We start from the raw sequence: 57,671 nt of genomic DNA on the forward strand, positions 1-57,671 counted from the left end.
CATAAAAAATACATCAAGCAACAAAAACGAGTTGCTTGATGTATCGAAATATATTTATTTTTTATAGACCAACCGTTATTGACAAAGAGCCATGATTTTAATATCGGTAGTGATTTATGCCGACTCCTTCGGGAATAGCACTAGCCGAAGACTACAGGCTAAGGCAGTGCCCGCGGAAAGCGTGCATAAAAAAACTGCCACCAAAGTCGGAGACTTTGTCGACAGTCTGGAAGAAGGAGTAATCTCCTTCTTATTGAAACCATTTATTAATCTGCTTTTGATTAGTAGATATAGTTGTATTTTGCAGCAGCTGATTTGCTTAATACTCTTGTTCCGAATGCTAAAGGACGATTATAATTGTATTCTGCAACTTTGATACTTCCGTTTTTATAAACTGTGCTAACATAAGCGACATGACCATAAGTTCCTGCAGTTGACTGCATGACTGCGCGTTTTGCTGGTTTTCTCCCAACGCGATAACCACTTTTCTTAGCATTACTATACCAAGTTTTAGCGTTGCCCCAGCCATTTGGTACAGGTTTGCCCACGCTTGCTCTCTTTTTAAATACATACCAAGTGCATTGATTTTTCGTATAATAATTTATCGCAGCTTCTGTCGTATGACTTTGTTGCATTGTCTCAAATGATAAAGTGCCTGTCATTAGAATCGTAGTGGCAAGAAGTATCGTGGTCAATCTTTTTTTAATATTCATACATATCCCCAAACATTTTTTATTGATGTGTTTATCATAAAATGTAAATGATAAAAGTACAATAAAGTATACAATTAATACAACTAACTTTAATAAGTATGAAATATATGCCATACAATTGTAATTTGACATGTAAAATAATGATTTACTAACAAGTGAAATAATATAGTATTGGCTAATTATATAATTACAATATAAAAATAAAATTAAAAATCAAAGCAACTATTGAAAGCGCTATCATTTTTCAGTATGATTTTATTAACAGAGGAGGTGGCTATTATTTTTAAACACAAATTTAAAAACAATAGTAGTGAAAGCAAAGTAAAAAGAAAATTGGGATTTAGCTCAGCATTCTTTACATTGGCTACAATGATTATAGCGATGCTTTTTACAGTAGCTGTGTTAGAAAAAGAACCACATATTCCATTGCTTATCGGCACGGCTGTCGCAATACTTGTGACTATGTTACACGGTTATAAGTTTAGTGAAGTTGAAGAAATGATGTATAAGGGGATACGACATGCTTTACCAGCAATCGTAATCATCATTTTGGTGGGATTAGTTATTGGATCGTGGATAGGAAGTGGCGTTGTTGCGACGATGATTTATTATGGTCTGCAATTAATTGATCCACGTTATTTCTTAGCTGTTGTAATTATTTTATGTGGCATTGTAGCCTTAGCAATCGGAAGTAGTTGGTCTACAATGGCTACAGTTGGTGTAGCATCAATGGGTATTGGTATTAGTATGGGCATATCTCCTGGCATGGTTGCAGGTGCTGTAATTTGTGGGTCTTATTTTGGAGATAAGATGAGTCCATTATCTGATACGACGAATCTTGCTGCAGGATTAACAGGCGTAAATTTGTTTGAACATATCAAGCATATGTTTTATACAACTATTCCAGCGCTCATCATTTCGCTTATCGCTTTTTTCATTATCGGTCAACGTTATGGCGCTCAGCATTTTGATGCAAAAAATATCAACGCTATTCTTAATACGATGCAAGATAACTTTCTCATTACACCATGGCTATTGCTAATTCCACTCATTGTTATTGTGCTTGTTGTCGTAAAAGTTCCAGCTATACCAGCCATTTGTGTGGGGATTGTATTAGGTTTTTTTGCGCAAATCTTCATACAAGGTGGAAGCCTTACCGAAGCATTAACAGCCTTACAAACAGGTTATACAATCGATTCAGGTAATAAACTTGTTGATGAATTATTTAATCGTGGTGGTTTAGAATCAATGTTCTACACGATTTCTCTGACATTAGTAGCAATGACGTTTGGAGGCGTTTTAGAATATTCTGGAATGTTGAATGCGTTAATTTCTATCGTCTTAAAAGTGGCCAAGTCAACTGGTTCATTAATCGCATCTGTTATTGTGTCCTGCATTGGGACAAATTTCACTTGTTCAGAACAATACATATCCATCATTGTACCATCACGCATGTATATCAATACATTTAAAGAGAAACAACTTCATCCTAAGAATTTGTCTAGAGCTTTAGAAGATGGAGGTACTTTAACTTCGGTCTTTGTACCATGGAATACATGTGGGGTATTTATTGCATCAACGTTAGGCGTTTCTGTTATCGAATATGCGCCGTTCGCTATATTAAATTATACTGTACCAATTATTTCTATTATATTTGGATATATTGGATTCAAAATTATAAAATTAAGTGAACAGCATACTGAAGTGAATGGCGAAACAAATAATCAATCGCAATCTAAAGATACAAATCTAGCCTGAAATCTACTATTTCCAAACTAGATTATAATATATATTAATTTGATAATATCCGTTCTCTCATTTCACATATTAGATGGATTTTGAGAACGGATATTGTAGTTTAACGAGATGAAAACAAAATTTATTAGCATATAAGAAGGCGTAAATTTAATATTTGCAGTATTATTTGTCTATATTTTAACACCTTATCTGCATTGCATTTGAAGCATGATTAGGTTGATATAATTATAGCGTCGCCTATCTCTCAGGCGTCAAATTGACTGAGAGAGGAGGTGTATTATGATGCTTATGTGTTTTGTGCACATATTAATGACAGTCATAAGTGGCTGTATTATCACGTATTTTTCTTATTGGCTTAATAAACGTGATAAATAATGCATAGGTGACAAAAGCCACACCTTAAAAACCCCCTTACTATAGCCGTAGTAAGGGGGTTGGTGTATTATTGCTTATGTGTTTTGTTACAAGTATTATATCATCAGCTTAAAGCAAAATGCAAATATATATTTGTATGGGCACTATCAATGATACTGAATAGATTTTCACTTAATAGCCTGTGAATTTGCAGGGGATATCAGTTGCTTAGCACTTATATTGAAATATTGAAATTTCTACGTATACTAAATGTTAAAAAGAAGCAGTTTATTAAGGAGTAGATACATGGACATTAAACATATGAAGTACTTTGTAGCTGTTGTAGACCAAAACGGTATGACAAATGCTTCGAAACATTTATATATTGCCCAACCAACGATAAGTAAAGCAATCAAAGACTTAGAAGATACTTTAAATATGCCCTTATTTGATCGGAGTAAGCGACAACTTGTATTAACAGACGCTGGATCAGTTTTTTATAGAAAATGCAAAGAGATTTTAACGCTTTACAATGATTTGCCTAAAGAAATAAACAGTCTGTTAGGACTAGAAACAGGACATATAAGTATTGGCTTATCTGCGGTTATGAACATGAATAAGTTTATTCAGATATTAGGTGAGTTTCATCAGAAATATCCGAATGTTACATACAACCTTGTTGAGAATGGCGGGAAAATGATTGAGACACAGTTAATCAATGATGAAATTGATATTGGCATCACAACTTTACCCGTGGACCAAACGATTTTCCATTCCATCACGCTCTATCAAGAGGATTTAAAATTAGTGTTAAATAAAGAGCATCATCTTGCGAACATAGAAAAAATTGATATGAGTATGTTAAAGGATGAAGATTTTATACTTTTTAATGAAGATTTTTATTTGAATGATAAAATTATTGAAGCGGCGAAGAATGCTGGTTATCTCCCAAATACGGTTTCTAAGATTTCACAGTGGAACTTTATTGAAAATTTATTGAATGCACATCTAGGAGTCAGTATATTGCCTGAGAATATCGTTAATTTATTGGATAGCCATTTTGTACATAAAAAACTAGAAGACCCTGGCATGCGATGGGAACTAGGTGTTGTGTGGAAACGTGACAAATATTTAAGTCATGCAACGAGGCAGTGGATAGATTTCATGAAACAACGATTATAACCTATACATAAACGCGTAAATCATTGATTAGATTAAAGTGTGATCGAAGAGTCTGAGACAAAAATAGATGTCTCGGGCTTTTTATATAGAAGAAATATTTTAGCCGGTTATTACTATAGAAAAAGGTAATGCCATAAATCGCTTTCATTCAAAAAAGTAATGAGTGCTATTGAAAATCAATATTTTTATTATAGGATATACCGTCTTATACTTAAGTATATAGTTAATCAAGCAATTAATAAGTAAATGCATATAAGGATGATGTATATTGCAAATGTCAAAGAAGTTGATACAAATATTATTTCAAATATTAATGATTATGGGGATTACGTATATAGGCAACGTGATTCAAACTTTCTTTCATATACCAATTGCGGGAAGTATTGTAGGCTTAATTGTATTCTTCCTGCTCTTACAATTTAAGGTTATTCCAGCTAAATGGGTCAGTGAGGGTTCAAATTTTTTCTTAGCAACGATGGTCTTCTTCTTTGTCCCATCTGTAGTAGGAATTATGGATGTCGTTCCTGAAATTAATTTAAACTTCATTCTCTTTTTTACAATGATCATATTAGGTACGTGTTGTGTGTCACTTATTTCTGGTTTTATAGCTGAAAAAATGGTTAAAACTGCACGATACGGGAATGGACAAGATTAGATGCTACTTTTAAAAACTATTTTTATGATTTTGTTAACGATACTGATGTTTATCGGTGCAAAGAAGCTTCAAGCAAGATTTAAGAGTCCTTTTTTAAATCCAGCACTGATTGCTTCGATTGGGATTGTATGTGTACTACTATTACTTAGGGTAGATTACCAATCATAGATGGTTGGAGGAAAATGGATTCATTATTTGTTAAATTGTACCGTTGTTTGTTTAGCATTTCCGCTTTATCAAAATCGACATAAAATATTGCAGAATGCACGCATCATTTTTAGCAGTGTGTTGACTGCAGTGATGTTAAATTTTATATTTGTCTACTGTATATTAAAACTATTTGGTTATTCAAAAGAAGTCATTGTAACAATGTTGCCAAGGTCCATGACAGCTGCTGTTGGTATTGAAGTATCAAAGCAACTTGGTGGTATAGATTCTATTACCGTCATGTTTATTATTACAACAGGTTTAATTGGTAGTATTTTAGGAACGTATTTACTAAGAATAGGTAGATTTAATACGTCGATAGCAAAAGGCATGGCATATGGCAATGCATCACATGCTTTTGGCACGGCCCAAGCCTTAGAAATAGATTTAGAATCCGGAGCATTTAGTTCAATTGGTATGATTTTAACAGCAGTGTTAAGCTCAATCATTTTACCGATACTCATCCTATTTTTATATTAAAAATGCATATATTTGATGTTATTAAGAATAGAAAGAGAATTAAATTTAAATGAAAAACTGAAGGGAGTATTTTCATAATGGCAAAAATTAAAGCAAACGAAGCATTAGTAAAAGCATTACAAGCGTGGGATATTGATCACTTATATGGTATTCCAGGTGACTCAATCGACGCAGTTGTTGATAGTTTAAGAACTGTAAGAGATGAGGTTGAATTTGTGCATGTACGCCATGAAGAAGTGGCTAGTTTAGCAGCAGCAAGCTATACTAAATTAACAGGTAAGATTGGAGTTGCATTAAGTATCGGAGGTCCTGGTGTTGTGCATTTACTTAATGGTATGTATGACGCTAAATTAGATAATGTACCCCAACTTATCTTGGCTGGACAAACAGATAGCACCGCATTAGGAACTAAAGCGTTCCAAGAAACAGATATTAGTAAAATGGTAGACGACGTTGCAGTATACAATCGTCAAATCACAGAAAATGATAAAGATGTATTTGGGATTGTAAATGAAGCTATTCGCACGGCTTACCAGAAAAAAGGTGTCGCAGTCTTAATTCTGCCAAATAATTTATTAACAAATAAAGTGAAAGACACAACAAATACGCCAGTTGATACAGCACCACCTGCACGAGTAGCACCAAAACCTCGTAGTATCAAAAAGGCAACGAAATTAATCAATAAAAGTAAACGTCCAGTTATGTTAATTGGTACAGGTGCGAAACATGCTAAAGATGAAGTACGTGAATTTATCGAAGCGGTTAAAATTCCGTCAATCATAACGTTACCTGCAAAAGGTATACTCGCTGATGCGCACCCGTACAATTTAGGGAATTTAGGTAAAATTGGTACCAAAGTGTCTTATCAAACAATGCAAGATGCAGATTTATTAATTATGGTTGGTACAAATTATCCATATGTTGATTATTTACCTAAGAAAAATATTAAAGCCATTCAAATAGATACAAACCCAGACAATATCGGACACCGTTTCAATGTAAATGTAGGTATTATTGGTGATAGTAAATATGCGTTACAACAATTAACAGATTCTGTAAAACATATTAAAAATCGCGATTTCTTAAATAAAACACTCGAAAGAAAAGCAACTTGGGATTCATGGATGGCAAAAGATATGGCCGATGAAAGTTCACCAATTCGTCCAGAACGTTTAATGGATGCAATCAACAAAGTGAGAACAGATGACGCAATCTTTTCTATCGACGTAGGTACATCAACGGTTTGGTCTACACGTTATTTAAATTTAACAGTGAACAATAAATTTATTGTGTCTAGTTGGTTAGGTACAATGGGTTGTGCCTTGCCTGGTGCAATTGCCGCGAAACGTGCTTATCCAAATCGTCAAGTTGTTGGTATTGCAGGTGACGGTGCATTCCAAATGGTTATGCAAGATTTTGCTACGGCGGTACAATATGACTTACCTATGACGATTTTTGTATTAAATAATGAACAATTGTCATTTATTAAATATGAACAACAAGCTGCTGGGGAATTAGAGTATGCTATCGACTTCACAGATATGGATTTAGCTAAATTTGCTGAAAGTTGTGGTGGCGTTGGTTACACATTAAAAGATCCAAGCAACATTGACGAAGTCGTTGCTGATGCGATGGCTCAAGACAGACCAACAATTGTTAATGTTTATGTAGATCCTAATGCAGCACCATTACCAGGTAAAATTGTTAAAGATGAAGCAATCAATTATGGTAAATGGGCATTTAGATCCATTACTGAAGATAAAAAATTAGACCTAGACGAACTGCCACCAATGTCAACAGCAGTTAAACGTTTCTTCTAATATATTGTCTAGTTCAAATAGATAAATACAGAACTAAAGTTTTTGCATAAGCGCAGCTAAACTTCATAAATGAAGTTTAGCTGCGCTTTATATTTATAGTTTTTTAATACAGTTTGTAATTTACTAATTGACAAAGAATCTGAAACACCTATTTATGTGCTAGACTTAATTCTTTACTTAATCTGTTTCTAGTATTAAAAACACAAAAATAAGTCGTGTTATCGTATGTGATCAATACATATAACTTTCATCACTCATGCATTGTAGATATTTTTATCTCTTGGGTATTGATTTAATATTTGGTTGTGGAATAATAGAAAGTATGAATTGTCAGATAATTGTGTTAAATATAACTAAATTGATATTTTTTGTATTTCACAAGTTAAAAAATAGGATGTCATTGGGAGAGGTTGTTTTAAGCATGGTCAAAAATTTTTTGAAGGATAAACGTTTAAAAACACCACATACGTATGCACTTTTGTTATGTATTATCATATTTGCGAGTATTCTCACTTATTTAATTCCAGCGGGAACATTTTCAAGAGAGAAAAAAGATGGGCAAACATTAGTTATACCTGGATCATATGAGCAGGTTCAACAACATGGCGTATCTTTCTTTGATATATTTCGCGCAATACCTGAAGGATTAATAAGTGGTGGGGAGATTGTTTTTTACATCTTTTTAGTAGGTGGCGCATTCGGTATTGTTCACAAGACCGGTGCTTTTGAGAATGGTGTAAATAAAGCAATGCAATCATTAGGTTCATATAAAGTACTGATGATTCCATTAACAATGACCATTTTTTCAATTTTAGGATTTTCTATTGGTTTAGCAGAAGAAACAATCATTTTTGTTCCTATTGGTATTATTATCGCACGTACATTGGGCTATGATGCGCTGACGGGTGCAGCAATGGTGATTCTTGGCGCAGCAAGTGGATTTATAGGTGGGATGTTGAATCCATTTACTGTAGGTGTTGCACAAACTGTAGCAGAATTGCCAATGTTTTCAGGATGGGGATTACGTTCAATTATATATATATTCATTTTAATAGCTGCCATTTCAACTGTTATGCTTTATGCACGCAAGGTTAAGCGTGATAAGTCGAAAAGTTATGTTTATGAATTGGAACAAAGCGAAGCTAAGTCTGAAACGCAATTAACACGTGCACGTTTTACAAAGCGACAAGCAATCGGATTAGGATTGATCGTCTTAGCGATTATACTCAACGTTTATGGTATATTCTCATTTGGTTGGTCATTTAATGAAATGAGTGCGAACTTTATATTTGCCGGACTACTTGCTGGTATGATTGGTGGTCTTGGTATTAACGGCACATTTGATGCCATGATTGATGGCATGAAAGATATCTTGTTTGGCGCAATGATTGTTGGATTTGCCAAAGGCATCATCGTTATTTTAGAAAATGGACAAGTGATCGATAGTATCGTTTATGGTATGACAACATTATTGGCAGGAGTGCCTTCATCATTAGTCATTATTGCGATGTTTATTCTGCAATTTATGTTGAATTTCTTTATTCCATCAGGGTCAGGTCAAGCATTAACAACAATGCCATTAATGGTACCTATTTCTGATTTATTAAATATTAATCGTCAAATTACAGTTCTCGCATTCCAATATGGTGATGCGATTAGTAACGTCTTATTCCCAACGTCTGCAATTTTAATGGGAGCATTAGCAGTAGGGAAAATCACTTATACACAGTGGTTGAAATTTGCATGGAAGATTATCTTACTTTGGGTCATAATTTGTTGCGTCGGTATGTCGATAGCTTTGATTGTAGGCTATTAGTTTAGAAAAATGTGACATGTTAAGATTTAAATTGTAAAAATAAAGACAAAAAAGTTATTGTGTATTCTATGAAAGCGTTATATAATATAAAAAAATAAATCGTCATTTTGCGTGTTACTGGTTAGGCAGGCATGAGCAAACGGAAGGCTATAGGGAATAGTCTGTTTGTTCATGCCTTTTTTGCGCACTTTTTGACGAAATTATTATTTATGAAGGGAAGAATTATATATGTTTAAAAAGCTTTTTGGACAGCTGCAACGTATTGGTAAAGCATTAATGCTTCCAGTAGCGATATTACCTGCAGCAGGTCTATTATTAGCAATTGGTACGGCCATACAAGGCGAAGCATTACAGCATTACTTACCATTTATACAAAATGGTGGTATTCAAAGCGTCGCACAAATGATGACAGGTGCAGGCGGGATTATCTTTGATAACTTGCCAATGATTTTTGCTTTGGGTGTTGCGATAGGCTTAGCGAGTGGTGATGGTGTTGCTGCGATAGCGGCATTTGTAGGTTACATCGTAATGAACAAAACGATGGGAGCAATCCTTCATGTGACACCAGACAATGTTAATGACGCAGCAAGTGGTTATGCGAGTGTTCTAGGTATCCCAACACTTCAAACAGGTGTGTTTGGTGGTATTATCATTGGTGCACTTGCGGCATGGTGTTATAACAAATTCTATAATATTTCATTACCGTCTTATTTAGGTTTCTTTGCGGGCAAACGATTTGTACCGATTATGATGGCAACAACGTCATTTATCTTAGCGTTTCCAATGGCTTGGATTTGGCCAACGATTCAAGATGGTTTAAATGCATTTAGTGAAGGTTTATTGGATTCGAATACAGGTCTAGCAGTATTTCTATTTGGATTTATCAAACGATTACTAATACCATTTGGATTGCACCATATATTCCACGCGCCATTTTGGTTTGAATTTGGTAGTTGGAAAAATGCAGCCGGTGAGATGATTCACGGTGACCAACGTATTTTCATTGAACAAATCCGTGAAGGAAGTAAATTAACGGCTGGTAAATTCATGCAAGGTGAATTCCCAGTTATGATGTTTGGTTTACCGGCAGCAGCGTTAGCGATCTATCATACTGCGAAACCGGAAAATAAAAAAGTTGTTGCAGGTTTAATGGGTTCAGCAGCGTTAACATCATTCTTAACAGGTATTACAGAACCATTAGAATTCTCGTTCTTATTTGTAGCACCATTATTATTCTTTGTACATGCAGTATTAGATGGCTTATCTTTCTTAATCTTATATTTACTAAATGTGCACTTAGGATATACGTTCTCAGGTGGATTTATTGATTATGTCTTACTAGGTGTACTACCGAATAAGACACAGTGGTGGTTAGTCATTCCTGTAGGTATTGTTTACGCACTGATTTACTATTTCGTTTTCAAATTCTTAATTTTAAAATTCAAATACAAAACGCCAGGACGTGAAGACAAGCAGGCACAATTTACCCAATCATCAGCGAGTGAATTACCTTTTAATGTCTTAGCAGCGATGGGCGGAGAAAGTAATATTAAACACTTAGACGCATGTATTACAAGATTGCGTGTAGAAGTAAACGATAAGAGCAAAGTTGATGTTGCAGGTCTGAAAGCGTTAGGTGCTTCAGGTGTGCTTGAAGTTGGTAATAACATGCAAGCAATCTTCGGACCTAAATCAGATCAAATTAAACATGATATGGCGCGCATTATCAAAGGCGAAATTACAAAGCCTAGCGAAACAACAGTTGAAGAAGTAGATAATAACGAAGCAGTTCATGTGGCAGAAATGGATGATATTAAAGTCTATGCACCAGGTAAGGGTCAAATTATTCCACTATCAGAAGTACCAGACCAAGTGTTTGCTCAAAAAATGATGGGTGATGGTGTTGGTTTTATTCCTGAAAATGGTAAAATCGTTGCTCCATTTGATGGAACAGTGAAAACAATATTCCCGACTAAACATGCGATTGGTTTAGAATCAGAGCAAGGCTTAGAGCTATTAATTCATATTGGAATTGATACAGTTAAGTTAAATGGTGAAGGTTTCGAAAGTTTCGTAAATACGGGAGATACCATTCACAAAGGTCAATTATTAATGCAAGTTGATTTAGATTATATTAAAGCAAACGCACCAAGTATCGTTACACCTTTAGTCGTGACGAATTTGGAAGACCGTACATTAGAAGTAGAAGATGTTAAAGATGTCAATACGGAACAACTAATTGCAACTGTGAAAGCACAGTAGTGTAATAAGTGTTTCAGATGAGGATGAGCAAATGATTTCGATTGAAATTTCGAAATGTTGCTTGTCCTCATTTTTAATTTTCGAATAAAAAGTTGAAAAATTCTGAAATTATAAATATCATAGGGGGTAACTATAAATAGAATCGAAGGTGAAAGTATGGATTATAGGCCATCAATTAATGTTATGCCAAACGTTACACTTGTACCACCTGAATTGGATATGGCTAGACCATTGCTAGAAACGATTAAGGCTAATTTGTCTCATTTATCTCCGTTTTTGGATTTTATTAAAGAAGATGTAACGATAGAAGACGAGCAAGCTTATTTGAAAATGATGATTCAGCAACATGCAGACAATAAAGCACGCTTGTTTTTAATTTATTATGAAGAGAAGTTAATTGGGACTATAGATTTACATAATATTCAAGCTACACATCAAAAAGCAGAAGTAGGATATTGGATTGCTGAAGGGTATACAGGCAAGCAAATTGTTACAACTTGCGTGAAATACTTATGCCATTATGCATTTGAAATTTTGTCATTGAATAAATTAACAATTATGGCAGATAAACGTAATCTTGCGAGCAATAAAGTAGCTGAAAAAATAGGATTCACATTTGTTGCGACAGACGTTGAAGATGTTTTCGATGGGGAACATTTTAGGGATATGAATCGATATGTTTTATTTAGGAAGGATTTTCTGAATAACTAATCATGAAGTCAATAATGGATGAAATTTATATAGAGGAGCGGCAATATGTTACAGAACAAACTAAATGTAGCGAATTTAAATACACCTATTCATAAATTGGAACAGTTGAGCCAAGCGTTAGGCAAATCAATCTATATTAAACGTGATGATTACACGGGAACAGAAATTTCTGGGAATAAAGTACGTAAGCTAGAATACACTATACAATATGTGTTAGATAATGGCTATGACACCGTCATTACGACAGGAGCAATCACGTCTAATCATGCGCGTGCAACTGCTGCGTTATGTGCGCAATATAATATTGAATGTCATTTGGTGTTGAGAGGGGAACTAGAGGCATACGAAGGTAATTTGTTCCTAGGTGCAATGTTAGGGGCACACTTACATGTGATTGAGCCAGAAGCATCTAGAGAGAAAGCGATGGAAGCATTGTATAAAACATTAGAATCACAAGGCAAGACCCCTTTCTCAATTCCGGTCGGTGCATCAGATTGGATTGGTACCCATGGTTATGTGCATGCCTTTGAAGAAATATTAAAGCAAGAAGAAGAATTAAATATTGCTTTCGATTCTATAAATGTTGCGGTAGGTTCAGGTGGTACTTATGCTGGGTTATGGTATGGCAATGAACAACATCAGACAACTAAACAAATAACGGGATACGCAGTCGATCAGAGTACCGATGCATTTCATAAGAAAGTCACCGAAATTATTCAGCAACTCGATGATTCTATAAGCGATTTTGATACTGTGCATATTAATGATGCGTATATCGGTTTAGGTTATGGACAAGCGACTGATGAGGAGCTACAGTTCTATATTGATATTGCACAATTAGAAGGTATTATATTAGACCCTACTTATACAGGAAAAGCTTTTAAAGGATTGGTAGAAGAAATTAAGGCAGGTCGGTATGATAATCAGGAATATATATTGTTCATTCATACAGGCGGGTTACAAGGATATACAGAAGAAACAAGGCGCCGTCTACAACGCATGTTGCCCGAAATTTCAGAAACAAAATAATGTTATATCATGTTCTAATAGCTTAAAATATAGTTGGTAATGAATATAAAAGTTTAAGGAGTTTAAAAAATTATGACTATAAGAAGGCTAGTGGCAGAACGAAATATCGAAGTGAATGGCTATGATATTGATGCGATGGGCATAGTGAGTAATATAGTATACATTAGATGGTTTGAAGATTTGCGTACGGATTTTATCAATAAATACATGTCATATTCAGATATGATGCATCAACATATTTCTCCGATATTGATGAAAACAGAAGCCGAATATCAAAATCCTGTTACAATACATGACCAACCTATTGGGCGATGTTACCTCGTGAAGGCAAGCAAATTACGATGGGAATTTGAGTTTGAAATTACATCTGCAGATAAAAAGCATTGCATAGGTAAACAAAGTGGTACATTTTTTGATTTGCAAAAACAAAAGGTTACGCGTTTACCAGATGTGTTCCAAAGCATATTAAATGATGAAATCTAATATTTGCTAGTCATAAGTCATGAATTTTTTATAATTTAATTAGTGATATAGCTAAATGATATATACTTAGTAGAAAAAGAAAAGATGCTGTCAAAATGATTTCTTAATGTTTAATCAAGGTCATAAAGGTGGTGTTCATAATGCAAAAAACAATGACGACAGTAGCAGATTTTTATGAATTCATTGAATCTAATAGACTTGTGGTGATACATGTTATGAGGGATCATTGTAGCGTTTGTCATGCGGTATTACCACAAATTGCAGGGCTAGTTGATGAATATCCCCAAATTCCATTAGGTGTGATTAATCAAAGTGACGTTGAAGCTATTGCAGGTGAATTATCTATATTCACTGTGCCAGTCGATTTGATTTTTATGGATGGAAAAGAAATGCATCGACAAGCGCGCTTTATCGATATGCAGCAGTTTGAACATCAGTTAGGTTTAATGTACCAAAGTTTATTGGATTAACACATATAGATATCTTAATAATTTTTGAATTTATAAGCAGCTGTCAAAATACATATGGTTTTGGCAGTTTTTTGATATAGAATTGAAATGAATAATCATAGGTAGCATAAAATGTAACCTTAGAGGCTAAATTTTGATTTTATATTGTGTTTGATTGAAATGTGGAAAATTTGATAAATAATGTCATAATTATTAAAAATAATGTATGATTAGGTTAATTCATAGCAGTGTGGGGGGATATCATGCGTATTGAGCGAATTTGTCCGAATGAAGCGGAGGCACTTTATGCTTGTCAAAAAAGGTTGGATGCAGAAACACAATTTATGTTGTATTTAGCAGATGAGCGGGAATTTGATCAAGAACAACTTGAAGACGAAATTAAACGTAATTTTTACATAGGTGCTAAATCAGATGACGACGAAATACTAGGTTATGTATCTGTACATATAAGTCGTTTAATTAAAATTAGACATATCGGTTCTATGGTGACGGGTCTGGTTAATGATTTGCAACAACAAGGTATTGCCACTCAAATGTTCAATGAAACAATTAAGTGGGCCAAACGTAAAGGTCTTAGACGTTTGGAATTAACAGTTATTACAACAAATAAACCGGCAGTAAACTTTTACGAAAAACTTGGCTTTAAAATAGAAGGTATTCGTCATGAATCAGTTTATATAGACGGACACTATTTTGATGAACTGTACATGTCAATGATGTTAAATCAGGAAACTGAATATCAGACAGATTATGTTTGGTAATTTAAAAGCGAAGAAACGAGATCGAATGTGTGTCGATGACGTTTCCTCGCTTTTTATAATGTTAACGTTCTTGTTCTTTTTTTAAAGAAAGGGTTAGTATCAAAATGATAATAAGCAAAATGCCTAATAATTGATAGGGTAGAAAACTTACTTTCAACCAAAATGCGCTTGCAACTATAGCCATTACTGGCTCAATGGTACCAAAAAGAGTGGTTTCCTTCGCGGATAAATAATTTAAACTTTTAATAAAGAAGAAAAATGCCATTGCTGTGCCAAAGATAATACCAAATGTTAAATAAGATATGTTAGCAAAGTTTAAATGTGTAATATTGAATTGCCAAATTGGCGCTTTAAAATTCATTAATATACCAGAAATGAGCATCGCCCAACCTACCACGAGTATAGCTGGGAATTTGATTAATAACTTACCTGCATAAATTGTATAAAAAGCGAGTGATAGTCCAGAAATAATTCCCCATATGACACTAGAACTAGGTACTACAAGATTATGGATAGAGCCGTTTGTTAATAAGAGGAAAGTTCCAGATATCGTTAACAGAATTGCAATTAGATCAAATAATTTAAAATTTGCTTTTTGACGTAGAACAAACCAAACGATGATATAAACTGGTGCGATATATTGTAATAAAGTTGCAACGGCAGCATTACCAAAGTTTATTGACGCCATGTAAGAATATTGTACAAGTAGCATGCCGAAAATTGAGAATATCAATAGTTGAATTGTACTTTGGACATTATGAAATACTGAAAATATAGTTAGTTTAGGGTTCAATATTTTAAAGATTAATAATAGAATGAAACCACTCACTAACAGACGAGCAGTAACATACCAGTTAATGTCTACGCCTTGATGCTGAAATAAGTAATCAGATACTGTGCCACCTAATCCCCAAAAAGAAGCACCTAAAATTGCCAAGATAATGCCGATTAAGCGTTGTTTATTTTCCATTTTATCACCTTCATTTACTAATATATTAAAATATAGCGTAAAAAATATTGTTATAATACAATTAAACACGTTAAAAATAGCAATATATTGAGGTGGCGAAAATGTATAAAGATGTTCATTTAGAGAGTAATGGAGAAGAACGCATTCAATATGAGGATCGTAACTGGAAGCATATTGTATTAAAAACAAAATTGAATGAAATGACAATGGGCTATATTCCTATTCATTGGCATCGCGCATTACAATTTGTATTTGTTATTAAGGGACAACTTAAAATCATCATAGGGAATAAAGAGAAACTGCTTGATAAAGGTGACGGTATATTCATAAATTCGGATATTGTGCATGAGATTCAAGAAATAGAGCAATTTAGTGAATTCTATTGTTGGAATATTGGTATACCAGACGTTACAAATTACATGGAATATAAATATATAAATCAAATTGTACAACAAGCACAAGACGTCCCATATATATTTTTATCTCAGTGGAATGTATATCATAATCGTTTATTGAATATCGTTGAAACGGTAGGCAAAATATATAATGACAAAGAGCAGTATTTTGATTTAGATATCATGATGCACTTTTATCATACATTGAAGTGTTTATTATATATTATAGATCACGAACCAAACGATTTTACATATAAATTTGATGCCAGAATTAAACAAGTAATGTTGTATATACAGCAGCATTTTTCTGAGAAGGTGACATTGAAACACTTAAGTCAGTTGATTTACTTAAGTGAAGCAGAAACGATTAAATTATTTAAGAAATATGTAAAGCAAACGCCATTTGAATACTTGACTAAATATCGTTTAGAACAAAGTATGTATATGCTCAAAAGAGATGAACAGTATTCGATAACTGAGATTGGGATGGCATGTGGTTTTTCTACTACTAGTTATTTTATTAAAGTCTTTAAAGAAGCGTATCAAATGACACCTAAACAGTATCAAAAACAGCTAAGTACATTATGACAAACTATAAAATTAACAAAAAAAGAGTGGAATAGAAACCTAAATTTTTAAAAAGGTTTCTGTCCCAGCCCTTTTGAACTAGTGAATATTTTTGTGATAATACGTTCGTTATTTAGTTATGCATGTAGAAAGGGTATATTCAACAAATAAGAATCCTATTATATATTTTTTAAATATGTTGTGAAGAATTCCGTATACAAGTCAATAAAAGTAAGATAAATAGATTTTTCAACATATTCGTCTACTTGATGCGCTTGGCTGACTAATCCAGGAACGTACATAATAAATGAGAAATCTTCGTCTTTATCAACTAATAAATCTGAAGCATCAGTAACACCTGGTGAAGCTTCAAATGGTAAATCCGTGTTTAAATATTTTGTGCCCATATCATGCGCTAATGTCGCTAATTTATTTTGACCGGTTGTATAAACAGGAGGACGAGACATATACGTATCAATTTCAATATCAGTTTTATCTGTTTCAACTTGTTTTAAAATATCATTAAAATAACTAATAAATTGTTCGTTATCGTGTTCGGGAATTGTACGAATGTTAAATTCAGATTCAGCATGTTCAGGGATAGAGTTAACTTGATTACCACCGTTAAAAATTGTGGCATTCATCAATGCATTTCCCAATAAATCATTATGCTGTTCAAATTTTTTAAATCCTTCATCTGCTTTATAGACAAACTTCACTAGAGGAGATATCGCATTAAAACCGAGTTGTGGCATAGAACTATGAGAAGCCTTACCTCTTGAAATGACGCGGATATCCATTGATCCTTTATGTGCATAAATAATTCTATCTTGAGAAGGTTCGGCAATGACAAGTGCATCTACGTCTTTCATATAACCTTGTTCTTGGAATGCTTTCGCACCTTCTCCGACAATTTCCTCACCAGCAGTTGCTAATAAACGAATTCGACCTGTTGTTAATAGTCCTTGGTCATGTATGTCAATTAAACTGAGGACCAATGCAGCTAAGCCTGATTTCATATCTGCTGACCCACGGCCATAGAGCTTACCATCTTTTTCTGTTAAAGTGAACGGATCATATGTCCATTTCTTGTAATCACCAGCTGATACAACATCCATATGACCTGAAATACCTAGAACAGGGCCAGATTCACCAATTTCTGCTACTAAATTTGCACGCGTATCACTAATCTTGATTACTTTAGAGTCTATGCCATGTTGAGCAAGTAAATCCTTGAGATAGTTACAAACTTCAATTTCATTATCATTGACAGATTTAATGCCTACTAAATCTTTTAAAATTTGTACTTTCTCTGTTTCGGTAAATTTACTCATTTTTAAAAACTCCTTTACTGTAAAATACTATACACATTAATTATACCGAATATTTTGAATTTAATGTGCTTAGAAGCATTCTTGTTGGGAAATTTGAGGGGATGAGTATGTCATTTTGATATTCATATTTATATTTATATTTAAAAAGTGAGGAGTTATAAAGTATACACAATTAAAAAATCATACATGTACTTTAGAAGTTGAATTATCTAAAGGCCATGTATGATTTTTGTTATTTTCTAATATTGACAGTTTGTTTGAGTGGTTATGGATACTTGACTGTGATCCTTTTGGTACAGCAGTTGATTCAGTCGTTGTTGAGTTAGAAGTATTATCGATATTATCTACGTTTTCAATATTTTTAGTGCTATCTGCGTCTAAAACTGAGCCTCGCATATCATTCCCTTGGAAACTACCAACTAAAATCATAATAAGATAGCCACAACAAATAATTGCCACAACTGCAAGATAAATTGAAACAACTAACTTAACTGGTTTACTCATAAAACTGCCTCCTATATGTCCACGAAATATCTCTATACATATAAAGTAACATCTAAATTTTAATATCATGTAAAGTTGCAGTAAATATTATATTTTTGTTTTCTGAAAAAGATTGTAGAGGATTAAAAATATTTTAAAAAAATAATAAGAAATTCATTTGTTCGCTAAAAATATTAAAATACCGCTGTTAAGGCTTTTTGAATTTAAAATAATTTCATTTTACATGTATTGTAAAGGTTGGTTTACAATTTGTTAATAGTGACTTTAAAGTGTTTATATTAAATCAATAACTGCGTGATAGCATGTCTATATTGAAAGAGATGTAGATTTAACATTACTAAACGAATTATAAAGAAAATATGTTCATTATGTTAATCAATCATTATTTCTCAACTTTATACATAAAAAATAACAGTCTGAGTGAAAAGAGGGACAAACATTTGCTACTTATCATAATTTGTGTAGGACTTATTCTTTGGTTAGGTATTGTCGAGAAACGACGACATTCTGATAGATTAGAGAAAATTCCTGTACGCATCAATATAAATGGTATTAGAGGTAAATCTACAATTACAAGGTTGATTTATAGTATTTTGCGTGAAGATCAATATCGCGTAATTGGTAAAACAACTGGAACAGATGCTCGAATGTTGTACTGGTTTACACCGAAGGAATTTCCTGTACATAGAAAACCACAAGGTGCAAACATTGGTGAACAACGTGACATCATCCGAAAGGTTGTAAGACAAAAAGGGAATGCCTTAGTAAATGAATGTATGGCGGTTAACCCTGATTATCAAATTACCTTTCAAAAGGATCTTGTTAAAGCCAATATTGGTGTCATTGTAAATGTAATGGAAGACCATATGGATGTCTTAGGCCCAACTTTAGATGAAGTTGCAGAGGCCTTTACTGCAACAATTCCTTATCGAGGTCATTTAGTTGTGATGAAAGATGATTATACAAAGTTTTTTGCAAAAGTGGCAAAAAGAAGAAAAACAAAGCTGATTGTCGTAGATAAAGAAGAAGTACCAGAATCATTTTTAAGAAAATTTGGTTATATTGTATTCCCCGATAATGTTGCAATTGCAATGGGTGTTGCAGAAGCGTTAGGTATTGATAGAGAAACGGCATTGGCTGGTATGTTAAATGCTCCGCCAGATGTTGGCGCGGTAGAAGTTAAATATTACAATGCAAATCAATCTACTAACGTATATGTAAATGCTTTTGCAGCAAATGAACCACAATCAACAAAGGCGATTTTGAACAAAGTAGAGACATACAATTACCCTTACAACAAAATTGTGATTATCCTGAATTGCCGTTCGGACAGGATTGATAGAACAAGACAATTCTGTGAAGACTTTATCACAGAAGTAGATTTCGACACATTAATCTGTACTGGTAAGAGTACGCAAATGGTAACAGATGTGATGAGAGGTCAACCCGATAAGAAATATTTAAACTTTGAAGGTAGAGATATAAAAGAAGTTGAACGTGCGGTTTTCGAAGAATCTCAAAATGCTTTGATGTTCTGTGTAGGAAATATTCACGGACCAGGTAAACAAATAGCACAGTATATAGAAGGGATCAAATAATATGATAGGTTCAGAGTTATATTTTTCATTATTTGTAGGCATCGTATTAAGTTTAATATTTGCTGAAAAGTTTGGTATCAGCCCTGCTGGTTTAGTAGTACCAGGATATTTAGCGTTAATCTTTGATCAGCCAGTCATGTTGTTATCCGTACTAGTGATTAGCTGTATTACATACTTCATTGTCAATCATGGCATTAGTCGTTTTGTGATTTTATACGGACGTCGAAAATTTGCTGCGATGATACTGACGGGTATGGTATTAAAATTTGTGTTCGATTTAATTTATCCTTTAACCCCGTTTGAAATGGTTGAAATGTCAGGTATTGGTGTTGTAATTCCAGGAATAATAGCCAATACAATTCAAAAACAAGGTGTCATTATTACTTTGTCGACATGTATGTTATTAACATGTATTACTTACGTCATCTTATTCTTTTATAGTTTTATCAACTAGTAAGGAGCATGAAATATGAAGCATTCTAAGAAATTTTCAATAGAAGAACGCATACTCAAGTGGACGAAGCGACACAAAAAAAGGAATTCAATCTATACCGGCATCATCTTGGCAATTGCACTGGTGCTTTTAGTATTTGCAGTTACAGCACAAAAAGTCGAACCAGTAAAAGCAATGGGTAAAGGACAGAATGAAATCAAGTTGACGTATTTAGGAAACATTGAGTTAAACAAGCACATTCGAAAAAACAATTTAAATGATGCGTTCTTTGCGATACGCGATGTTTTAAAAGGAAGTGACTATTCCACTGCAAGTTTAAAAATGTCAAAATTTTCAAATGATAGAAAAACGAATATCGACAAAAATTTAGAAAATGTACTGTTTTTAAAAGGTCTGAATTTCAAAAGTTTAAGTGTGATTAACGAAGTGACCGACAATATAACAGCAAGAGATTTTATGAAATCCGTAGAGTCTCAAACTGGGTACAATTATCTTACAGGTAATGGTTCCAATCCCATCAATAGTAAAACGGTTCAACAAACAGTAAAAGGAAAAAAAGTTGCTAATGTATCCCTTACGGATGTTGAGTCTGATTACACAGACCCAATAAAAAATACAACTTCAATAAGTTTAGAACCTAATATCTATGTTCCTTTAATTAAAAAATTAAAGGAGAAAAATGACTTTGTAGTTGTTAACGTTGATTGGGGTATCACAGATGAACGCTCGGTAACGACTAGGCAAAAAAAATACGCACATTCATTATCAGATGCGGGCGCTGATGTTGTTATCGGTCACAATTCAGTTGTTCAAGAAATTGAAAAATATAAAAATACTGATATTTTTTACAGCTTAGGTAATGTTACTTCAGAAGGTTTTTTATCTAAAAATAAACAAGGATTAATGGTACAGCAAAATTGGAATGGCCAGCAATCTAAATTTATGGTGACACCTATTAAATCTCAAGGTGGAAAGATTACGAAATCCTCACCAAATGCAGTTGAAGAAAGAAAATTATTAAATAATATCAAAGGTAAGGGTATTGAATTTAAAAAAGAGAATGGAGGTTACGTATATGAACATTAAAAATCATTGGGTAAGCATAACTGTTATTTCAATCGTGTTAATCATTTTCTTATTAATTGTTTTTGCGAGAGCAAATGAAGGCTTAGATCAATACGAACAAAGTGAGCTAAAAACGTCTCACCATCATTATTTATCTAAAGGAGCATAAGTATGAGTATTTATAAAAAGAAAACGCTCATCGTAATATTACTCCTTACCATACTTATATCATTTCTCTTTTTTATGATTACTAAAAAAGATAATTATAATAAAGACGATTTATATGAGAATAAAATAGCTGATCATGATCAAGAACTTTCAGAAAAAAATTACGGTGTCGCTTCAAATAACCCAATCGCAACGCGTGTGGGCGAAAAAATATTAAAAGATGGTGGTAATGCTATAGATGCATCAATGGGTGTTTCTTATGCGCTAGCTATCACTGAGCCACACTCCTCTGGTTTAGGCGGTGGTGGGGCGATGTTATCTTACGATGGACAAGAAAATGTCGCACCTAAGCAATGGCAATACAAGGATATTTCTTCATTTAACTTTAAACAAAAAGATAAAATTGGTACACCTGGTTTTGTGCGTGGTTTGCATGATGCACATAAAGAAGGTGGAAAAATGGATGAGAAGAAAATTCTCGATTATGTCATTCCTTTGGCTGAAGATGGATTTGAAGTAGATTCGGAACTAGAGCGAAGTCTGAAGTTATATGGTTCAGATGTCGATAGAAACTCACCATTCTTTGATGGAAAACAAACCAAAAGAGAAGGCGATGTTGTAAAACAACCGGCATTGGCTAAGACAATCAAAGGCATTAGAGATAAAGGTCCAGATTATTTCTATGATGAAATTGGTGAAAGTGTATCTAAGCAATTAGACGATAAACTCACTAATAAAGATTTTGAAAGCTATAAAACACAGAAAAAAGAACCTGTAAGTACAGATTATTTAAATAATAAAGTTTACTCAGCGTCTAACCCATTGGGAGGTACATTAATGTTGCAAGGACTGGAAATTGATGAGGCGACTGACAATCAAGGTGCGCCAGACAATCGTTTAGATTACATAACTGGCATTTTAAAGTCGAGAGCATTGATGTACAGAAACCGCGATATTATAAATGGTCAAGATCAAGACTTTGATGAATATTTATCGCAAGATTATTTATTAGGCAAGCTAAATGAAGTTAACTTTAATAGTAATTTTAATACCAATAATGTAGATAATACGAGTACGACACACTTTGTAGTTATTGACAAAGATGGGAAATTAACGAGTACCACGAATACACTAGCAAGCTTCTTTGGTTCTGGTAAGTATATGAAAGAAGGATTCTATATGAATAACTCATTAGGTAACTTCTCTTCTAATCCAGCAAGTCCCAACTATGGAGATAAGCATAAAGAACCACGTTCATTTACCGCTCCAAGTATTGTCGTTGGTCCAGATTACTATATGGGTATTGGTACGCCAGGTGGTAATAAAATTCCAACCACAATTAATGAAGTCTTGATAGATTACCTCAGAGGTGATGGTACATTACAAGAATCAATAGATAAACCACGTTTTTATAACGACGGTGGCAAGATATTCTATGAAAATGCGACTAATAAGCAAGATATTGATATATTCAAGAGCTTAGGTTTTGATATTGAAGAAAAACGTAATGATCCAAACTTTGGTAGTATTCAAGCAGCACTTTATAATAAAAATGACCACTCAGTTGAAATTGGTCATGACGTAGGTAATAGGTAAAACATAGGGGTATATTAAAAATAAAAAACGGATGCATATCTTTGCGATATGCATCCGTTTTTTGGGATGAATATAAGTTACCAACCTTGTCCAGCAATATTATAATTATCCAATTCACCAGATTCGTAATCTTTAATGGCAGCTTCAATTACATCTAATGCTGTATCTAATTGTTCATATGTAATAACCAATGGAGGTTGGAATCTCAGTACATTACCTGCAACTGCAATAATGATTACTCCATTGTCGAAACAACGATTACAGATTTTTAATGCACCGTCCGCATCACGGGTCTTAGCTTGTTTATCAGAAACAATATCGATACCAATAGATAGACCTTTTCCTCGAACATCTCCTACGCTGTCATATTGTGACTCCCATAAATCCATACGTTGACGCACATAGTGTCCCTTGTCTGTGCTCGCAGTTAATAAATCTTGATCTTCAATCATTGAAAGTGTTGCTAATGCAGCCTCACAGCTAACAGGATTTGCACCCGTCGTGAATAAGTGTGCAGGTGGCTCTAAATAATCCATAATTTCAGCGCGTCCCACAATTGCGGACATTGGAAGGCCGCCAGCCAAAGATTTTCCGAAAGTAATGAGGTCTGGTTCAATATTGTAATGTGTAACGGAGCTCCAACTTCCAGTACGCCCTAAACCTTGTTGGATGTCATCGACTGCAAGTAAAATACCATGTGTTTTGCATAATGTTTGTAATGCCTCAAAGTAACCATCTACGGGTTCTAATAAACCACCATCACCTTGTATCGTTTCTATCATAATACAGGCAACTTCATCGGCAGGCACATACTTTTCAAACATTTCCTTCAGTGGTGCCAAATATTCATCCACAGTATTAGGTTGTGTATTACCGAACATGCCGCGATAGTTATCTGGAAAAGGAATGTGATAGAAGCCTGGTAACATTGGACCATAATGTTTGCGCATATTTAAACTAATAGCAGACATAGAAAGTGAACCATAAGTTGATCCATGATATGCATTAACAAAACTAATAATATAAGGTCTACCCGTATATGCACGTGCTAGCTTAACAATGCCATCGTTGGCATCAGAACCAGATAGACCAAATAATACACGTTTGTCATATGTACCAGGTGAAATTTCACAGATTTTTTTAGCTAATTTAACAAGGGGTTCGTGGTACATATATGCAGGTGTATAGTGGATGAACTGATCTACTTGAGCCTTAATCGCTTCAGTAACAGGTTCGGGTGCATGTCCAACATTTTGAGAACTTGCGCTAGCCAAAAGGTCGATATATGTATTGCCCTCCATATCAACAAGCGTTGCTCCATATCCATGTGAAATCGCCAATGGATAATATTTGATGCGGCCTGGTTTTGCGAAGTATTTACTATCTTCATGAATCAATTGCTCTGATTTATTCATAATGTTTCCCTCCCAGTATTTATCATAAGAATACTTTTGATGATAAAGAATCTAATAGCACCTACTTATATGAAGTGCATTAACATTCTAAAACTATAAAACATTCGCACTAATATAGGTCAGATAAAGTCTAATTCCCCGTAAAAATCAGGCTAAATCATCGCTGATACGTACGAATATACTAATAAAATTCGGAATTGTAAATATATTCTGAAAAATTAATGTTGAATAACGCTAATTATGTGTAAATTAACACATAAAATATTGTAGGAGTCATTTGAAAAATAGAATAAAAGTGGAACTTTTTAACAAAAAAGTGGATATCAAATACTATTACGGATGAATTAAAAAGGAAATAAGTAGAAATAGCCTCAGAAAGTTGATATATTATGCATAAGAATTAATATCTTAAATCAATATCGTAATTAAACAAAAATTGATATATTATTGTGTAGGAATTAATATCTTAATATAGATATCTTAATAATCGAGAGTTTTAATAATAACCGTAATGAAAACAAACTTTATTATAGATAAATGAAAAATTAAAAATTACTATTAAATAGTATAGTTATTTAGGAGGAAAAATATGATTTATGGTGGGATTTTAGCAGGTGGTATAGGTTCACGTATGGGGAATGTACCATTACCTAAACAATTTTTAGATTTAGATGGAAAACCGATTTTAGTGCATACAGTTGAAAAATTTTTATTAACAAGTGAATTTGATAAGATATATATCGCAACACCACAAAAGTGGATATCACATACGAAAGATACATTACGTAAACATAATATAGACGACGAAAGAGTTGAAGTTGTTCAAGGTGGATCGGATCGTAATGAAACAATTATGAACATTATAAATGCTGCTGAAGCAGAACACGGTATCAATGACGACGACGTAATTGTGACACACGATGCAGTTAGACCATTTTTAACACGCCGTATAATTAAAGAGAACATAGATAATGTATTGGAATATGGTGCAGTGGATACTGTAATAACAGCGACTGATACAATTATTACTTCAGAAAATGGAGATTCTATACAATCTATTCCTGTTCGAAGTGAGATGTATCAAGGTCAGACGCCACAATCGTTTAATGTTAATTTATTAAGAAATAGTTATAATGAATTATCAGATGACGATAAACAAATTATGACCGACGCATGTAAAATTCTCGTCGTAGCTAATAAAAAAGTGAAATTAGTTATGGGAGAACTTTATAATATTAAAATTACAACACCTTATGATCTAAAAGTCGCAAATTCAATCATAAAAGGTGGGATGATGAGTGATTAATCAAGTTTATCAACTCGTAGCACCAAGACAATTTGAAGTTACCTATAATAATGAAGATATTAAGAGTAACAAAGTTATTATTAGACCTTTATACTTGTCTATTTGTGCTGCAGATCAACGCTATTATACAGGCAGTAGAGACGAAAAAGTCATGAAAAAGAAATTACCAATGTCTTTAATTCATGAAGGTGTTGGTGAAGTGGTCTATGACAGTCAAGGTATTTATAAAATAGGAACAAAAGTGATATTAGTACCCAATACACCTATTGAAAAAGACGATGTTATAGCAGAAAATTACTTGCCTAGCAGTAAATTTAGATCGAGTGGCTTTGATGGATTTATGCAAGACTACGTATTTATGGATCATGATCGTGTGGTTGAAATCGATGAAAGCATTGAAGACTTAAGCACGATTGCATATTCAGAATTAGTCAGTGTGAGTTGGCATGCAATTCAACGTTTTGAACGTAAATCGAATGCAAATAAAAATAGCTTTGGCATATGGGGTGATGGCAACTTAGGCTACATCACTGCTATATTATTACGCAAATTATATCCTAATGCTGAGATTTCTGTTTTTGGTAAGACGGATTATAAACTCAGTCACTTTTCATTTGTAGATCATATCTACCATATTCATGACGTTCCGGAACACATTACATTTGATCATGGCTTTGAATGTGTCGGAGGTAAAGGTAGTCAATCTGCAGTAAATCAAATTATCGACTTAATCGCTCCAGAAGGCACAATCTGTCTGTTGGGTGTGAGCGAGTACCCTATTGAAGTTAATACGAGATTAGTACTTGAAAAAGGTATAACTATGAGCGGTAGTAGTAGAAGTGGTGCGCAAGATTTTAAAGATATTGCTGACTTCTATAAGCATAATCCAGATGTTGTTGAAAAATTATCATTACTTAAAGGTAGTGAATTTGAAGTGAAAACAATTAATGATGCTGTTAAAGCATTTGAAACTGATTTATCAACTTCATGGGGTAAAACTGTTATTAAATGGACGATGTAAATTTAATAGCATAGATGTGGTAAAAGCATAATTTTTATTAATGATGCCACACGACAAGTTAGCTGTATAAAAGAGAGGAATTTTTAAATTGAATAAATCTAAAATAATAATTGATAATATCTATTGGGAACGTATTCAATTATTTATAGAAGGTCACGTAGAAGATATTACAATCAATAAAAAGCAATTTGTGTTAAGAAACTTGACCGAAACGAAAGAATTGAAAGCAAATGATGTAAAAATTGAAGGTAATCAATTTAGAGCACGCTTTAATGTTGCGATATTAGATGACGGTAATTATTTACCATCGGGCGAATATTTAATCGTATATAAAGGCGACTTTGATTATATAGCACATATCAATGAATCATTGTTAGAACTTGAGCAATATGAATTAGACGAAGAGCAGCTTGAGTTATACCATGAGGAAACAACACAAAATGGTAAAAATAATTTGTTGCTAGAACATTTTATGTATACTTTTAGAAAAGGTGGTAACTCAACCAAGACAGAGTATATTGTTACGCCAATGATTTCTAGTGAAGTGAATGAATTTGTTTTAGATATAAAATTCAAAGCGCCTACACCAAAAATGAATCCACTCAAACAAAAAATTAGAAACGCAAAGTTAAAATATAATCAATACTCATATAATGTTCGAAACTTTGTTTTTCAAACAATATTTAATGTAACTAAGTTTTTCCATTTGAAAAAGGGTAATACCGTATTGTTTACTTCTGATTCAAGATCGGAAATGTCTGGTAATTTTGAATATGTGTATAATGAAATGCTACGTCAAAACTTAGATGAAAAATATAAAATACATGCGCTATTTAAATCCAATATCTCAGCGCGTCGTAATTTTACTGATAAATTCAAATTCCCTTATCTTTTAGGGAAGGCAGATTATATTTTTGTAGATGATTTCCATCCATTACTATATACAGTGAAATTTAGAAAGAGCCAAGAAATTATTCAAGTGTGGCATGCTGTAGGTGCATTTAAGACTGTAGGATACAGTCGTGCAGGTAAAAAAGGTGGTCCATTCTTCAATTCTGTAAATCATAGAAATTATACGAAGGCATTTGTATCATCAGAAACAGATATTCCATTTTATGGAGAAGCTTTTGGAATAAAAGAGCAAAACATAATTCCGACTGGTGTGCCAAGAACAGATATTTTATTCGATGATGCCTATGAAAAACAAATTATTGAAGAGATGGAAGCAGAATTGCCAATTGTTAAAGGGAAAAAGGTAATTCTATTTGCACCAACCTTTAGAGGAAGCGGACACCATACTGCACACTACCCATTCTTTAAAATAGATTTCGCTAGATTTGCACGCTATTGCCGTGAAAATAATGCAGTTGTACTATTTAAAATGCATCCGTTCGTGAAAAATAGATTAGAGATTCCTAGAGAATATCAAGATTACTTCATTGACGTTTCTGATTTTAGAGAAGTAAACGATATCTTATTTATCACAGATATTTTGATTAGTGATTATTCATCACTTGTTTATGAATTTGCAGTATTTAAACGTCCTATGCTTTTCTATGCATTTGATTTAGAAGATTATATTACTTCACGTGACTTCTATGAACCATATGAAACCTTTGTTCCTGGAAAAATTGTAGAATCATTTAGTGAATTGATAACTGCATTAGATCAACAAGATTTTGAAGTTGAAAAAGTAGAGCCATTTTTAGATAAGCACTTTAAATATCAAGATGGACGCTCTAGTGAACGATTAGTTAGAAATATATTTGGCAGTTAATAACAAAAGCAATAAAATAGCATTTAAAATATATGGGTTAAGTACAACAATAAATAAGGCATGGTTGGTATACTTAAGAAAGAAAAGTGACATGCTTAAAGAATAATGTTGATTGTATTTAGCCCATTTTATATAAGGTGGCGTATTATGAAATTTTCAATTATAGTACCAAGTTATAATTCAGAGACTTATATATCTGAACTTTTAACGAGCTTACAGAATCAAACGTATGACAAGAAACATTTTGAAGTAATCTTAGTGGATGACTGTTCGACAGATCAAACACTAAAAATTGCTGAAAAGTTCAAAAATAAAATGAATTTAATTATAGAAAAACTTGAAACAAATTCAGGTGGCCCTGGTAAACCTAGAAACACTGCTTTAAACATTGCGCAAGGTGAGTATGTATTTTTCGTGGATTCTGACGATTACATTCACAAAGATACATTGACTGATGTATCGAAATTTGTGGAACGTAACCACGCAGATGTTGTATTAGTTAAGATGGAAGGTGTAAATGGTCGTGGTGTACCTAAATCTATGTTTAAAGAAACAAAAGATTCAGTTACGCTAGCGAATTCAAGAATTATTTATACACTAAGTCCAACTAAGTTCTATAGAACTTCATTATTACGTGAAAATCATATTGATTTTCCAGAGGATTTACGTAGCGCAGAAGACCAATTATTTACAATGAAGGCTTATGTTAATGCAGATAAAATTGCAGTTCTTGCAGATAAATCTTATTATTATGCTACGAAACGTGAAGGAGAACATATGAGCTCTGCTTATGTTGCGCCTAAAGATTTCTATAAAGTAATGGGATTAATTACCGAGGAAATACTGGACAGTCCATTGGAAAATTCACACGAAGTATTAGGGTACTTTATCGATCGCCATTTTTCTTTTTCAAGAACAAACAACTTCTCATTGAAAATCGCAGATGATAAAAAAGAAGCTTGGATGGACGCACTAGGTGATTTTATTCAAAAAGTACCAACTGAAGTTGATACTTTAGTAAAAGACGATTTAAAACCTTTACTTTACTATGCACGTTTAAAAGATATGCAGCATTATCAAATGGTCGAAGAAAGCTATAAAAATGGTACATTTTACAATTATAATGCTCAAGATGGTGTATTACACATTCAATTCGGCAAGGATGAACCATTTTTTGAATTTAGCAAATTAGTTAAACCAGATATTAAGATGTCTCGTTTTAATTTTAATGAGCAAACTTTCGAAGTGGAGTTAGAGTTTTTAAGTTCAATTATCAACCCAAATCACGTGGCAACAAAGATTCAGCTGAAACTTTTATCACGTAATAAAAAAGAATTTATATATGTCCCATTAACTTTAAATGATCAAAATAAATTCAAATTTAAAGTTGAGATGGATGATGTTATTCCATATCTAACGAAAGAAAAAGTATGGGATGTCTTTTTAGAAATGCGCGTGGATAATATGACTGTTGAAAAACGTATCGGTAGTAAACGTGCTAAATATCCTTATGCTAAGGAGACAAGCACTATTGTGAAGAATCAGGAACAATATTATCGATTCACGCCATATTTTACAAAGGATTTCGATAATCTGTCCTTTTATGTAACCAACAATAAACTAAAAGATATGATTGAAGTTACTGTGAAAGATAAACAGACGATACAGTTACGTAGTTTAGAATTTAATTATGTTTTATCGGAAGGGCTAACAGCTCTAGTCTTATCGAATTCATTTATACACGGTTATTTAACAACTGAGACGGTAGGAGATACATTAACTTACTGTATTTCACTTTCAGATAAAGTGAAGAATAGAGATTTGAAAAAACAGTTCAGAATTGAAACACCAAGTTTAGTTTTAAAATATTAATTAGTATATAATAGTAAGTGAACTAATGTGATATTAGGACACTTACTATTTTTTAATTCGTCATCATTGATAATAGTTTTCAATTATAGTATGTTTGAAATAAATGAGACACGTATGTTTTAGTTATATGTAAAGAGGGAGTTGCCGATGAAAAAAAGCAAGATTGATATAAAGGATTTAATAAATATAGGCCTCTTTACGGCAGTATACTTCATTTTTATAGCACCTCCAGGTATCTTAGGTATAATCCCCATTTTTATGCTCTTACTTCCAGCCATGATTGGCTTAGTTGGAGGAATACCAATTATGTTACTTATCACAAAAACTCAAAAATTTGGTGCGTTGTCGATATGTGGTATTGTCGTAAGTTTAATATTAGCAATTATGGGACATCCATGGATGGCTTTGATTTTAAGTGTGCCAGTCATTATTATTGCGGATATGATTATGGCTATGGGTAAGTACAAAAGTTGGAAATTAAATAGTATTGGATATGTTGTATTTTCGTTTTGGCCTATTGGTAATTTGTTGCCATTTTATTTTATGAGACATTCATATTTGGCATTTATCCAGGAAAAGTATGGCACAGATTATGAAGCGACAGTAGAGGCTATCTTTTCACTAGGCATGATACCAGTGATTATCGTTACTACAATTATTGGAGCTTGGATTGGTGTCATCTTTGCGAAAAGAGTTCTGAAAAAGCATTTTCAACGTGCAGGTATGATTTAATATGCGCAATCAAAGAATAACGCACAACCACATATTTAATTTGGATCCAAGAATTAAAATTTTAATGATGCTTATTATCTCGTTAATTGCACTAACTGGTGGTACAACGGGGCACGAAATCATATTTAGGTTAATTGTCATGTTGATACCAGCACTTTTGCTAATCCTAGTAGGTAAATACGTTATAGGTTTCACATGCATGGTGGTTATTATTTTAGCATGGTACGGTGAAGCATTTGTGATAATCGAAGGACAGCAGCAGATTGCCACACTACTTATCTTCGTACCATCAGGGATTGTAACACGCTTTTTACCGTCACTTATTATGGGCTATTATATATATACAACAACACAAGTTGAAACATTGATTTTAGGGTTAGAGCGTATGAAAATACCTAGAAAAATTACAATTCCGATTGCAGTGATGTTTAGGTTTCTACCAACTATTAAAGCTGAGTCATCATCTATTAAAGATGCAATGAAAATGCGAGGTATTTCACTACGTTTAGTCTTTAAAAAGCCAATTTTATATATCGAATACCGCATTGTACCGCTCTTAAACAGTGTTATTAAAATAGGAAACGAATTAACAGTTGCTTCTGTTACACGAGGATTGAATCTGACTTATAAAAGGACATCTGTCATTGATTTAAGAATACGCTGGTTTGATTGGCTATGCGTTATTATAACGATGTTACTGGGGACGACTTACTATATTTTGTGAGGTTAAAATATGATTGAAATACAAAATTTATCGTTTAATTATGCTAATGGAGACCAAATATTAAAAGATATAAACCTTACTGTGAAAAATGGTGAGGTTATTTGTTTGACCGGCGCCTCTGGTTGTGGGAAAACGACTTTGACTAATACATTAAATGGAATAATTCCCCATTTTTATCATGGTGATATTGAGGGGGATATTAGCATAAATGGTGTCTCTATTTTAGCGCAATCTATCTATGATATTTCTAAACAAAGTGGTTCAGTATTTCAAAATCCCAGATCTCAATTCTTTTGTTTAAACACAACAAGTGAATTGGCATTTGAACCTGAAAACTATGGTGTTGAGCCTCAAGAAATTAAGACTAATATAGCAGAAACTACTAAAATATTACACATGCGCCATCTACTGGATAGAGAAATTTTTAATCTTTCAGGTGGAGAAAAGCAATTAATTGCTTGTGCAGCCGTCCAGATTCAAGGACATGAATTAATTATCTTAGATGAACCGTCGTCCAATTTAGATTTTAAAACAATTATCAAATTGAGGCATATGTTGGAAGCATGGAAAAGTGAAGGAAAAACAATTATCATAGCGGAACATCGTTTACATTACCTTATGGAAGTAGTAGATCGTTTTGTAGTATTGAAAAATGGTAAATTAAACCAGATATTTTCAAATGCTGCGTTTAAGCAACTTACACAAGAGAAATTATATGATTTAGGATTAAGAGCAACGCATCTACGACAAATCATGCCCAAAGTGGTACACAATGAAGTACAAGGTAAATTAGTAATGAACGATTTTCATTTTAAATATAAATCAAAATTACCGTTATCGTTAAATATTTCTAATCTTGAAATTTCTAAAGGTAAAGTGACAGCTATTGTAGGGCATAATGGTTCAGGTAAATCTACTTTTGCTCGATGTTTAACTGGTATTGAGCGTAAATTTAAAGGGCATGTTCAACAAGATGGGAATAGTTGGAATCGAAAGCGAAGATTAAATCATGTCTATTTAGTGATGCAAGATGTAAATAATCAATTGTTCGCTGAACGTGTAGATGAAGAATTAAAATTAAGTAATCATACCTTAGATAATACGGCAATACAAAAACGATTAAGCCAATATAGTATTTCAGAACATGTTGATCGCCATCCGTTGTCGCTTTCAGGTGGTGAAAAGCAAAGGTTGGCAATTGCTAGTGCAGTGGAAACAAAACGGGATGTACTTATTTTTGATGAACCTTCAAGTGGATTAGATGGTGCGCGTATGCGTGAAATGAGTGAAATCATTAATCATTTAGCTTCCTTGGGTCATACAATATTTGTTATCACTCACGATTATGAATTATTGTTAGCATGTGCAGATGAAGTGATACATCTTGAACATGGTTATGTAAAGCAACAATATCCAATGGATGACGCACACTTAACAGAAATACAACAATTTTTCGAAATTTAAGACAATATTTATCATAAGAAACCTGAGCTTATTAAAGGCTCAGGTTTTTTAATTGATAGAAATCATGACATATAAAATTGAATGTGAATTTATTTTGAATTGTAATGGGTCTTTAAAATAATGCATCTGCAATTTGGAAAGTGGAAAGTTTGAATGATTAATTGCTGAAATCATAGAAATCCCAATATAATTGTGTTCCAAATTGGAAGGAACTAATTTCGTAATCATACCATGTTCTGAGTTCAAAAGACGTGAGAAAATGGGAAACGATTTAATGAAATTATGATGAATACGAAAAACAAGTGAAGACATAGTTTGATTGTTGAACAATATTAAATGATACTGTGTGTTAGTTTTAGCTATGATTACATTTGGCAGTAGCGTGATGTTTTGGTCGTAAAAAGCATCTAAAAAGCTATATATATGCACAATAGGCATGTAACAGTGATATTGATTGACTAACATAATATAATTGGGATCGTCTGAATAATAATTATAGCCAACACCGCCAATAAGTGTATTTGTTTCAATAAGAAACTGTGTTAATAAGACATGTGTGTCTTGACTGGGACTATTGAAATATTCTTTAAGTGCAGTATGTGTGATATGAGTGAAAATTAATTTTTTAGCATAGATAGACCCCAGATGCTCACAAAAAAGTGCAATATTCTGTTTTAAGTTGCTCTGTTGTATGGATTTTGTGAGTTTATGTGAAATTAGATTATTAAATGTATGAAGATCTAAATCAATATAATAAAAGTCTACGTTTAACGATTTTATCAATTTAATAATTTGTACAATGTCGTTTGAGTTTTTAAGAATGTTGTCAATGGTAATACCTATTTTCAACATTGGATAATTGTGCTTAAGACTAGTTATCATCATTGGGAAATCATTGAATAATTGATACGTGAAATCAAATTGTAACGTGACACGATCCAGATGACTGTTTATTTCTGTTAGTAAGTTTTTTATCGGCATTGCAATCGTTTGAGACAGTGTGAGGTCGGTTATTTTAAAAGTTAAATAGTAACCGTTTGTCATTAAATATTGTATAACTGATAATACTTGCTGCGATTTAAGTGCATTCAAATGATTGAAATTTGTATTTAAAATATTGAGGTTCACTTTAGGAAAAGATGATAAAGTTGTATTTTTTATATGATTTTCTGAAAAAAATAGTAAATCGTTAAGGTCATTTAATTTTATAAAGGTGTAACCAGATTCAAAAACTGTGTCAAAGGACAATGTAGATAAATTTATTGTATGTCGGTCATTAGACACAGATTTAGTGGCTTTGTACGTTGTATTAAAGTAATTAACAATTTGTACGTGATCAATAGACATTTGATTAGGCACATTATAACAACTGTCTCTGAAATCATGCACATATTTTTTGGGTGGAATATGGATATAATTTTTAAAATGTTTAGAATACGTACTTACATTTGTAAATTGATATTTCATTGCGACATCATAAATACTTTTATGTTCTTGAATTAAATCGAATAATGATAAAGCAATACGCAAAGAAGTCGTATAGTACTTAAAATTCATGTTTAATACTTTTGAAAATAATATCGAAATATAAGATTGCGAAATAAAAAATGTTTGCGCAACTTGTTTGGTATTTATTCTATTATGAATATTTTCATGAATATAGTTAGTGATTTTTTGAACCAAGGGATGCTTAGTATAAAGTGGTGGTATATATTGTGTAGGAATCAATACTTTAGCTTCTCTAATTAAAAACTCGACGATATTAGAAATATAAGTATTTATAGCATTTTCATCTTCTATAGAGTGATGTATATCTTTTAATACTAAATTCCTGAATTGTTCTACAAAATGAATACGATTGAAGTCGAAATATGAATTTGAGAGGTTGCTATCTTTTTCGTAAAAGAGAGGCAATGGTAGTTTTAACTCAACGACATCTTGTACATTAAGCATTTGAAAAAGGTCAGCATTATTTATAATGATTCCATTTTCGATAGTAATAATTGAACCATTTAAATTAATTTTACAGGGTTTGTTTAACGGGAGCAGTACAACAATTTCATTGATACATCTTGTTAAGTCAGATGTATAATGATTTCTAATAGTTAAAGAACTAATCACAAAAATCACCTTTGTTTAGATATGAAACAATCATGTTATATAATACTGCTATTGTACAATGAGGAAATATAAAAAAGTTGAATATTAAGAGTTATTAATAAAAGTGATGTTACGAATTAAGAAATCGTTGTGTAAGTGTATTTGGGGCGTATTTTTACTTTGGAAAATTAAAATTGTGAATTAAATATATTAAACATTAAGTAGATACGAAAAACGATCTAGAAATTATATTTTTGTTGGTAGCGCTTGCAAAAAACAAGAAAAATTCTTATAATGTGTTTACTGACTTGTTATAGTCTGTTGAAAAACTTAAACGTTTAAGGTGAGAGAAATGAAAAGAAATAAACCTACTTTACATGATGTGGCAGAAGTGGCAAGTGTTTCAATTGCTACAGTGTCTAATGTCCTAAATAATAAAAGTACAGAATTAAGTGATAAGACACGAGATAAAGTTTTATCGGCAATAAAGGAATTAAATTATGAACCAAACCAGTTTGCAAGAGGTTTAAAAACGGGTCGCTCTAATATTATCGCTTTTATTATTCCTGATCAAAATCCTTTTTTTACTGAAGTCCTAACAGAATTGAGTTTTGAATGTCAGAAGCATCAGCTACATGTGGTAGTTGCATCTTCAGAAGAAAATGAAGAGAAACAAAGAGATTTAATAGATACTTTCATTTCACAAAATGTAAGCGCTGTTATACTGGTGCCAGTAAAATCTGATTTTAATATAGAAGAAGAATGGTTGAAGATACCAATAATGACACTTGATAGAGCACTAAAAACAACTAATATCCCTTCTATTACTGTTGATAATGTAGATGCAGCATATCATGCTACTAAAAGAATTCTAGAGAATAACTGTCAGTCAGTCGGTCTATTATTAGCAAATCCTAAAATTAGTACCACAATAGGAAGAAAAAGTGGATATGAAAAAGCATTAGCTGATGTTGATATAATGATTAATCCCAATCTGATTTTTTATAGCGACCTACAATTTGGAACAGATGCACAAATAAAAAGTGGTTACAATGCTACTAAAAAACTGTTGAGTAGAGGTATTAAAGGGATAGTATCTACTAATCATTTATTATTGTTGGGTGCTTTGCAAGCAATACGTGAAAGTGGCAAAGTAATTGGAAAAGATGTCATTATAGTGGGATTTGATGATAGTTATTGGAATGAAATTTACACACCAAAGTTAAGTGTCATATCACAACCTGTTAAAGAAATGGGCCAAAAAGCAGGAGAAATGATATTTAAACTTATTCAAGGTAAAGAGGTAGAATCTATAAAACTTTCTACGAATTTGATTATTCGTGAATCTTGTAGCTTTATAGAGAAATAAAAATTCATAATATTAATGGATTTTTATCGAACTTAACTTAAACGTTTAAGGTGATTTGGTAAATTCTTTAAGGGGGAAATAAATTGGATACTACAGTACACAACAATAAACAAAATACTTGGATGGGAATACCTAAAATTATTTTTGCAGCTTTAATTGCTATTTTTATTTTTATGACTGGTGATGGGATTGAACAGGCGTTTTTATCAAAAAATATAGTTGATTTAGGGTTTACTGGAAGCCAAGCATCTCTGGTATTTACTGTTTATGGAGTTATGGTTGTTATTGGTTCATGGCTAGCTGCAATTTTATCCGATGTATATGGGCCGCGTAAAGTTATGGCATTAGGGACATTAATCTGGTTAGTCTTTCATATTCTGTTTTTAGTATTTGGTTTAGGAATGGAAAATTATGGAATGATGATTTTAATGTATGGAATTAGAGGACTAGGTTATCCATTATTCTTATATGGATTTCTAGTCTGGGTTACTTATATTACTGATAAAGCTCGGTTAGCAACAGCTATCGGTTGGTTTTGGGCAATGTTTTCAGTAGGTATGGGTGTTATTGGTACGTATTTACCAAGTTTTACTATTCCACATATAGGTTTTATGGGTACGTTATGGATGTCAGTGATTTGGATATTCATTGGAGGAGTAATAGCATTTTATATAGTTGGCAAAAGAAATGTAAAGCCGAATGCTGACAAGACAATAAAAGAAAGATATAAGAAAGTAATGAAAGATGTTGGTATCGTTTATAAAAATCCAGATATTATCAAAGTGTTTATAGTACGTATTATTAACCAATTGTCTCTCTTCGGTTTAGTTGTTATATTCCCAGTATTATTTACCGACACCATTGGTTTTACTATGCAACAATGGCTATGGACTTGGGGTACTATGCACATTACCTGTATCGTTGGTGATGTGGTATGGGGAATTGTTGCAGACAGAATAGGATGGAAACGACAAGTTATGCTCTTTGGTTGTATTGGTTGTGGCGTAACTACACTGTTATTTTATTACTTACCTATATTGAGTGGAGATGTATTTGCAATCGCTATACTATGTGCAGTATTATTTGGAATTACACAATCGGCATTTGTGCCTATTTTTGCAATTTTTACCGCATTAGAACCAAATCATATTGGAGCGACATTATCTTCACATAATCTTGCAGCTGGTCTAAGTAACTTTGTAGCTCCAGCATTAGCAACAATATTTTTACCTATATTTAATGAAGTAGGCGTTGTTTGGGCATTTGCGATTTGCTATTTTATCGGAGCAATAATTACTTACTTTATAAAAGTACATCAACCGGGTATTGATGAAAATAAGGGAAGTATTGCAACGATACAAAAATAAGACTAAATATAAGGAGCAGATATAATGGAAGACGTTGTTCTTGGTATTGATATGGGAACGAGTGCGATAAAGATAATAGCAATCAATAAAAAAGGCCAAGTTGTTGCGAAAACAAGTGTCGGTCTGAATTTAATACAAATACAGCCTGGCTATAATGAACAAGATCCGGAATCATGGTTTCAAGCTGTAATAAAAGGTATAAAATCATTACTTCAAGAAAAAAATATGAAGCATAAACGTATAGTAGGTGTTTCTTTTTCAGGACAAATGCATGGTCTAGTTGCATTAGATGATAATTATAAACCATTGAGAAACGCCATTTTATGGAATGATACAAGAACTACAGAACAGTGCCAAATGATTAGGAATGAATTTGGAGATACATTGTTGACAAACCCAATTTTAGAGGGATTTACACTACCTAAACTATTATGGATGCAAACACATGAACCAGAATTGTGGCAAGCACTTGAAATATTTGTATTACCAAAAGATTATGTGAGGTTTAGACTGACTGGCGATATCTCTATGGAATATAGTGACGCTGCAGGTACTTTATTATTAAATCCAGATACTAAAACATGGGATGAAACTATTGGAGCTCAATTATCATTAGGAGATATCTATCCTAAACTAGTTGAATCGCATGCTTTTGTGGGTAATTTTACAGAAGAAATCAAACAAGAATTAGACTTAAACTATGATGTAGCAGTATTTGCAGGAGGGGCTGACAATGCATGTGGAGCTTTAGGTGCTGGAGTAATCAAAGCGGAGCAAACCCTCTGTAGTATAGGAACTTCAGGCGTGATATTATCCTGTATTTCCAATGATAAACAAAACTTTGGAAACAACATTCATCATTTTAATCATGTGTTATCAAATATAACTTATGCAATGGGTGTGACTTTAAGTGCAGGAGATAGTTTAAATTGGTTGAAACAGACGTTATTTGACAATGAAAGCTTTGATGATGTTTTAAATCAAGCCGCACAATCTAATATTGGTGCAAATGGTTTATTATTTACTCCATATTTACAGGGTGAACGCACACCGCATGGAGATGCATTTATCAGAGGTAGTTATATTGGTTTGCACAGCAAAACTAGTAAATCAGATATTGCACGTGCGACAGTGGAAGGTATTACGTATTCCCTTTATGAATCCTATCGTTATATGAAAGCAAGTGAAAGTAGTAATAATCAAATTGTTTCGATTGGTGGAGGCGCTAAAAATAGCTTTTGGATGCAACTGCAAGCGGATGTATTTAATGCAAAAGTGATTCCATTAAAATACGAAGAAGGACCAGGTATGGGAGCTGCTATGTTAGCAGCATATGATGTAGGATGGTTTGAATCTATGGAGGCCTGTGCCGATGCATTTATAGCATATGGTGAACCATTTTTACCAAATCAGCAAAAACACGAGTTATATCAACAATATTTTGAAGTATATCAGCAGATTTATCAACAAACACAGAAGTTAACACATCAATTATTAAAAATTAAGTAAATGTAGGAGGAAAAATTATGACACAAAATATTCCAGAAATGATGCGTATTTCATTATTAAATAAACCGTTTGATATGGAAACAAAAGAGGTAAAAGTACCAGAAATTGGGGCAACAGATGTATTGGTAAAAGTAATGGCGTTTGGTGTATGTGGATCTGATGTACATTATTATGAGCATGGTAGAGTGGGGGAATTTGTTGTTGAAAAACCTTTGATACTTGGCCATGAATGTTCAGGAGTAGTAGCTGATGTTGGTAGTGAAGTTAAGAAATTTAAAGTAGGTGACAGAGTTGCTATAGAACCAGGTGTTCCATGTGGAGAATGCGAATATTGTAAATCAGGTAAATACAATTTATGCCCAGATGTAGCATTCTTAGCTACACCACCAGTAGATGGTGCTTTTAGTCAATACATTAGTCATCCTGAAGGATTTTTATTCCATATTCCAGATGATTTATCATACGAAGAAGCAACACTTAATGAACCTTTTTCAGTTGGTGTACAAGCATGCAAAAGAGCAAATGTACAACCGGGATCGACTGTAGTAATAATGGGAATGGGGCCAGTTGGATTAATGGCTGTTGTTGCTGCAAAAGCATTTGGAGCTACAAAAATTATAGTTTCAGATTTAGAAAAAATACGCTTAGATGAAGCACTTAAATTAGGTGCAACACATGCAATTAATATAAAAGAACAAGATGTTGCAACATGTATTAATGAAATCACAGAAGGTAATGGCGTTAACTATGCATTTGAAACAGCCGGGAATCCAATCGCATTACAAAACGCATTAGCTTCATTGAATAATGGGGGAACACTCGCTATAGTAGGGTTGCCACAACAAGAAAATATTGAACTTAATATTCCATTCATTGCGAATCATGAAATTAATATTGTAGGTATTTTTAGATATGCAAATACTTATGATATGGGTATTGAAATGTTGTCGAATACAACAGCCGATTTAAATACGATGTTTACAGATGCGTACAATTTAGAAGATGCTAAAGCAGCTATGGAGCAAGCTAGAACGAATAAAAGTGGCTCATTAAAAGTGATGGTTTATCCAAATGGCAAACCAGAATAATTATTAATAAAAATATAAGAAGAACTAAAGACACTGCCTGAAAGTGACTTTAGTTCTCTTTTTGATGTGTAGAAAACATACACATTGTAGAATGCAGTTTTATATCATTTATTAAATGGGTGCATAAAGTTTAATTCTGGGAATGGAATATAACTATGATGATTAACGGCATATTACTTAGCCACGATATAAAACTTACAAGCATTCTATAATATAATTATATAACTTAAAATGAATATTTACAATGTAAAATATTAACGTCGATATAATTGATAGTTATTAAAATATATCAATTAATTTGAAATTGTTGTCATTAAAAGGCATCTTCTTATTAAAATGGATGACAATGTGAACAAAATAATAAGTTTTGGTAATGAATTTAATATTTAAGTTAAAACGGTTTTAATTATTTTCATTTGTGATAAAGAATAGGAGTATTTGATATGACAATAGAAGGGCGTGTTTAGTGATGTACAAAGCGATTATTTTTGACATGTATGGAACGATATTTGATATGCGTTCAATAACAAAGAGCATGGATCAATTTGATGAACAACAAGCAACTTCTATCGCTAATTTATGGCGCAGAACACAATTAAAACATATGTTTTTAAAACAAATTATGTAACGTTATGTTCCATTTGATGATTTAACGAAAGATGCACTTCGTTATACGTTGGACGAGCATGAAGTTCAATATAATGATGAAGATATTCAAACGATATTTGAGGCATTTTCAAATTTAGAATATTATAGAGAAATACCGAGAACGTTCTCGGATTTAAAGGATAAAAATATAGATATTGGTGTGTTATCCAATGCTAATGATAATATGTTAATGCCTTTAGTCGATCATTCTGAAATCGGTGGATATATTGATACAGTCATGAGTGTCAATGAAGTAAAACAATATAAGCCGAGCCATGCGAGTTATGCATTGATATTAAAATATTATCAAATGAAGCGTGGAGATATTTTATTTGTTTCAGCTAATTCTTGGGATGTTACAGGAGCGGCAAATTTCGGATTTGATACGGTATGGATTAACCGTCAAAATAGTCACTTTGATTTTAATGGACAATTACCTTCAATAACTGTGCACAGTTTGAATGAATTAGTTAAGTGGTTGGAAATGCAACACAAGTAAAAAATAAGTCACAGGTTAGGGAAGTGTAATTAATGTGTAGCTCGTTTTAAATATAGAGAGGGAATAGTCGGCGGCTAAAATTAACTTTGTTACGCCGGACTATTCCCTTAATTTATATCAGTTTGTATTAGTTTGTATTATTTAAATATTGCGGTAATAATTGTGTATATAAATTGATGAATGTTAAATAAGTGTCTTTATAAACGTACTCATCAACTTGGTGTGCTTGACCTGTTTCACCTGGGCCATACATCACAAATGCAAACGACTTATCTTTATCCTTCATTAGGTAAGAGGCATCTGTAGTTGCTGTAGATGAAGTAACGTCTAAATCTCTATTAAAATATTCATCACCTAATGATTTTGTTAATTTTAGGAAGTCATTATTACCAGTAGTATAAACTGGATTACGGTTGACATACGGATTAATTGAAATGTCTCCATTAGATTCCTTAGCTACTTTGTCTTTTATCTGATTGAAAAGGTCTTCGAATTTTGTATTATCAAAATCTGGAATTGTACGCATATTAAACAATGCTTCTGAAAATTCTGGAATAGAATTAACTTGGTCGCCGCCATTAATGACAGTAGCATTCATCGTTGGTGTACCTAATAATTCACTGTGTATGTCTACTTTGTTATATTCAGCATTTAAATAGTGAATGAAATCTACAAGTGGATTAATCGCGTTAAATCCTAAATCTGGCATTGAACTATGTGCTGATTTTCCTTTAGATGTAACACGGATATCCATTGTTCCTTTATGAGTGTAAACAATGCCATCTTGGGAAGGCTCAGCAATCAGAAGCGCAGCTACATCATCCATGTAGCCTTTATCATGTAAGAGCGCTGCACCATTACTTGTAACCTCTTCACCAGCCGTAGCCATGAAACGAATGGTACCTTGTTTTAAACTACCTGCAGCTTTAATTTCAATTAAACTAATCGCCAATGCAGCGAGCCCAGATTTCATATCCGCTGAACCACGACCATGTAATTTGCCTTCACTATCTTCAGTGAGCTTAAATGGATCGTAATGCCATTGATCTGTGTCACCAGTTGTTACAACGTCCATGTGACCTGAAACGCCAACTACAGGCTTCCCATTACCTATCTCAGCTACCAGATTAGCGCGTGAATCTTCACCATCTAATTGTAAGATTTCTGATTGAATATCATATTTCTTGAAAAGCTGTTGTAAGTAATGTGCGACATCGAGTTCTTTTTCGTTTACAGATTGAATTTCGATAATATCTGATAATATTTTGACACGTGCTTCATTAGTAAGTACAGACATGCAAACACTCCCTTTTCTTGTTATACATTCATCTCTACCACTTTAATGATTTTTCAAAACTTGAGTGAAAGATATCGATACGAGTGTATTGATAGGGTTACTGATTTTATTATGATATTTTACTAACATCTAACTGATAAAAAGCCAAATCTAGCCAGTTATCAAATTTATAGCCAACATTTTGTATTGTTCCAGAATGCTGGAAGTTAAATTTTTTATGCAAATAAATACTGCTATCATTAGTAGCATCAATACCCGCGACTAATGTTTTATATCCTTTATCGTGTGCATCTTGGATAATTGTTTTAAGTAATTGAGATGCAATCCCTTTGCCGCGGTGTTGTTGATCCACATAAATAGAATGTTCAATGGAATATTGATATGCTGGCCAATCACGAAACGATCCATATGTAGCAAACGCAACAGCTTTACCTGCTTCTTCATATACAAAGATAGGTTCGTTATTTTTATTTTTTTGTTCAAACCAAAGTGTACGTGATTCAAGTGATTGAGGTTCATAGGTGTATACTGCAGTTGTATTTAAAATAGCGTCGTTATAAATGTCTAAAATGTTTGGTAAGTCTGAAGTATTTGCTAGTCTAATCATATAAGTCCCATCCCATCTAGTAATTTAAATATTTGTATTAATTATTGAACTACTATTTTTATAATGATGCAAATATGTGGTAGAAAAGTTAACAATTATTTGATTTTGATATCATCACATTTAAGTTGAAATTGATACAATGCATAGACGTAATTATGCTATACTGACTATGAATTTAGATGAAAGTAGAAGTGAAAGGAAGTTACATAAGTATGAAAAAATGGGGTAACCGTCTCATTACAGTTGTGGGTGTGTTATTAATTTTGACGGCGATTTACTTATTTGCTAAACCGCATATTGATCAGTATTTTACTGCAAAGGATAATGAAAATAAGATAGAGAATTATGATAAAGAAACAGCGCAACATAAAGAGAGTAAACCTGAGATTCCTAAAGACAAATCTAAAATGGCTGGATATTTATCAGTGCCTGATGCAGATATAAAAACGCCTGTATATCCTGGACCAGCAACGCCTGAACAGTTAGACAGAGGTGTCAGCTTTGCAGAAGCTGATGAGTCATTAGATGATCAAAATATTTCAATCGCTGGGCATACCTATACAGGTTCATCGGATTATCAATTTTCAAATTTACCAGAAGCTAAGAAAGGTAGTAAAGTATATTTCAAGGTAGCAGGTGAACAACGAAAATATAAAATAACAAAAATTTACGATGTGAAACCGCAAGATGTCAAAGTGTTAGACGAACAACCTTCTAATAAAAAACAATTAACTTTAATTACGTGTGATAATTATAATGCGCAGACTGGTGAGTGGGAAGACCGTAAAATATTTGTGGCACAGGAAATAGCATGATTTGAAGATGATTCTTCAAATGAGATAGAGGTAATAGATGGGCTTTAGCTTAGGTAAACTTATTCATGCTAGTCATCTTTGCTAGAATAGGGCGATTATGTATAAGAAATACCAATAGAAAATAACGTGAAAACAGAGCTAGGATAAAAATCCCAGCTCTGTTTTCTATTATTAATTAAATATATTTACAAAGCGTTTTGTAATATCTTTTGGACGAGTGATTGCACCGCCAACAACGGTACAATGAACGCCGAGTTCCGTTACACTTTTATACATTTCAGGTGTAATAACGTTACCTTCAGCAATAACTTTTGCATCAACGTGCGCTAGTACATCTTTTAAAAATTGGAAGTCATTCTCATATAGGATATGACCTTTAGTGTAACTCGTATAACCGCGTAACGTTGTGCCGACATAATCAAATCCAAGTTTGTCAGCCGTTTGCGCTTCCTCTAATGTAGAAATATCAGCCATGATTTCTACTTGAGGTGCTTTTTTACGAATATACGTAACCAATGCTTCGAGTGATTCCTTCGGACGCGTTTGTTTTGTCGCATCTAAAGCAATAACTTCACATTTACTTTCAATAAGTTCATCAACTTCTTTGCTTGTTGCTGTGATGAAGACGTCAGAATTCTCATAGTCACGTTTGACGATGCCAATAACTGGAAGGTCAACTTCTTTCTTGATTTCAATAATATCCTCTTTAGAATTTGCTCTGATACCTACAGCACCACCTTCATATGCTGCTAATGCCATTTTCGACATAATAAATGATGAATGTAATGGCTCATCGGGTAATGCTTGGCAAGAAACAATTAATCCTTGTGGTAACATATGTACACACTCCGTAACTTTTATAGATTTAGTGAATTTAGTTGTATATGATATGTATTTTTAATATAACACTAAGAAAATATTAATCAATAGTTTTCATTGATGTGAAAAATATTTTCATTTATACTGTGTTTAAATAGTTTGCGAAGGTAGGGGTATGTATGAAATTTGATAACCGTATTCAACGTTATCACCATTTATTTACTAAAACAGATAAACAAATTGTCGAATATATACAGAATCATAATTTTGATGATTCTTTTTCTACGATAAATTCATTGGCATATGCGATTGGCACGTCACCGGCAACGATTACGCGCTTTAGTAATAAGTTAGATTATGATAATTTTCAGGATTTAAAATTTAATCTACAACAGGAAATGACCGAAAAGGTAATTGAAAATAGTCCATTAATTCAACGTATTCATAAATATCATCAAGATATTATTCAACAAACTGGGGAATTTATTTCAGACGAAAAAATCAAAAACTTTGTAAATCAAATTATGCGAAGTAGACAGATTATCTATGCTGGTTTAGGAAGTTCGGGATTATCTGCGACAGAATTTTACTATCGTATGATGCGTATGGGACTGAAGGGCAATGTCTCCACTGACGCCCATCAAATGAAAATCTTTGCATCTCTACTGACGACAGCTGACACATTTGTGGCTATCTCGAACAGTGGGGAAACAGCAGAGCTGATTGCAGCAGCAGAAGTTGCACATGCACGAGGTGCTTATGTTGTTGTAATCACGAACTTTGAAGGGAGCACCTTAACCAAGTGTGCAGATTTAGTGCTTATCACAACGGATCAATCACGAATTAATGATACGAGATTTATTAATACACAGATAGCAACGTTATTTTTAATTGATATTGTAAGTTATGTATTATTAGATGATGAATACATGCACAATGTGTATCAACATACCAAGAAAACGATATTAAATGAATAGTAGTTATATACGAATAAAAAACGCGTTTCTATCAGTACACATATGACTTCTGATAGAGACGCGTTTTTTAAGTTTAAAATCGTGATACTGCACCGAAAAGAGAGGCATGGTTTTGCGTTTGTGTGGTGTGAATATGCGCATAGCCATATTCAGGTGGCAAGAATTGTTTTATTTTTGGAACGATATAATTCAATAAAGTTTCACCTTGAGCAGAAATGCCACCACCAATTAAGATGACACCTGGATCGTAAATGATTTGAATTTGGGCGATGCCTTCTGCAACATCAAAGCTCCATTGCTCTAAGATATTTAATGCAAGTGGGTCTTGTTGTTCGGCCAATTCAAATAATTTCGGTACATCATCTTTGAAGTGAAAGTCCTGTTCTAGCATACGTGATTTGAGTGCTGATGTGGAGGCGCGTTGTTCGAATGTTAACTGGTCTGAATGACGATATAATAAGTAGCCAATTTCATTTGCGCGGTGACATTCCCCATTGTATAACCCTAATGATTGATTATAAAATGCTCCGCCAATGCCTGTTCCTAGTGTCAGACAAAAAATATTTGCAGCATCATAATGATGGAATTGCAATTCACCTAATAAAGCTGCATTCACATCGTTAAAGACATCAACTTGAGCATTAAGTGGCGCTAATAGTTCGTGAAAGTTTGTGCCTTTGAAATTAGGAATTGTTGGACCAGTATAATCAACAATGCCATTCGTTTCATCAATGACACCTGCACTAGAAATGCCAACATACAATGGTGAAAGTGCATGTTTATTCTGAAATTGTTCAACAATTGCATACACTTTATCTACTATAAATTCATTTATATTATCAGGTGTGGCAATCTTTTGATAGTCTACAAAATTCAACGTTTCGTCTAAAACTGCCGCTTTAATATCGGTCCCTCCAATATCAATTGCTACTTTATAATTCGTCATGTGGTTCGTCCTCTCGTATTTTATTCATTAATAGGTGTATCACTTTTTAATTTAAAAGTGAAGTCATAATAATTATGAAAAATATTTTCATCAAATTTTAGTATAAATGATGAATTTTTTCAAAATACTATTGATAGTCTTTGTGGTAGCGTTTACAATTTGAACTGTAAATAGCAATTTACGCATCGCTTTGAGATGTTAATCGTGTTCATGGAGCACATTTTAGGATACAAAGACTGAAAATATATGGAGGGTTATCTCATGGAAGAGAACTTAAAAGGATTATATGCCGCATTATTAGTACCATTTTACGAAAATGGTCAGGTAAAAGAAGAGGGCTTAAAACAAATTGCCAAAAATGCTATCGAAACAGAAGGATTAGATGGATTATATGTTAACGGTAGTTCTGGTGAAAATTTCTTAATTAGTAAAGAACAGAAAAAACAAATCTTCAAAGTGGCCAAAGAAGCAGTGGGCGACGATGTGAATATGATTGCGCAAGTAGGATCATTAGACTTAAATGAAGCAATCGAATTAGGAAAATACGCTACAGAGTTAGGTTATGACGCAATTTCCGCAGTTACACCGTTCTACTATCCGTTCTCTTTTGAAGAAATTAAAGATTACTACTTTGAATTAATTGAAGCTACGCAAAATAACATGATTATTTACGCGATACCTGATTTAACGGGTGTTAATATTTCAATTGAGCAATTTGGTGAACTATTTAATCATGAAAAAGTAATTGGTGTGAAATATACAGCACCGAACTTCTTCTTATTAGAAAGAATTCGTAAAGCATATCCGAACAAATTAATCTTATCTGGTTTCGACGAAATGTTGGTGCAAGCAGCAATTTCTGGTGTGGATGGCGCCATTGGATCAACATATAACGTAAATGGTAAACGTGCTAGACAAATTTTTGAAAAAGCGCAAAGCGGCAATGTCGCTGAAGCATATGCAATCCAACATGAGACAAACAACATCATTGAAAATGTATTGTCTATGGGGATTTATTCTACGCTCAAAGAAATTTTAGCATCTCGTGGTATTGATGGTGGTGTTCCTAAACGTCCATTCAAGCCGTTTAATGAAGAAAATAGAAGCAAATTGGATGCACTCATAAAAGACTACAATTTATAAGACATCATGTAAGGGGATGAATTAAATGGAGCAGGTAGGTTTTGGTATTTGGAACTGGGTCGCAGTTATTGTTTATCTTGTAATTATGTTATTGGTAGGTGCATATTTTACAAAACGTGCAAGTCAAAACACAGATAGTTTCTTTACTGCTAGTGGACGTTTGCCTTCATGGGCAGTCGGGTTCTCTATCTATGCAACGACATTAAGTGCAATTACATTTATGTCGACGCCTGAAAAAGCCTTTTTAACTGATTGGTCATATATTGCAGGTAATATCGCTATTGTTGCGATTATTCCAATATTGATTTATTTCTATGTGCCTTTCTTTAAAAAATTAAAAGTTACATCAGCATATGAGTATTTGGAGGCGAGATTTGGTCCAAGTATTCGTGTGATTGGTTCATTACTCTTTGTACTGTTCCACTTAGGAAGAGTTGCAATCGTAATTTATTTACCAACTCTAGCGATTACAGCAGTTTCTGATATTAATCCATATGTAGTGGCGAGTTTGGTAGGTATTTTATGTATACTTTACACGTTCCTTGGAGGGTTTGAAGGTGTAGTATGGAGTGATTTCATTCAAGGTGTGATTCTGTTAGGTGGTGCAGCAGCTATCATCATCTTAGGTGTGACACATATTCAAGGTGGCTTAGGTACAGTTGTAGCTGACGCCCTTGAACATAAGAAAATTTTAAGTGCAGATAACTGGAAATTTAATGCGGCAGCTGCAGCTATTCCAATTATTTTCTTAGGAAATATTTTCAACAACTTACATCAATACACAGCAAGTCAAGATGTAGTACAACGTTATCAAGCATCTGAATCCATGAGTGAAACGAAAAAATCATTATGGATGAATGGGGTATTAGCCTTAATTTCTGCACCATTATTCTATGGAATGGGTACAATGTTGTATTCTTTCTACCAACATGAAAGTGCGTTACCTGAAGGTTTTAACACATCTTCAATCGTACCTTATTTCATACTTACAGAAATGCCACCATTTATTGCTGGTTTATTAATTGCTGCTATATTCGCAGCAGCGCAATCAACGATTTCATCAAGTTTGAACTCGATTTCTGCATGTTTGTCAGTAGATATTAAACATAGATTCTTTGGTAAAGGTAAAGAAAAAGACGAGGTTACTTTTGCTAGATGGATGATCATATTATCAGGGTTCTTTGGTTTCGGTATGTCTATCTATCTTATTGCAGCAGATTCAAATGATCTATGGGATCTATTCTTATTAATCACAGGTCTTGTAGGTGTGCCATTAGCCGGTGTATTTGCGGTAGGTATCTTTACTAAACGTACAAATACGGTTGGTGTATTATGTGGTTTAATCTTAGGTATTATCTTTGCATACATCTTTAATGGTGTCGGTGGAGGCAACTCACCATTCTTTGTATCAATTATTTCATTCGTAGTAGCCTTTGTATTCTCTTATATTATCAGTCTCTTTGTTCCAGATAAGAAAAAAGATATTACAGGTTTAACGATTTTTGATATTAAAGTGAAATCTAATTATGTTTCGAAAGTACATGTGAAGAAATAATAATATATAACCCATAGAATCGAAGACGATTTTATGGGTTTGTTTTTGGGCTGAGTTCTTAATATTTTTTCAATCACTAAGTAAATTATTTTGAATTTGAACTCTAGAAGTATAATATATAGCTATTAAATTTGTCACAGAGTGAGGGAAAGTTGTATGTCTACATTAGTAATAATTGCACACCCAGATATTAGTAATTCAACAGTTAATAAAAAATGGCGCGACGCTTTATCTAAAGAAGGCGAATCAGTGACAGTTCATGAAATTTACCCTGAGTATCCACATGGACGTATTGATGTTGAAAAAGAGCAACAATTAATCGAATCGCATGATCATATTATTTTCCAATATCCGTTATATTGGTATAGTTCACCCCCATTAATGAAACAATATTTGGATGAAGTCTTTACCCATGGTTGGGCGTATGGATCTAAAGGGAATGCTTTAGCGGATAAGAAGATTGGCTTAGCAATTTCAATAGGGTCTATTGCTGAAGCGTATGAACCTGAAGGTAATGTTAAATTTACGATAGATCAATTAGTAAGTCCTATGATAGCAACGACACGTTTTGTCAAAGCAAATTATGTAGGTGCACACAAATTATATAGTGCATTTACCATTACACCAAGTCAGTTAGAAGATAATACGCAGACTTATTTGGATTTTGTTAGACAATTAGATAACTAAATATAAATAGATTCTATAAGTGGAAGTAGTGCTTGATATTAAGACAATATGTATGTCGATGTCATTGCGCTATTTCCACTTTTTACTTATCAAGAAGAATCATACCTCAATAGATTTACTTTGAATCAAGCACTATTGTCGATATAATAAGGACATACATACACTTAGAAAGATTTGAGGGGACATTATGATAAAAGCAATTGCGGTCGATATGGATGGTACATTTTTAAAATCAGATAAGACTTACGATGAAACACGTTTTGAAAAGATTTTCCAACAATTAAAGGCAAACGAGATTAAATTTATAGCAGCGAGTGGAAATCAATACGCTAAACTGAAATCAATCTTTGGTGAAAGAGACATGTATTTTGTGGCTGAAAATGGGGCAGTCATTTATGAAGGGGAAACTCTATATGATCATCAAGCGTTTGATCGAAAATTGTATCAAGAGATCGTAGATTATTTAAATATTACACGTGTCATGAATCATTTAATTGTATGTGGCTTGAATAGTGCATACATTTTAAAAGATAATCCAGAATCATTTAAAAAAGATGCACATTTTTACTATCGCCAATTGGAGGAAATCGATTCGTTACAAGATTTACCGGAAGATGATTATGTGAAAATTGCTTTCAATATTAATAGACAAACCCATCCAACATTAGATGAGGATCTACAGAAACACTTTGATGGGAAATTAGAATTTGTGTCCAGTGGGCGTGATAGTATTGATATCATCATTCCAGGAGTAACAAAGGGTCATGCATTGACACGTTTATTGAAGATATGGAATCTTGAGGCGGATGCGTTAATGGCATTTGGTGATGCCAATAATGATTATGATATGTTGAAATTAGCAAAACATAGTTATGTTATGGAAAACAGTGATGATAAATCATTATTTGATGTGGCTAATCATGTAGCACCTTCTAATGATCAACAAGGCGTCTTGAGCGTCATTGAATCGCAGGTATTAAATAAATAGCATCTGATTGCTGATGATGTAAGCGACGTGTACTTTCAATAGAATGAAGGTACACGTTTTTAGTTATACTTTGAACATATTATTTTAATAAGATATACAATATGGCTATACTAACTAATATAAAATTAATATGAAAGGTAGTGGATGTAAGCAATGACAAAAATGCAACAAACAATATTAGATGCTTTTCATTTTAGACATGCGACAAAACGTTTTGATGCTAATAAGCATATATCTGACAGTGACTTTAATACAATTCTCGAAGCGGCTAGACTTTCACCAAGTTCACTTGGATTAGAGCCGTGGAAGTTTTTAGTGATTCAAAATCCAGAACTGAGAGATAAATTGAAAGCAATCAGTTGGGGTGCGCAAGGACAATTAGAGACGGCGAGCCATTTCGTATTGATACTCGCACGTAAAAACGTGACGTCACAGTCTCCGTATGTACAACACTTGTTGCGAGATGTGAAACAATATAGTGCGGACAGCATTCCTGCTACTGAAAAGAAATTCGACAATTTCCAAACGAATTTTCACATTAATGATACAGACTTATCGTTATTAGAATGGGCGAGAAAGCAAACATATATTGCACTTGGAAATATGATGACAAGTGCGGCTTTATTGAATATAGATTCATGCCCAATCGAAGGCTTTGATTTAGATGCAGTTACAGATTTCTTAACTGAAGAAGGTATCCTAGATTCAGAGCATTTTGCTCCTTCTGTTATGGTCGCATTTGGTTACAGAGAAACGGACCCTAAAGCGAAAGTACGCCAATCACAAGATGACATTGTTGAATGGTTAGAATAAAAAATAAACCTTGGTACAGTCATTTGAAATGTACCAAGGTTTTATTTTTATAATTCTTGAGCATTTGTATGGATTAAGTTTTTATACCATTCAAAGGAATCTTTTTTAATACGTTGTTTTGTTCCATTACCATAATCATCTTGATCTACATAGATGAAACCATAACGCTTAGTCATTTCACTTGTTGACATAGAGATTAAATCAATAGGTCCCCATGCAAGATAGCCCATTAAATCAACACCGTCTTCAACAGCGCGTTTTGCTTCAGCGATATGTTTTTGTAAATAATCGATGCGATAGTTATCATGAATTTGACCGTCTTCCACGACATCTTTAGCACCTAAACCATTTTCTACAATAAATAATGGTTTTTGGTATCTATCCCATAATTCATTAAGGACGATTCTTAAGCCGACAGGGTCGATTTGCCATCCCCAGTCAGAAGCCTCTAAATAAGGATTTTTAAGACTGTTCATTAAGTTACCTTGTGTTGTTTCGCCTTCAGGAGAAGTGGATGACAACATAGACATATAATAACTAAAGGAAATGTAGTCGACAGGATATTGTTTAATAATCGCTAAATCAGCATCTGTAATATCTAAGGAAAATTGGTTATCAGCTACAAATTTTTTGAAATAATTTGGATATGCACCAAGTGCTTGGACATCTGTATAAAGTAAATTCATTTGATCTTCTTGTTGTGCTTTCAAGACATCTTCAGGATTACAAGTATAAGGATAGTGTTTCATACGTGCGAGCATACAACCCATTTGCGCTTGAGGGATGATTTGTTTTAATTTTTTAGTCGCTAATGCAGAAGCAACAAATTGATGATGCAATGCTTGATAAGATGTTTCTAATGGATTTGCTTCTTTATCAGAGATGATTCCACCACCAGTAAATGGCGAAATATTGATGATATTGATTTCATTAAAAGTCATCCAATACTTTACCTTATCTTGATAGCGATTAAAAACAGTTTCTGCATAATGTACAAAATGGTCAATGACAACTCTATTTGCCCAACCGTTATACTTTTCTGTGAGACCAAATGGTGTTTCGTAATGGCTTAATGTGACAACGGGCTCAATACCATAGGATAATAAAGTATCAAAGACATCGTCATAGAATGCGAGCCCAGCTTCATTCGGTTCTGTTTCATATCCTTTAGGGAATATTCTAGACCAGTGAATCGACATTCTAAATGCTTTGAAGCCCATTTCTGCAAAAAGTTTAATATCTTCTTTGTAAGTATGGTAGAAATCAATACCTGTACGTTTAGGAAAATGACCTTCATGTTTACCTGAAAGAACCTTTTCGATATGTTCAGAATTAATCTCCATATGATTATCACCAGTACGTTGTTCTTTAGGTACATATTCAATGAAATCTGCCGCTGATAGTCCTTTTCCATTTTCATCGAAAGCACCTTCAATTTGATTGGCAGCTGTTGCGCCACCCCATAGGAATGATTTTTTAAATCCTTGTGTAGTATGCATTGCATAGTCCTCCTTCAATAAATTAGTATGTTAAATTTTCACCGTTACTTTGTATTACTTTTTGGTACCAATAGAACGAGTCTTTGCGACTACGTTTTAATGTACCTTGACCATGATTATCTCGATCAACATAGATAAAGCCATAACGTTTTTTCATTTCACCGCTACCTGCAGATACGATATCAATACATCCCCAAGATGTATAACCAATCAATGGGACGCCATCTTTAACAGCTTCAATCATTTGAGCAAGATGTTCACTTAAATATTTAATACGATAAGTATCGTGAATCGTTCCATCTGTTTCAACTTCATCGATCTCACCTAAACCATTTTCTACGATGAATAATGGTTTTTGGTATCTATCATAGATTTGATTCATAGTAACGCGTAAGCCAACTGGATCAATTTGCCAGCCCCAATTAGAAGCCTCTAGGTGTGGATTTTTTAAAGATGCAAAAGCATTGCCAGCTGCTTTGTTTTTATTGATTTCTGGATCGCCACTTTCCAATCTGCTTGAATAGTATGAAAATGAAATATAGTCAACTGGATACTGTTTTAGAATTTCATCATCGCCAATTTCTTTTTGAAGTGTTACGCCTAAATCATTAAACATGCGGTCGCTGTAAGCAGGGTATTCACCACGTGCCTGAACATCTATAAAAATATACTGCTCTCTATTTTTAGAAAGGGCAGCCATTACGTCATCTGGATGATTTGAGTTCGGATAGACTTCGCCGGCAGCTAACATACAGCCAATTTGATTCGTTGGATCAATATCTTTTGCAATTTTTGTTGCTAAACTTGATGCAATCAATTGATGATGGGCAGCTTGATACATGATTTGATTTTTATTATCGGTATCTTTAATCATCAATCCGCCACCAATATATGGTATGTGTAAAATCATATTAATTTCATTATGTGTAATCCAATACTTAACACGATGGCTGTAACGTTTGAATAACACAGTTGCATAATTGAGGAAATAGTCCACTGTTTTTCTGTTGTACCAACCGCCATAATGTTCAGCAAGATAATAAGGTGTATCAAAGTGATTAATCGTTATAATAGGTTCTATACCATAGTGTTCTAACGTATCAAATACTTTATCGTAAAATGCAAGACCAGCTTCATTCGGCAATGATTCATCGCCATTAGGGAAAATTCTTGGCCATGAAATAGAAAAACGTAACGCTTTAAAGCCCATCTCAGCAAATAGCTTAATATCTGATTCATACTGATGATAAAAATCAATCGACTCGTGACTAGGATAGAAATCAAAGTCTTGTTTAAGACCTTTAACTGGATTAAAGAGTGGTTCTTTACGTGCTTCACCAGCTGGCAACAAATCGACTAAGCTTAATCCTTTTCCATCTTTATTATACGCGCCTTCTACTTGATTGGCAGCGATTGCGCCACCCCATAAAAAATCTTTATTTAAAATTGTCATCGTTGCGCCTCCTTAAATTAATAAATGACTGAAATCAGTGCATCGTTTTGACTTACTTGTGCTTTCGGCTCAATTACTATATCTTTTGTGTTATTTGTATTCGTAATTACAACCATTACTGTGTCATCAAAGCCTTGTTCTTTTATGATAGAAGAATTGAATTTGACTAAAGGTTGCCCAACTGAAACAGTGTCACCTTGACTAACACATGCATCGAATCCATTACCGTTAAGTTTGACTGTATCAATACCAATATGAATGAGTACTTCTGTACCATTAGCTGATTTTAGACCTACAGCATGACCTGTAGGGAATAAACTTTCTACAGTGGCGTCGAAAGGAGCAACAACTACATCGGAATCCGGCTTGATTGCAATGCCATTGCCCATCGCAAGTGAAGAGAATACTGGATCTGACACTTGTTCTAAAGGAATTAACGTGCCAGTCAACGGTGAAGACAAGAAGTCATCTTCAGATAGGTTAGTAGTATCAGTTTCGATAGGATTTATTGATGTATTGCTTGTATTTGTTTGTTCGTCTACTGAATCAACATTCATTTCAGATGCAGGTGCAGTGGCTTGTACCAGTTGCTCCTTTTTGTCTGAATGCACAAGATAACCAACGACAACGCTCACAATTAACGCTAGTATGGATGCGATTACTATTAGCCAAACAGTTGAGTCTAATCCAGCTTCACCGATGAAAGTTGTATATCCAAAGATACCTAATCCCCCCATGAAATACATTTTAGTGCCAGCAAAGCCTACGAATGCACCAAATATACCAGCAATAATACAACTATAAATAAACATTTTCTTACGAGGTAATGTTATACCGTAAATCGCAGGCTCAGTTACACCGAAAATGCCTGAAATTGCAGCAGGTAATGATAAAGATTTTAATTTAGTATTTTTAGTTTTTAAGAAAATACCAAAGACGATACCTGTTTGTGCAAATGAAGCGGCAAATATTAACGGATTGATAATGTCATAACCTGTGGTTGCAGTGTTATTTATCATAATCGCAACTAGACCCCAATGTAGTCCGAATATGACAAAGACTTGCCAGAAAGCACCGAGTAGTAAACCAGCCAAAATTGGACTAAGTTGATATATACCGAGTGCTGCTAGACCAATCCAATTTGCAATCCACGAAGCAATTGGTCCAATAATTAAAAATGTTAATGGGACGATAATAAGCAATGTAAAGAAAGGAACCAAGAATGTTTTGATGACATCTGGAATGATTTGCTTTAATCGTTTTTCTAAAATACTCGCAAAATAAACAGCGATGATAATAGGGATAACGCTTGAAGTATATGTCATTGAAATGACTGGAATACCTAAGAATGTCATGTTTGATTGAACTTCAAATAACGTGCCTGCAAAAAGTGTCGTTGCACCTTTAGCACCCAATGCCATTGCATCGACAAATACTGGATACACAAGTGCAGCACCAATTGCCATGCCTATAAAGTGGCTTGAGCCAAATTTTTTAGCTGCAGTTAATCCTAGAAATACTGGGAAGAAGTAAAAGAGTGCATCGCCAATTCCGAACAAAATTTGATACGTACCAGAACTTTGACTTAACCAACCGAGTGCTAAAAATAGGGCGGCAAAGCCTTTGATCATACCTGCTGAAACTAAGATACCTAAGATTGGCTGGAAGATACCAGAAATCAAATCAATAAAGCGATTTAATAGGTTTTCTTTCTTTTTGGCTTGTCCGGTATCTTCAGCAGTTGTATGGTCGTTTAAATTTGCTACATGGTTAATCGCATCATAAACTTCGCTGACATGGTTACCAATAACAACTTGGTATTGACCGCC

50 protein-coding genes and 2 pseudogenes (1 of these 52 running past the window's edge) are annotated in these 57,671 nt (G+C 33.5%); 39 read left to right on the forward strand and 13 right to left on the reverse strand.

Going from position 1 to position 57,671, the window contains the following annotated elements; all coding sequences use genetic code 11:
- Positions 1-281 precede the first annotated feature (281 nt).
- The gene (locus ACSULM_RS08355; protein WP_436862040.1) at positions 282-662 is read right to left on the reverse strand and encodes a CHAP domain-containing protein; all 381 of its coding nucleotides are present in this window, start codon (positions 660-662) and stop codon (positions 282-284) included.
- Positions 663-962: 300 nt separating this feature from the next.
- On the opposite strand from ACSULM_RS08355, the gene nhaC reads away from it, so the two are divergent.
- The 13 genes and pseudogenes from nhaC (at position 963) to ACSULM_RS08420 (ending at position 14,701) form a co-directional block, all read left to right on the forward strand.
- On the forward strand, positions 963-2,471 hold the full coding sequence (gene nhaC / locus ACSULM_RS08360) for a Na+/H+ antiporter NhaC (RefSeq protein ID WP_436862042.1): 1,509 nt from the start codon (positions 963-965) through the stop codon (positions 2,469-2,471).
- Positions 2,472-2,759: 288 nt separating this feature from the next.
- Positions 2,760-2,846 carry a type I toxin-antitoxin system Fst family toxin gene (locus ACSULM_RS08365; RefSeq protein ID WP_436862137.1) on the forward strand — a complete coding sequence of 29 codons (87 nt, stop codon included), beginning with the start codon at positions 2,760-2,762 and terminating at the stop codon, positions 2,844-2,846.
- A gap of 285 nt (positions 2,847-3,131) precedes the next feature.
- On the forward strand, positions 3,132-4,007 hold the full coding sequence (gene cidR / locus ACSULM_RS08370; RefSeq protein WP_436862044.1) for a cidABC operon transcriptional activator CidR: 876 nt from the start codon (positions 3,132-3,134) through the stop codon (positions 4,005-4,007).
- Positions 4,008-4,275: 268 nt separating this feature from the next.
- Entirely contained in the window at positions 4,276-4,662 is a 387-nt protein-coding gene (locus tag ACSULM_RS08375) for a CidA/LrgA family protein (protein WP_436862046.1), read from the forward strand.
- Positions 4,663-5,349, forward strand: a pseudogene (locus ACSULM_RS08380) (LrgB family protein).
- A 77-nt stretch (positions 5,350-5,426) separates the two neighbouring features.
- Complete coding sequence (locus ACSULM_RS08385; protein ID WP_436854391.1) at positions 5,427-7,169, forward strand: pyruvate oxidase; 1,743 nt, start codon at positions 5,427-5,429, stop codon at positions 7,167-7,169.
- A 421-nt stretch (positions 7,170-7,590) separates the two neighbouring features.
- A complete protein-coding gene (locus ACSULM_RS08390; protein ID WP_436862048.1) occupies positions 7,591-8,985 on the forward strand; it encodes a YfcC family protein in 1,395 nt (464 codons plus the stop codon).
- A 228-nt stretch (positions 8,986-9,213) separates the two neighbouring features.
- Entirely contained in the window at positions 9,214-11,247 is a 2,034-nt protein-coding gene (gene ptsG, locus ACSULM_RS08395) for a glucose-specific PTS transporter subunit IIBC (RefSeq protein ID WP_436862050.1), read from the forward strand.
- 156 nt (positions 11,248-11,403) lie between these two features.
- Positions 11,404-11,958, forward strand: a complete 555-nt coding sequence (locus ACSULM_RS08400) for a GNAT family N-acetyltransferase (protein ID WP_436862052.1) — start codon at positions 11,404-11,406, stop codon at positions 11,956-11,958.
- Between the two features lie 45 nt (positions 11,959-12,003).
- On the forward strand, positions 12,004-12,987 hold the full coding sequence (locus tag ACSULM_RS08405) for a D-cysteine desulfhydrase family protein (RefSeq protein WP_436862054.1): 984 nt from the start codon (positions 12,004-12,006) through the stop codon (positions 12,985-12,987).
- Positions 12,988-13,059: 72 nt separating this feature from the next.
- On the forward strand, positions 13,060-13,470 hold the full coding sequence (locus tag ACSULM_RS08410; RefSeq protein ID WP_436862056.1) for an acyl-CoA thioesterase: 411 nt from the start codon (positions 13,060-13,062) through the stop codon (positions 13,468-13,470).
- Between the two features lie 140 nt (positions 13,471-13,610).
- Positions 13,611-13,940 (forward strand): thioredoxin family protein, encoded by a 330-nt coding sequence (locus ACSULM_RS08415; protein ID WP_436862058.1) that lies wholly within the window; start codon positions 13,611-13,613, stop codon positions 13,938-13,940.
- Positions 13,941-14,182: 242 nt separating this feature from the next.
- Positions 14,183-14,701, forward strand: a complete 519-nt coding sequence (locus tag ACSULM_RS08420; RefSeq protein ID WP_436862060.1) for an N-acetyltransferase family protein — start codon at positions 14,183-14,185, stop codon at positions 14,699-14,701.
- A 61-nt stretch (positions 14,702-14,762) separates the two neighbouring features.
- Here the strand turns inward: ACSULM_RS08420 and ACSULM_RS08425 are convergent, their stop codons facing one another.
- Positions 14,763-15,671: a DMT family transporter gene (locus ACSULM_RS08425; RefSeq protein ID WP_436862062.1), complete on the reverse strand. Its 909-nt coding sequence runs from the start codon at positions 15,669-15,671 to the stop codon at positions 14,763-14,765.
- Positions 15,672-15,772: 101 nt separating this feature from the next.
- Between ACSULM_RS08425 and ACSULM_RS08430 the strand changes: the two genes are divergently transcribed.
- Entirely contained in the window at positions 15,773-16,654 is an 882-nt protein-coding gene (locus tag ACSULM_RS08430) for an AraC family transcriptional regulator (protein ID WP_436862064.1), read from the forward strand.
- Between the two features lie 158 nt (positions 16,655-16,812).
- On the opposite strand, the gene ACSULM_RS08435 is transcribed toward ACSULM_RS08430, so the two are convergent.
- Together ACSULM_RS08435 and ACSULM_RS08440 are read right to left on the reverse strand one after the other, a co-directional pair.
- The gene (locus ACSULM_RS08435) at positions 16,813-17,967 is read right to left on the reverse strand and encodes an ArgE/DapE family deacylase (RefSeq protein ID WP_436862066.1); all 1,155 of its coding nucleotides are present in this window, start codon (positions 17,965-17,967) and stop codon (positions 16,813-16,815) included.
- A 180-nt stretch (positions 17,968-18,147) separates the two neighbouring features.
- Positions 18,148-18,471, reverse strand: coding sequence for a hypothetical protein (locus ACSULM_RS08440; protein ID WP_436862067.1), 324 nt, complete (start codon positions 18,469-18,471; stop codon positions 18,148-18,150).
- Positions 18,472-18,911: 440 nt separating this feature from the next.
- Here ACSULM_RS08440 and pgsB point away from each other — a divergent pair, with 440 nt between their 5' ends.
- The 5 genes from pgsB to ACSULM_RS08465 are packed head-to-tail and all read left to right on the forward strand — an operon-like array spanning position 18,912 to position 23,352.
- Positions 18,912-20,069, forward strand: a complete 1,158-nt coding sequence (gene pgsB, locus ACSULM_RS08445; RefSeq protein WP_436862069.1) for a poly-gamma-glutamate synthase PgsB — start codon at positions 18,912-18,914, stop codon at positions 20,067-20,069.
- A gap of 1 nt (position 20,070) precedes the next feature.
- A complete protein-coding gene (pgsC, locus tag ACSULM_RS08450) occupies positions 20,071-20,523 on the forward strand; it encodes a poly-gamma-glutamate biosynthesis protein PgsC (protein WP_436854404.1) in 453 nt (150 codons plus the stop codon).
- Between the two features lie 15 nt (positions 20,524-20,538).
- Positions 20,539-21,609, forward strand: a complete 1,071-nt coding sequence (locus ACSULM_RS08455; protein WP_436862070.1) for a CapA family protein — start codon at positions 20,539-20,541, stop codon at positions 21,607-21,609.
- Positions 21,599-21,757 (forward strand): hypothetical protein, encoded by a 159-nt coding sequence (locus ACSULM_RS08460; RefSeq protein ID WP_436862072.1) that lies wholly within the window; start codon positions 21,599-21,601, stop codon positions 21,755-21,757. The genes ACSULM_RS08455 and ACSULM_RS08460 overlap by 11 nt, the downstream gene beginning before the upstream one ends.
- A gap of 2 nt (positions 21,758-21,759) precedes the next feature.
- Positions 21,760-23,352 carry a gamma-glutamyltransferase gene (locus ACSULM_RS08465; protein WP_436862073.1) on the forward strand — a complete coding sequence of 531 codons (1,593 nt, stop codon included), beginning with the start codon at positions 21,760-21,762 and terminating at the stop codon, positions 23,350-23,352.
- Between the two features lie 77 nt (positions 23,353-23,429).
- Here ACSULM_RS08465 and ACSULM_RS08470 read toward each other — a convergent pair whose 3' ends face one another.
- Positions 23,430-24,767, reverse strand: a complete 1,338-nt coding sequence (locus ACSULM_RS08470) for an aspartate aminotransferase family protein (RefSeq protein WP_436862075.1) — start codon at positions 24,765-24,767, stop codon at positions 23,430-23,432.
- Between the two features lie 589 nt (positions 24,768-25,356).
- Between ACSULM_RS08470 and ACSULM_RS08475 the strand changes: the two genes are divergently transcribed.
- From ACSULM_RS08475 to ACSULM_RS08505, 7 genes are all read left to right on the forward strand, one after another.
- A complete protein-coding gene (locus ACSULM_RS08475) occupies positions 25,357-26,073 on the forward strand; it encodes a D-ribitol-5-phosphate cytidylyltransferase (RefSeq protein ID WP_436862077.1) in 717 nt (238 codons plus the stop codon).
- Positions 26,066-27,094 carry an alcohol dehydrogenase catalytic domain-containing protein gene (locus ACSULM_RS08480; protein WP_436862079.1) on the forward strand — a complete coding sequence of 343 codons (1,029 nt, stop codon included), beginning with the start codon at positions 26,066-26,068 and terminating at the stop codon, positions 27,092-27,094. Before ACSULM_RS08475 ends, ACSULM_RS08480 begins: the two co-directional genes overlap by 8 nt.
- An 88-nt stretch (positions 27,095-27,182) precedes the next feature.
- A complete protein-coding gene (gene tarL, locus ACSULM_RS08485) occupies positions 27,183-28,871 on the forward strand; it encodes a teichoic acid ribitol-phosphate polymerase TarL (protein WP_436862081.1) in 1,689 nt (562 codons plus the stop codon).
- A gap of 147 nt (positions 28,872-29,018) precedes the next feature.
- Entirely contained in the window at positions 29,019-30,743 is a 1,725-nt protein-coding gene (locus ACSULM_RS08490; protein ID WP_436862082.1) for a glycosyltransferase, read from the forward strand.
- 147 nt (positions 30,744-30,890) lie between these two features.
- A complete protein-coding gene (locus tag ACSULM_RS08495; RefSeq protein ID WP_436862084.1) occupies positions 30,891-31,475 on the forward strand; it encodes an MptD family putative ECF transporter S component in 585 nt (194 codons plus the stop codon).
- A 1-nt stretch (position 31,476) separates the two neighbouring features.
- Positions 31,477-32,199 carry an energy-coupling factor transporter transmembrane component T gene (locus tag ACSULM_RS08500; protein WP_436862086.1) on the forward strand — a complete coding sequence of 241 codons (723 nt, stop codon included), beginning with the start codon at positions 31,477-31,479 and terminating at the stop codon, positions 32,197-32,199.
- 9 nt (positions 32,200-32,208) lie between these two features.
- Complete coding sequence (locus ACSULM_RS08505) at positions 32,209-33,663, forward strand: ABC transporter ATP-binding protein (protein WP_436862088.1); 1,455 nt, start codon at positions 32,209-32,211, stop codon at positions 33,661-33,663.
- A gap of 48 nt (positions 33,664-33,711) precedes the next feature.
- Here ACSULM_RS08505 and ACSULM_RS08510 read toward each other — a convergent pair whose 3' ends face one another.
- Positions 33,712-35,784 (reverse strand): helix-turn-helix domain-containing protein, encoded by a 2,073-nt coding sequence (locus ACSULM_RS08510; protein ID WP_436862090.1) that lies wholly within the window; start codon positions 35,782-35,784, stop codon positions 33,712-33,714.
- 331 nt (positions 35,785-36,115) lie between these two features.
- Here ACSULM_RS08510 and ACSULM_RS08515 point away from each other — a divergent pair, with 331 nt between their 5' ends.
- The 6 genes and pseudogenes from ACSULM_RS08515 to ACSULM_RS08540 form a co-directional block, all read left to right on the forward strand.
- Positions 36,116-37,132 carry a LacI family DNA-binding transcriptional regulator gene (locus tag ACSULM_RS08515; RefSeq protein ID WP_436862092.1) on the forward strand — a complete coding sequence of 339 codons (1,017 nt, stop codon included), beginning with the start codon at positions 36,116-36,118 and terminating at the stop codon, positions 37,130-37,132.
- Between the two features lie 83 nt (positions 37,133-37,215).
- Entirely contained in the window at positions 37,216-38,499 is a 1,284-nt protein-coding gene (locus ACSULM_RS08520; RefSeq protein ID WP_436862094.1) for an MFS transporter, read from the forward strand.
- Between the two features lie 24 nt (positions 38,500-38,523).
- A complete protein-coding gene (xylB, locus tag ACSULM_RS08525) occupies positions 38,524-40,008 on the forward strand; it encodes a xylulokinase (RefSeq protein ID WP_436862096.1) in 1,485 nt (494 codons plus the stop codon).
- Between the two features lie 17 nt (positions 40,009-40,025).
- Positions 40,026-41,096: an NAD(P)-dependent alcohol dehydrogenase gene (locus ACSULM_RS08530; RefSeq protein ID WP_436862098.1), complete on the forward strand. Its 1,071-nt coding sequence runs from the start codon at positions 40,026-40,028 to the stop codon at positions 41,094-41,096.
- Positions 41,097-41,562: 466 nt separating this feature from the next.
- The gene (locus ACSULM_RS08535; protein WP_436862100.1) at positions 41,563-41,724 is read left to right on the forward strand and encodes a hypothetical protein; all 162 of its coding nucleotides are present in this window, start codon (positions 41,563-41,565) and stop codon (positions 41,722-41,724) included.
- 12 nt (positions 41,725-41,736) lie between these two features.
- Positions 41,737-42,243: pseudogene (locus ACSULM_RS08540) on the forward strand (haloacid dehalogenase type II); the annotation flags it as partial.
- Positions 42,244-42,370: 127 nt separating this feature from the next.
- Here the strand turns inward: ACSULM_RS08540 and ACSULM_RS08545 are convergent.
- Both ACSULM_RS08545 and ACSULM_RS08550 read right to left on the reverse strand, forming a co-directional pair.
- The gene (locus ACSULM_RS08545) at positions 42,371-43,540 is read right to left on the reverse strand and encodes an ArgE/DapE family deacylase (RefSeq protein WP_436862102.1); all 1,170 of its coding nucleotides are present in this window, start codon (positions 43,538-43,540) and stop codon (positions 42,371-42,373) included.
- A 109-nt stretch (positions 43,541-43,649) separates the two neighbouring features.
- Positions 43,650-44,147: an N-acetyltransferase family protein gene (locus ACSULM_RS08550; RefSeq protein ID WP_436862104.1), complete on the reverse strand. Its 498-nt coding sequence runs from the start codon at positions 44,145-44,147 to the stop codon at positions 43,650-43,652.
- A 212-nt stretch (positions 44,148-44,359) separates the two neighbouring features.
- Here ACSULM_RS08550 and srtA point away from each other — a divergent pair, with 212 nt between their 5' ends.
- A complete protein-coding gene (gene srtA / locus ACSULM_RS08555; RefSeq protein ID WP_436862106.1) occupies positions 44,360-44,962 on the forward strand; it encodes a class A sortase SrtA in 603 nt (200 codons plus the stop codon).
- Between the two features lie 171 nt (positions 44,963-45,133).
- On the opposite strand, the gene ACSULM_RS08560 is transcribed toward srtA, so the two are convergent.
- Positions 45,134-45,823, reverse strand: coding sequence for an N-acetylmannosamine-6-phosphate 2-epimerase (locus tag ACSULM_RS08560; RefSeq protein ID WP_436862139.1), 690 nt, complete (start codon positions 45,821-45,823; stop codon positions 45,134-45,136).
- A 137-nt stretch (positions 45,824-45,960) separates the two neighbouring features.
- On the opposite strand from ACSULM_RS08560, the gene ACSULM_RS08565 reads away from it, so the two are divergent.
- Positions 45,961-46,758, forward strand: coding sequence for a MurR/RpiR family transcriptional regulator (locus ACSULM_RS08565; RefSeq protein ID WP_436862108.1), 798 nt, complete (start codon positions 45,961-45,963; stop codon positions 46,756-46,758).
- Between the two features lie 73 nt (positions 46,759-46,831).
- Here the strand turns inward: ACSULM_RS08565 and ACSULM_RS08570 are convergent, their stop codons facing one another.
- Positions 46,832-47,704, reverse strand: a complete 873-nt coding sequence (locus ACSULM_RS08570; RefSeq protein ID WP_436862110.1) for an ROK family protein — start codon at positions 47,702-47,704, stop codon at positions 46,832-46,834.
- Between the two features lie 261 nt (positions 47,705-47,965).
- Between ACSULM_RS08570 and ACSULM_RS08575 the strand changes: the two genes are divergently transcribed.
- The 5 genes from ACSULM_RS08575 (at position 47,966) to ACSULM_RS08595 (ending at position 52,890) form a co-directional block, all read left to right on the forward strand.
- Positions 47,966-48,847 carry an N-acetylneuraminate lyase gene (locus ACSULM_RS08575; RefSeq protein ID WP_436862112.1) on the forward strand — a complete coding sequence of 294 codons (882 nt, stop codon included), beginning with the start codon at positions 47,966-47,968 and terminating at the stop codon, positions 48,845-48,847.
- A 25-nt stretch (positions 48,848-48,872) separates the two neighbouring features.
- Complete coding sequence (locus ACSULM_RS08580) at positions 48,873-50,402, forward strand: sodium:solute symporter (RefSeq protein ID WP_436862114.1); 1,530 nt, start codon at positions 48,873-48,875, stop codon at positions 50,400-50,402.
- A 156-nt stretch (positions 50,403-50,558) separates the two neighbouring features.
- On the forward strand, positions 50,559-51,089 hold the full coding sequence (locus ACSULM_RS08585) for an NAD(P)H-dependent oxidoreductase (RefSeq protein WP_436862116.1): 531 nt from the start codon (positions 50,559-50,561) through the stop codon (positions 51,087-51,089).
- 187 nt (positions 51,090-51,276) lie between these two features.
- The gene (locus ACSULM_RS08590) at positions 51,277-52,077 is read left to right on the forward strand and encodes a Cof-type HAD-IIB family hydrolase (protein WP_436862119.1); all 801 of its coding nucleotides are present in this window, start codon (positions 51,277-51,279) and stop codon (positions 52,075-52,077) included.
- Positions 52,078-52,230: 153 nt separating this feature from the next.
- On the forward strand, positions 52,231-52,890 hold the full coding sequence (locus ACSULM_RS08595) for an NAD(P)H-dependent oxidoreductase (protein ID WP_436862121.1): 660 nt from the start codon (positions 52,231-52,233) through the stop codon (positions 52,888-52,890).
- A gap of 47 nt (positions 52,891-52,937) precedes the next feature.
- Here the strand turns inward: ACSULM_RS08595 and ACSULM_RS08600 are convergent, their stop codons facing one another.
- The 3 genes in view from ACSULM_RS08600 to ACSULM_RS08610 are tightly spaced (at most 22 nt apart) and all read right to left on the reverse strand, a layout consistent with a single transcriptional unit that may run on beyond the window.
- Positions 52,938-54,389 carry a glycoside hydrolase family 1 protein gene (locus tag ACSULM_RS08600; RefSeq protein WP_436862123.1) on the reverse strand — a complete coding sequence of 484 codons (1,452 nt, stop codon included), beginning with the start codon at positions 54,387-54,389 and terminating at the stop codon, positions 52,938-52,940.
- A 22-nt stretch (positions 54,390-54,411) separates the two neighbouring features.
- The gene (locus ACSULM_RS08605; RefSeq protein WP_436862125.1) at positions 54,412-55,842 is read right to left on the reverse strand and encodes a 6-phospho-beta-glucosidase; all 1,431 of its coding nucleotides are present in this window, start codon (positions 55,840-55,842) and stop codon (positions 54,412-54,414) included.
- Positions 55,843-55,859: 17 nt separating this feature from the next.
- Positions 55,860-57,671 carry the 3' portion of a beta-glucoside-specific PTS transporter subunit IIABC gene (locus tag ACSULM_RS08610; RefSeq protein ID WP_436862127.1) on the reverse strand. It continues 171 nt past the right edge of the window, so the window shows 1,812 of its 1,983 coding nt (coding positions 172-1,983); the start codon falls outside the window, past its right edge — the gene reads right to left on this strand; its stop codon occupies positions 55,860-55,862.

This window comes from Staphylococcus caeli (assembly GCF_051413795.1).
Classification (GTDB): Bacteria; Bacillota; Bacilli; order Staphylococcales; family Staphylococcaceae; genus Staphylococcus; species Staphylococcus caeli_A.

Excerpts from the sequence above, each read along its gene's own strand:
- ACSULM_RS08355 (WP_436862040.1), bottom strand. The coding sequence starts at position 662 with ATGACAGGCACTTTATCATTTGAGACAATGCAACAAAGTCATACGACA.
- nhaC (WP_436862042.1), top strand. The coding sequence starts at position 963 with ATGATTTTATTAACAGAGGAGGTGGCTATTATTTTTAAACACAAATTT.
- ACSULM_RS08365 (WP_436862137.1), top strand. The coding sequence starts at position 2,760 with ATGTGTTTTGTGCACATATTAATGACAGTCATAAGTGGCTGTATTATC.
- cidR (WP_436862044.1), top strand. The coding sequence starts at position 3,132 with ATGGACATTAAACATATGAAGTACTTTGTAGCTGTTGTAGACCAAAAC.
- ACSULM_RS08385 (WP_436854391.1), top strand. The coding sequence starts at position 5,427 with ATGGCAAAAATTAAAGCAAACGAAGCATTAGTAAAAGCATTACAAGCG.
- ACSULM_RS08390 (WP_436862048.1), top strand. The coding sequence starts at position 7,591 with ATGGTCAAAAATTTTTTGAAGGATAAACGTTTAAAAACACCACATACG.
- ptsG (WP_436862050.1), top strand. The coding sequence starts at position 9,214 with ATGTTTAAAAAGCTTTTTGGACAGCTGCAACGTATTGGTAAAGCATTA.
- ACSULM_RS08400 (WP_436862052.1), top strand. The coding sequence starts at position 11,404 with ATGGATTATAGGCCATCAATTAATGTTATGCCAAACGTTACACTTGTA.
- ACSULM_RS08405 (WP_436862054.1), top strand. The coding sequence starts at position 12,004 with ATGTTACAGAACAAACTAAATGTAGCGAATTTAAATACACCTATTCAT.
- ACSULM_RS08410 (WP_436862056.1), top strand. The coding sequence starts at position 13,060 with ATGACTATAAGAAGGCTAGTGGCAGAACGAAATATCGAAGTGAATGGC.
- ACSULM_RS08415 (WP_436862058.1), top strand. The coding sequence starts at position 13,611 with ATGCAAAAAACAATGACGACAGTAGCAGATTTTTATGAATTCATTGAA.
- ACSULM_RS08420 (WP_436862060.1), top strand. The coding sequence starts at position 14,183 with ATGCGTATTGAGCGAATTTGTCCGAATGAAGCGGAGGCACTTTATGCT.
- ACSULM_RS08425 (WP_436862062.1), bottom strand. The coding sequence starts at position 15,671 with ATGGAAAATAAACAACGCTTAATCGGCATTATCTTGGCAATTTTAGGT.
- ACSULM_RS08430 (WP_436862064.1), top strand. The coding sequence starts at position 15,773 with ATGTATAAAGATGTTCATTTAGAGAGTAATGGAGAAGAACGCATTCAA.
- ACSULM_RS08435 (WP_436862066.1), bottom strand. The coding sequence starts at position 17,967 with ATGAGTAAATTTACCGAAACAGAGAAAGTACAAATTTTAAAAGATTTA.
- ACSULM_RS08440 (WP_436862067.1), bottom strand. The coding sequence starts at position 18,471 with ATGAGTAAACCAGTTAAGTTAGTTGTTTCAATTTATCTTGCAGTTGTG.
- pgsC (WP_436854404.1), top strand. The coding sequence starts at position 20,071 with ATGATAGGTTCAGAGTTATATTTTTCATTATTTGTAGGCATCGTATTA.
- ACSULM_RS08455 (WP_436862070.1), top strand. The coding sequence starts at position 20,539 with ATGAAGCATTCTAAGAAATTTTCAATAGAAGAACGCATACTCAAGTGG.
- ACSULM_RS08460 (WP_436862072.1), top strand. The coding sequence starts at position 21,599 with ATGAACATTAAAAATCATTGGGTAAGCATAACTGTTATTTCAATCGTG.
- ACSULM_RS08465 (WP_436862073.1), top strand. The coding sequence starts at position 21,760 with ATGAGTATTTATAAAAAGAAAACGCTCATCGTAATATTACTCCTTACC.
- ACSULM_RS08470 (WP_436862075.1), bottom strand. The coding sequence starts at position 24,767 with ATGAATAAATCAGAGCAATTGATTCATGAAGATAGTAAATACTTCGCA.
- ACSULM_RS08475 (WP_436862077.1), top strand. The coding sequence starts at position 25,357 with ATGATTTATGGTGGGATTTTAGCAGGTGGTATAGGTTCACGTATGGGG.
- ACSULM_RS08490 (WP_436862082.1), top strand. The coding sequence starts at position 29,019 with ATGAAATTTTCAATTATAGTACCAAGTTATAATTCAGAGACTTATATA.
- ACSULM_RS08495 (WP_436862084.1), top strand. The coding sequence starts at position 30,891 with ATGAAAAAAAGCAAGATTGATATAAAGGATTTAATAAATATAGGCCTC.
- ACSULM_RS08500 (WP_436862086.1), top strand. The coding sequence starts at position 31,477 with ATGCGCAATCAAAGAATAACGCACAACCACATATTTAATTTGGATCCA.
- ACSULM_RS08505 (WP_436862088.1), top strand. The coding sequence starts at position 32,209 with ATGATTGAAATACAAAATTTATCGTTTAATTATGCTAATGGAGACCAA.
- ACSULM_RS08515 (WP_436862092.1), top strand. The coding sequence starts at position 36,116 with ATGAAAAGAAATAAACCTACTTTACATGATGTGGCAGAAGTGGCAAGT.
- xylB (WP_436862096.1), top strand. The coding sequence starts at position 38,524 with ATGGAAGACGTTGTTCTTGGTATTGATATGGGAACGAGTGCGATAAAG.
- ACSULM_RS08530 (WP_436862098.1), top strand. The coding sequence starts at position 40,026 with ATGACACAAAATATTCCAGAAATGATGCGTATTTCATTATTAAATAAA.
- ACSULM_RS08545 (WP_436862102.1), bottom strand. The coding sequence starts at position 43,540 with ATGTCTGTACTTACTAATGAAGCACGTGTCAAAATATTATCAGATATT.
- ACSULM_RS08550 (WP_436862104.1), bottom strand. The coding sequence starts at position 44,147 with ATGATTAGACTAGCAAATACTTCAGACTTACCAAACATTTTAGACATT.
- srtA (WP_436862106.1), top strand. The coding sequence starts at position 44,360 with ATGAAAAAATGGGGTAACCGTCTCATTACAGTTGTGGGTGTGTTATTA.
- ACSULM_RS08565 (WP_436862108.1), top strand. The coding sequence starts at position 45,961 with ATGAAATTTGATAACCGTATTCAACGTTATCACCATTTATTTACTAAA.
- ACSULM_RS08570 (WP_436862110.1), bottom strand. The coding sequence starts at position 47,704 with ATGACGAATTATAAAGTAGCAATTGATATTGGAGGGACCGATATTAAA.
- ACSULM_RS08575 (WP_436862112.1), top strand. The coding sequence starts at position 47,966 with ATGGAAGAGAACTTAAAAGGATTATATGCCGCATTATTAGTACCATTT.
- ACSULM_RS08580 (WP_436862114.1), top strand. The coding sequence starts at position 48,873 with ATGGAGCAGGTAGGTTTTGGTATTTGGAACTGGGTCGCAGTTATTGTT.
- ACSULM_RS08585 (WP_436862116.1), top strand. The coding sequence starts at position 50,559 with ATGTCTACATTAGTAATAATTGCACACCCAGATATTAGTAATTCAACA.
- ACSULM_RS08590 (WP_436862119.1), top strand. The coding sequence starts at position 51,277 with ATGATAAAAGCAATTGCGGTCGATATGGATGGTACATTTTTAAAATCA.
- ACSULM_RS08595 (WP_436862121.1), top strand. The coding sequence starts at position 52,231 with ATGACAAAAATGCAACAAACAATATTAGATGCTTTTCATTTTAGACAT.
- ACSULM_RS08600 (WP_436862123.1), bottom strand. The coding sequence starts at position 54,389 with ATGCATACTACACAAGGATTTAAAAAATCATTCCTATGGGGTGGCGCA.
- ACSULM_RS08605 (WP_436862125.1), bottom strand. The coding sequence starts at position 55,842 with ATGACAATTTTAAATAAAGATTTTTTATGGGGTGGCGCAATCGCTGCC.